We start from the raw sequence: 56,786 nt of genomic DNA on the forward strand, positions 1-56,786 counted from the left end.
CAGCTTGTCGCCGATGCCGAGAAAGCCGCCGCTCGAGAGCACGGCATACGCAACGCGGCCCGAGCCGACGTCGAGCATGATGTCCTTGATCTTGCCGATGTCCTCGCCGTCACTGCTGAGTACCTTGTTGCCGTCGAGTGTGGCGGCGGCCATCACGTCCGGGCCGGGGCCGTCCGCGGTCGCGCTGCCCTTGCCGATGACCCGGGCGCCCTGTTCCTGGCGCATGCCGCCTTGCGTTTGTGTCTGGTTCACCATGATGAGCCTCCTCTACAGGTTGGGTGTGTGCAAGTTGAGCAACCGGCGTTCCTCCGTGTGGCGGAGGGCGTGCGCGCGATATTGCGCGAGGTGCTCCATGCGTCGTACACGCGCGCGGTTTGCGCGAAGCGCGTGCGTAGCGGCGTGCCGGACGTGGCGTTGAATGCGTAAAGCGTGCTGACGCGATTGAAAATATTTCGTCGGAGGAGAGGAAGACAGCTGAGGAGCAACTGCCGACTGACTGGCTCGCGACGACGCGTTTCACAATGAGGCTGGCGGCATGTCCTTGCAATGCGGCATAGCCCTTGCGGGATGGTTGGCCAGCAGCGCGATTGATCATCTGCGCGCGCTGTCCATCTATCCACGGAGACTTTGATGAAACATACAAAAGCATTGCTGGTGTCGGCACTCGTTGTGATGTCGGGCGCGGCGTTCGCGCAAGCGGGCGGTGGCAACGGTAACGGTGGCGGCGCCGGCACCGGCGGCTCGGGGAACGCTCACGGCGCGGCGACAGCGGCACCGACCACGAATGGACAACCCACATCGGGAGCAATGAGTTCCAGTGGCTCCAAATCGCATCACATGTCCAAAACCAAAACCAAGAAGCCGATGACCGATTCGACCAATACGCCGGGCGCGGACGCAAGCAGCGATACGAAAGGTCAGTGAGCGCGCGGTGAAGCAGCGGGGCCAAACGCGACGATTCAAGAAGCGCGACGCGCCCTGCGCCGTAACATCCCCAGCTTTAAGGTTCTAAGGCGCGGTCTGTTTCACTGCCCGTGACGCACTCGACGCGCGCGCGCCTGCCGCCCGAGGTGCGGCGGCTCGCCGTGCAGCTTGCGCTCCCGTCTTCGCATCGACCTTCGCGGCTGCCGCTTTGCGCACCACGCGCGATTTCTTCAGCAGACTCGTGATCGAATCGTCGATGCTTTCCGCCACCGCCGATTCGCGCGCCTTGCGGCCTTTCGCACCCGCCTGCCGCGCGAGCTTCGCCGCGCGTTTCTCCGCCTCCGCAAGCAGCGTGGCCAGCGCGACTTCATCCGCTTTCAACCCGCGGCGCGATTCAGCGGGCGCGAGGCGCTGCAACTCGTCTGCTTCGAACGAGCTGATCACGGCGGGGTGAATGTAGCAACGCCTGCACACGGCCGGCGTATTGCGCAGCAACGCCGCCACGTCCTTCACGGTTGCGACGATATGACGGCGTGCTTCAGCCGCGCTGCTGCATATCAGGCGACGCAGCGCGGCCAGCGCATAGACGCTGCCGGCCCACGTGCGATAGTCCTTGGCCGTGAAGTCCGCACCGCTCGCGCGGCGAAGGTAGTCGTTGATATCGGCGGAGCCGACGGTGTGGCGCGTGCCGTCCGCGTCGAGATACTGGAACAGGTCGTGGCCCGGCAGGTCGGCGCAACGCCGCACGATGCGTTTGACGCGCGGGTTGTTTACCGTCACGTCGTGTTCGACGCCGCTTTTGCCGCGAAATCTGAAGCGCAACTGGCCGGCTTCGATCTTCACGTGCTTCTTGCGCAATGTCGTCAAACCATACGACTGGTTATCGCGCGCGTATTCGACACTGCCGATCCGGATCAGCGTCGTATCGAGCAACTGCACGATCGCGGCGATGACTTTGTCGCATGGCATGCCCGGCAGGTTCAGGTCGCGCGTGACACGGGCGCGGATCTTCGGCAACGCACGGCCGAACTCGGCCATGCGTTCGTATTTGTCCGCGTCGCGGGTTTCACGCCAGCGCGGGTGATAGCGGTATTGCTTGCGGCCACGCGCATCGCGGCCCGTCGCCTGGATATGGCCGCGCGGATCCGGACAGATCCACACGTTTTCATACGCCGGCGGAATGGCGAGCGCGTTGATGCGTTTGATTTCGTCTTCGTCGTCGATGCGTTTGCCCGTCACGTCGAAATACGCGAAGCCGTCCTTTTCACGCTGACGCGTGATGCCGGGCTTCGTGTCGTCGGCGTGGCGCAGGCCCGGCGGCAGGGCGGCGGGCGTGGGCTGTTTAGCGCTGTCGTCGTCCGCGCGTGCAGGGCGGCGTTGAATCGAGGTCGTTGTAGCAGCCATCGTCGCTGGTAGAAATTTCAAGCAGAAGGCGCGTGGCGCCGGTGACCGTGCCTGCAAGCAACGGCAATGCCTGGCGCCGTCGTCGGCACGGCGGGGATGGCGCCAAGGTTGTTTCGGACTTGCTTCGCGAGCGGGCGGAACAGTCCTTGCGGAAGATCGCTACGTGTATCGAACGAAGCGAATCAACCAAGGAGAGCGCCATGAGCAGCACCCTAAATCCCGATGAAGAGCCCCAACAGGTCGTCAAACAAACCGCAGGCACGACCGGCGCGCTCGGCCCGAGCGATTCGTCCGATAGCGGCAGCGATGTGGCCGGTGCGAAGCGTCATGAATTCGACGTGGATACCGAATTGGACAATCACGCGCTCGAAACCGGCGACACCGAACTCGGCAGCGATACGGATCGTGCCGGCACAGGCGAGCGCGCCGCCGCCGACGGCGATTCCACCCTAATACCGGATGCGGACATCGAGCCCGACCGTGTGATCGATCCGCTGGCCAATGACGATGACGGCCTTGACGATGACCCGCAAGGTTTGTGAACGGGCGTGGGGCGGCAGGTGTCACGCGGGCGCGTGAACCGGGCGCGCGATCCGAACGTATGGGCACGTACTTTGCTCACATTGAGTTAATCGAAGGGCCGGCCACGCGGCATTGCCGCCCCGGCACTGAAAACGAAGGAGATTAGGGATGGTTAGTGCGTTGAATGGTTACAAGGTGGCGGTGCTCGCGGTGGCCGGATTCGAGCAGGCGGAACTGATCGAGCCGCAACGCGCGCTCGTCGAGGCCGGCGCGACAGTGCATGTGATTTCAGCGAAGCCCGGCAAGATTCAGGGTTTCAAGCATGTGGATAAGGGCGACGCCGTCGAGGTGGATGCGACCTTCGACAAGGCCAGCGCGGACGATTACGACGCGGTGGTATTGCCAGGCGGCGTGGTCAACGGCGACGCCATCCGTCTGCTGCCGCAGGCGCAAGCCTTCGTCAAGGCAGCCGACAACGCAAAGAAGCCGATCGCGGTGATCTGCCATGGTGGGTGATTGCTGGTGTCGGCTGGAATCGTTAAGGGCCGCACGATGACGAGCTGGCCGAGCCTGCAGGACGACATTCGCAACGCGGGCGGCAGTTGGGTGGACCAGCAAGTCGTGGAGGACGGCAATCTGATCAGTAGCCGCAAACCCGACGATCTGCCGGCCTTTAACAAAACGCTGATTGCGCAATTGTCGAAACGCAAGGCGGCATGAATTGGTATTGAAGGTGAGGGAGCGCGCGAAGTCGGAATGAAGGCTGCGCTCAGTCTTAACGGTTCCGCTTAGGCGTATCCGTCGACCTGGGAGAAAATGCATGAAAATCCGGTATTCCCTACAAGCGATGACCGTTGCGCTGAGTTTGAGCGCGGCGTCCATTGGCGCGGTCTACGCGCAGGCGAGCGACGCCCCGGCGAGCGCCGCGCCGGTCAGCGGCACGAAGCTTTCGCCTGCGGATCAACAATTCGTGCAGGACGCGTCGCAGTCCGACGCCACCGAAATCGCGGCCAGCAAGGTCGCGCTGAAGAATTCCAGCGATCCGCACGTGAAGAAATTCGCGCAGCAGATGATCACGGATCACACGAAACTCTCGCACGGCATGGCGGCGCTCGTCTCGAAGAAGGGCTTCACCTCGACGCCGTCGGCGGATTCCGCGCTGGTTGGCAAACTCCAGACGCTCAAGGGCAAGGATTTCGATCAGGCCTACGTCGAGCAGGTTGGGGTGGAAGCACACCAGCGAGCGGTCGATCTCTTCCAGCAGGAAAGCACCAGCGGCACCGACGCGCAACTGAAGGCCGCGGCCGCGCACGCACTGCCGACCATCAAACATCACCTGGCAATGGCGCAGCAACTCGCCGGCGCAATGAAGGGTTCGCCATGAATGCGATCCGGCCGCGGCCGGCCTATGAGGATTCCCTTATGCAGATCACTTTTTCCGACGACAAGCCGGTCTTCGACGGAGCGAACCTGACCGTGCGCTTCATGGCGCGGGTGGACGGCGAGCCGGTCGTATGCACGATTACCGCCGAGGCGCTCGAGGATCATTTCGGCGCCGATTCCGCCCTGGAAGCCACGCTGATGTCGGCTTTCGACAAAGGTCGTCAACGTATCCGTTCGGTTTGCGCCGAAGCACTCGACCAGAACGACGGTGAAGGCGTAGTGTTGCATAGCGGACTGTTCAGAGTGGAAGGCATGGAACCGGATCGCGGCACCACGGCGTAAGGCCGGCGCGTGCCGCCGCTCGCGCGTGCGACGCCGCGCGGCGAAATGCGGCGGCATGGTCCGCAAACGCTATCAACGATGCAAGGAGGCCTTATGTCACTCATCGTCGCTGCACGCTTTACGACTTTCCCCGCTGCTGAAGGCGCGGCGGCCAAGCTCTTCAACGCAGGTTTCGTCGAGGAAGACGTCACGCTGTTCTTCGTCAATCCGCGCGGTCAGCACGCGCGCTATCCCATCGGCGGCGACACCGGCACCGATGCCGGCGCGAAGGAGGCGCCCAAAGGTGCGGGCATGGGCGTCACGATCGGCGCGGTAGCCGGCGCGGTGGTGGGCGTCGGGATCTTCGCGGCTTTCTCCGCGCCGATTATCGTTTCGTTGATTGCCGCGGGCGTCGGCGCATATGTGGGCTCATTGGTCGGCGCCATGTCCCTTACGCGCGATGCCGGCCACACAGGCCATCGTTCGGCATTCCATGAAGAGACGCGCGATTCCGGCGTGCTGGTCGCCGTGCATGTCTCGCCGGATAATCAGTTCGATGCCGCGCGGGTGCTGCGCGAAGCCGGCGGCATGGCCATCGAGCGCGCGAGCGGACGCTGGCAGCAGGGGCGCTGGGCCGACTTCGATCCGTTGAAAAAACCGGTGCCGCTCAGCGAGTTCAGCGAGAAGAGCGCTTGAATCGCTGAATATTTTCATCGCGGTAATTAGCAGAACGGCCCGATACCGATCGGGCCGTTCTTTTTTGCCTGTCCGGTCGCTATTCAAGCAGCACTCAAACCCCTGCTCAAACCCAGACTTGCGGCGCATTGCGCTGGGGTTGCGGTGCGCGATCGACCTGACGCTTGTCGCGCGTCGCCTCGCAAGCGGCCGACACCAAGCCGTCATGCGTCAAGCCACATGAAGGCGACGTAGCCTGCGCTTGCGAAACCGGCGTTTCCTGCGCCAGGACATGTTCACGAATCTGCATCACAGTTGCCGAGCTGATGATCGCGACGGCGGCGAGAAATTCTGCGCTCCTGATCTTCATGGTGATTCTCCCTGTCGTTGTTGCTTGCCCATTCTTTTCAATCCGTTGGCACGTCTTGCAGTGTGTTGTTGCGTTGCACGCGTGCCCGGGCGGAGCAGATAAAGCAACCGTTGTGCCATCGATCGGAAGCCCGCTGCGCGGGGCGTTTCCGCCGATTACGCCGCGTAGCGGCGGGCAAGATTTACGCGTGTTGGCAAGATCGGACGCGCGCGTCGACGCAGCGCGCAAACGTTCATTGCCGCATGTTCCGGGCACGCGCCGTGCGAACGGATCTATGAACTCCATCGCTGGAAGGAGAGTGCCTCGCGATTCGGGCAACTCATCCCCGGCGGCGGATTCCATGACTAATGAAACCCCTGGAGGTATTGAATGGCTACGAACGTTGTTTCCGTGCTGAACGATCTGGTCGAGACGTCGAAGGATGGCGAGAAGGGCTTTCGCAAGGCAGCCGAAGATGCGCACGACGCCCAGCTGAAAACGCTGTTCCTGTCGCGCGCGGAAGACTGCGCGCGTGGCGCGCGTGAATTGCAGGACGCGGTTCAAGGACTGGGCGGCAAGCCCGAAACGGGCGGCAGCATGAGCGGCGCCCTGCATCGCGGCTGGGTAGACGTGAAGTCGGCTGTGACGGATCGCAGCGACCACGAGATCCTCGCCGAGTGTGAAAAGGGCGAGGACGTCGCGAAGAAGCGCTATCACGATGCACTCGAAAAGGAATTGCCGGCGGATGTGCGGGCAATCGTCGAGCGGCAGTATCAGGGCGTGCTGCAGAATCATGACCGCGTGCGTGATCTGCGCGATCAATATGCGGCGGCGAAGCGTTAAGAAGTAGGTGAGTGACCGGCGCCCGAAAAGGGCGTCGGTTGTTTCGGCTTGTATCGGATTGCGACTGGTAGAACTCAAAAGCGAGCCGCACGAAAAAAAAGCCATTCGCATTGCGTATGGCTTTTCTCATTGCTGTGAGTCATGAGCACCGGACGGTGCCGACCGAGATCGACACCGTCCGGCCAGACCCGCCGTTTTATTCGGCGGCGATCTTCAGATGGTTCTTCACGCTCGACACACCCTTCACGGCTTCCACGACTTCACCGGCCGCTGCCTTGTCGTCAGCCGAAGGCACCGTGCCCGTGAGCCACACCACGCCCTTGCGGGTCTTCACGTGGATATGCGTCGACTTGACGTTCTTGGCGGCCAGCAGATCGGCCTTGACCTTGGTGGTGATGGCGCCGTCGTCGACATGCTGGCCGACGGTTTCCGATGCCGCCGACGGGGCGCTGCTTTGCGCCATGGCGTTCGTCGCGTTCAGTGCGAAAGCGACACAAGCGATGCTACCTGCGGTCTTCAGAAGTTGGATGGTCTTCATGGTTTCTCCTTCGGGTGTTGATCAAAATTGCGGTCTTGTTGCCTGCGGTCGATCGCGGTCGAAACCGCTGATGACACGCGTGGGATCGTTGCCGCTACGGTTCCGTCAGGGCCCGTTATCGACACCGGCCGACGGTCTGTGCATGCAATTCGCTTCGGTGTTGCTTGCGCGTCTGGCATGCACGGACCGGCGTCCGTCCACATAGTGCAAGGACGCAAGCGGTGTGCCCGGTGTGGCGTCAGAAGCCTGGGGATGGCGGGAAAGCCGTTACGGCACAAGTATTTAGGCTGACGAATACGATGCCGCAGTGCGTCGACGCCACCGGTGGCGGCGGTCGGCGGGAGGGACCGGAATTTGCCGGGAGCTTGTAAAAAAGGCGCCCGGCGGCCTGCGCAATTGGCGGGCCTGAAAACACAAAGCGTAGAAAAAACAGTGCGTTGCGGGAGTTGGTACGACAGTTGCTCTAAACGGGCTACTCACCCATTTTCGCTATCAAAGGGACCTCACTACAATGCCTTCCATTGAACTACGCACAAGGCAGTCTCTCGCACTTACGCCGCGTCTTCAGCAATCGGTGCGTCTGTTGCAGTTGTCGTCTCTGGAGTTCCAGCAGGAGTTGCGCACCGCGCTCGACACCAATCCGTTCCTCGAGTACGACTCGTCGGAAACGGAAGACGTAGCGCTCGCAACCGCGACCTCCGGCGAAGACGGCGGCGCGCTGCCCGCCACCGACGCGGTCGCAACCGCCGAACCCGATGCACTGCCGTCTGAATCCGGTGCCAACGACACGCTGGAAAGCGCTGGCCAGGATGACATGCCCGGTGACTTCTCCGGCGACTACAGCAGCCGCAGTTCGACGCGCCAGAACGGCGACTCGGACAGCAGCGACCCCGCCGAATGGGCGCGCTCGCAGCCGACCTTGCGTGAGCAGTTGCACGATTCGCTGCGCCTCTATCGTCTCGACGACCGCGACCGCGCGGTGGCCCGTTTCATCATCGAGGCGCTCGACGACGACGGCTATCTGCGTCAGGAACTCTCCGATCTCGCGGCCAGCGTCGATCTCGAACCGGAACTGACCGAAGAAGAATTGCTGGTGGCGCTGCGTCTTGTCCAGTCGCTCGATCGTCCGGGTCTGGGCGCGCGCTCGTTGTCCGAATGCCTGTCCCTGCAGGTGAATGCGTTGCCCGCCGACACGCCGGGGCGCGACGTGGCGCGTCAAGTCGTCGAACATCATCTTGAACGGCTCGCGCGTCGCGAGCAGGCTGAACTGCAGAAGCAGATCGGCTGCAGCGCGGAAGAACTGCGCGTGGCCTGCGCGCTGGTGCGCAAGCTCGATCCGAAGCCGGGCAACAGCTACGGCCGCACGGAGGACAACTACGTGGTGCCGGACGTCATCGTGCGTCAGGTCCGCAACAAGTGGGTCGTAACGATCAATCCGGCAGTGCAGCCGCGGGCGCGCATCCATCGCATGTATGCGGAATTGTTCGCGCAGTCGGCCGGCGCGAGCCGTTCACCGCTCGCGCAGCAATTGCAGGAAGCACGCTGGCTGATCCGGAACGCGCAGCAACGCTTCGATACGATTCAGCGCGTGGCCGAATGCATCGTCGCGCATCAAAAGGCCTTCTTCCAGTACGGCGAAATCGCGCTCAAGCCGATGGTGCTGCGCGATGTCGCCGACGAACTCGGCCTGCACGAATCCACCATATCGCGCGCCACCGGCAACAAATATATGGCGACGCCGCGCGGTATCTTCGAGTTCAAGCATTTCTTCCCGCGCGAACTGGGCACGGAAAGCGGCGGCACCTGTTCAGCCGCTGCCGTGCGCGCGCTGCTCAAGGAAATGATCGCCGCGGAGAACACGCACGATCCGCTGTCGGACGTCACGCTCGCCAAAATGCTCGCCGATCAGGGCGTGCTGGTGGCGCGCCGCACCGTGGCGAAATACCGGCATCTGATGAAGGTCCCGCCGGCGGAGTTGCGCCGCCAGATCTAAACGCGTCGCCCCGCGAATCAGGGGCAACGCCGGAGCGCTACGCGAGACTGTTTGTTCGCGTGGCGCTTTTTCGTATCTGGACGTTTCGCGCGCGCCCCTTTACATTGGCGGGTCCATGGGAAACGGGGTGCGGTCAATGAAGTACTCGAATCTGGTCGAACGCCTGCAAGGCCGGCGCACCTCAGCGTGGGAAATCCATCGTGTCGCGCAGCAGGCGGAGGCGAGAGGCGAAGACGTCATCGTTCTGAGCGTGGGCGACCCCGACTTCGCCACGCCCGCGCCGATCGTCGAGCGTGCCATCGAGGCCTTGCGGGGCGGCGATACGCACTACAGCGCCGTGTCCGGCCGCGAGCCGGTGCGCGCGGCGATCGCCGCGGAGCACACGCGCATGACCGGCTGCGCCGCGAGCGCCGCCAATGTGATCCTGACGGCGGGGGCGCAGAACGGCGTGTTCGCCGCGTCGTTGTGTCTGCTGGAAGCGGGCGACGAAGTGATCGTCCCCGAACCGATGTATCTGACCTACGAGGCCTGCGTGCGCGCGGCCGGCGCCACGCTCGTGACGGTGCCAGTGGATCCGGCGCGGGCGTTTCATGTCGACTGCGACGCGCTCGAAGCCGCCGTTACCTCACGCACCAAAGCCATCTTCTTCGCGACGCCGTGCAATCCGACCGGTGTGGTCATGCAACGCGCCGATCTTGAACGTATCGCGCGGCTCGCGTGCCGGCACGACCTATGGGTTCTCTCCGACGAGGTCTACGCCGAGTTGACGTTCGAACGCGAGCACGTGAGCATCGCCGCGCTGCCCGGCATGGCCGAGCGCACCGTGACGCTCGGCAGCCTGTCGAAATCGCATGCCATGGCCGGTTGGCGCGTGGGCTGGGCGATCGGGCCAACTGAGCTGATCGAGCACATGGGGCGGCTCGCGCTTGCCATGCTTTATGGCTTGCCCGGCTTCATCCAGCAGGCCGCATTGACGGCTCTGCAGCACAAGGCGCGGATCGCCGCCGAGATGCGCGAGATCTACCGGCGCCGGCGCGACGTGGTGTTCGAGCGTTTGCATCGCGTGCCGGGTTTGCGGTGCCTGTTGCCCGAGGCGGGCATGTTCATGATGGTCGACGTGAGCGGCACGGGCCTCGATACGGTCGACTTCACCTGGCAGCTGTTTCGCGCGCAGGGCGTGTCGCTGCTCGACGCGAGTGCTTTCGGCGAGACGGCGAATGGTTTCGTGCGGCTGGGTTTCGTCGTCGACGAAGCGCGTCTGATCGACGCGTGCGAACGCATCGCTGCATTCGTCGGCGCGTTGCCGGGTCGTTGAGTCTTTCGCCGACGTTTCGTTTGCTTTTCGATTGGCGTAACGCGGCGATGCGTCGTGGGAGGAATGCGTGTTCTCGCCAGTTTTCGATTGACGCCGTAAATGCTTGCGTCAAAAATCGAGCGCCGAGTTCGTCTTAAGCCTGCACCTTGCGGACATCGGCGCCTATCGACACTCGTCGGGAAACTCATGGGCCTTCGCTTTACCTTCTGGTTGCGCCAATCCTTGATGGCGGGATCCATGGCGGCCGCGCTAGTCGCGATGGCGCTCGTGCTTGCCGCACTCGCCATGTTCAGCACCCTGTGCGCGGCGGCTGAACCGGGCGACTCGCCGGAAGCCGCAGCGAGCGCCGATACCGAGGCATCGGAGCCGGACGCGCCCCGCTTCGTGAGCGGCCAGCCCGGTCAGCGCCCGGAGCCGAACGGCCAACCGCAGCAGGACTCGCAGGATGCGGCGCCGAAACGCGCGCCTGCGCAGCCACGCGCGGTCGCGTCGGCGCAGAACGAAGCGTCGGGCAGCACGGCGCAGCGCAGCGCGAAAGCGGAACCGACGGGGATTCCCGTACCGCCGGAAACAGCATCCGTCACGCAGCATTCCATTCGGCTCGATGGCCGCAAGATCGACTACACGGCCACCGCCGGCAACCTGCTGTTGCGCGACAAGACGGGGCAGGCCAACGCGAGCGTTTTTTATATTGCCTACACCGTCGCCAGCAAAACGCCGCAGACGCGGCCGGTCACGTTTCTGTTCAACGGCGGTCCGGGCGCCGGCACCGTCTTTCTGATGATCGGCTCATTCGGGCCGAAGCGGGTGCGTACCGCGAGCCCGGATATCACGCCGCCCGCACCGTATACGCTCGCCGACAATCCCGACAGCCTGCTCGATAGCACCGACCTCGTCTTCATCGACGCTGTCGGTGCGGGCTTGTCGCGCGTCGTGGGTCATGGCACGGGCAAAGACTTCTGGGGCGTCGACAAGGACGTGGATGCGTTCTCGCAATTCATCGACCGCTATCTGACGGTGAACCAGCGCTGGAATTCGCCGAAGTATCTGCTCGGCGAATCGTATGGGACCGCGCGCGCCGCGATGCTCGCGTATCAGTTAGGGCAGAACAATATCGCGCTCAACGGCGTGATCCTGATGTCGTCGGTGCTCGATTCGGCCGCGTTTTCGGCGGGTTCGGATTTCAAAAGCGAAAGCTATCTGCCGAGCTTCGCGGCGATCGCCTGGTATCACGGCAAGATCGTGCCGAAGCCGGCCAGTCTGCCTGCTTTCCTCGACGAAGCCCGCGCGTTCGCCCGCGGCCCGTATGCGCAAGCCCTCGCACAAGGCGACGCGCTGCCCGACGCCGAGCGCGACGCGATCGCCGCGCGCGTCGCGCAATTCACCGGCCTCGATATCGCCTATGTGAAGCGCAGCCGCCTGCGTCTCTATCCGTCGCGTTATCGCAGTGAATTGCTGCGCGATCAGGCGCGCAGTGTCGGCCGTTACGATGCGCGTTTTGAAGGCATCGACTTCGACAGCGTGTCGGATCGCCCCGACTACGACGCCTCGGTGAGCAGCGTGTCGAGTGCTTTCGACGCGGCGCTGCATCAGCATTTCGCTCAGGACCTGCACTTCACGCCGGCCGATCGCTACCGCGTCTTCAACGACGAAGCGTTGACGCAATGGGACTGGAAGCATCGCGAATGGTGGGGCGAGCGTTTGCCCGTACCGTATGCGGCCGGCGATCTGGCTGAAGCGATGCGGCAGAATCCGCAGTTGCGCGTGATGTCGTTGAACGGCTATTTCGATCTGGCCACGCCGTTCTACGCCACCGAATATGCGCTCGCGCATCTGGGCTTGGACGGGCCGCTGCGCGCCAATGTGCGAATCGCCTACTATCCGACCGGTCACATGATCTATCTCGACGACGCGGCCTTGCACACGGTCCGGCGCGATCTGGCGGTTTTCTACGCGGCGGGTGCGCGCTAGCGGGTTCCCGACGACTCGCAACGCCGGCCGGCTCGCGTGCCAACCGGATTCGGCCTGTCCCGTTGAACGGTATAATTCGTAGCACCGTCGAAGCGCGACTGCAACCTCGCAACGCATCGTGCCTGGACACTCTCCACGGCCTGAAAACCGCTCGATCAACCGGCTTTACTCACCGCTGCCCATGCCATTTCTCCCGATCCAGGCCTTCACGCGCAAACGGCTGTCCGACGTGGTGTCCGATCAGATCAAGCAACTGATCTCGGACGGCACGCTGATGCCCGGCGACCGCTTGCCGGCTGAACGCGATCTGGCGACGCAGCTCGGCGTGTCGCGGCCGTCGTTGCGGGAAGCGCTGATTCGGCTTGAAGCGGACGGCTACATCGAGACATCGGGGCGGGGCGGTTTTACGGTCGTCGATGTCACGGCGCCGATCATCTCCAAGCCGCTCGCCGAGCTGCTGCTGCAGAATCCGCGCACCAGTGCCGATATTCTGGAGTTGCGCCAGGGGCTCGAAGCGATTTCGACGGTGTATGCCGCGGAGCGCGCCACGGCCGCCGACCTGAAAAAGATCAGCGTCGCGTTCGAGGCGTTGAAGGCCGGCTCGCAGTCTCAGGATCGCGTCAATCTCGCGGAACTGGACGCCGCGTTTCACCTTGCGATCGCCGACTCTACGCACAACATCGCGCTCGCGCATGTGATGCACGGCATCCATACGCTGATTCGCGAGGGCATGCGCCAGTACCATCGGCTGATCGATTACGACGACGCGATGGAAAAGCAGTTGATGAGCCAGCATCAGGCCATCTACGACGCCGTCATGGCACGCGACGCGCAAAAGGCGCGCAAGGCCGCCGAGCGTCATCTGGCCTTCGTGCGCGAGATGTACAAGGAAGATGCGGCGAAGCCTTCGTCTAGTGTGGTTTCGTGATTGCGTGGGCGCCCGGACTGGCCGGCATCTGTTGCTTTTAGTCTTCGCCCTTCAATCATCTTCGGCCGGCGCGGCGATCCATCAACGCGCGAAGTGAAGCGTTCGGGCACTCCCTCCCTGCTGATGCATGACCGACTCATCCCCGGAAGGACCACGTGTTCAGCTCCGGGCAGTTGCTGTCAGTGCAAAGGGAAAGCAGCATTGCCGTCACCGCGGCTCACGCGGTCTGGCGGCACTTTTATGTGTCATATAAGGCACATTGATAGAAGAAACCGAGTTAAAGTGTAGTATACGACACATGATCCTTGACTGATAAGATATCACGTAGGATACAATGTCGACTTGACTGCACTTAACGTATCGCAGGTGGCACATGGACCTTTTTGAGCTTGGAGAAACATTTCGCCTCGCGCGGATTGCCGCAAACAAGACTCAGCAGCAGGTTGCCGAGCAAAGCGGCATCACTCGTGCGCGGATTAGCCGCTTTGAGACGGGACTGCTTCCCGAACTCGGCACCGTCAAGCTGCTGAGTCTCTTCGAGGCAGTGGGGCTCGAGCTTCTGGCTCGTCCGATAGGCCATCGGCGTACGCTCGACGACGTTCTGACCGAACAGCGAACGCTTCCTGTTTCCGTCGACGAAACCCGGCGGCGTGTCCGGCTCCCGCGCTCCGAGGTCAGTGTCAGGGCCACAGGAAAACGCGAATAGCTCATGGCCGTACTCGACATCTACGGCAACTTCACGTTGGTCGGGACGCTGACGGAAGAGGCGCACAGTGGCGTCTTCACCTATCTGCCCGGTACGCCGACCGCCGACGTCGTCTCGCTTCTCATGCCGGTACGAAACGGCTCCTATACCTGGCCCGGGGGCATCATGCCTTCGTTCCAGATGAATCTGCCGGAAGGCTTCAAGAAAGATCTCATTCGTCAACATCTCGGTCCTCACGCGGACGTGAGCGATATGGGGCTACTCGCATTGACGGGCGCCAATACCATCGGGCGGGTAAGAGCAGTCCCGCACGGGGCGCCGCTCGAGATAGCGGGGTCTAACTTCGATATGGCAACGCTTCTCGCGAGTCCGGACTCCAGAGACAACCTTCTCAAACACCTTGAGGCAGGCATTAGAGAGGGTGTTTCGGGGGTCATGCCTAAAACACTGGCTTCCGGTGAGGAGAAGGCGACCGTCTGGACGGACGAGTTCATTTTAAAAACTGGTCCAGTTGACCTGCCGGGTCTCAGCATCAACGAATACCTCTGCCTTGAGGTCGCGAGGAACACGGACCTGAATGTTCCGGAAACACGCCTTTCAGAGGACGGCCGTGTGCTCGCGATACGGCGTTTCGATCTGCAAGCGGATGGCACGCGCCTCGGGGTCGAAGACTTTTGCGCATTGAAGGGCTTTGATCCTGTACGCAAATACCAGGGTACCGTCGAAGACCTTGCGAAGCTCTGTAATCAGTATCTCGGGGTGGATCACCGGAAAGACAGCAAGCGCAAGCTGTTCTTGCTGTTGCTGCTGAACTATGCGCTGCGTAACGCTGACGCGCATATGAAGAACTACGCGTTGACGTACACGAATGAGCGGGACGCTCGCCTTTCTCCCGTGTACGACATCGTGACTGTCACCGCTTACCCTCGCTATCAGGATGACGCACCGGCGTTGTCGCTGAAAGGCAAAAAATTGTGGTGCTCCGGTAAAGCGCTGTTCGAATACGGCGGTGCGCGGCTGAGTCTCTCGCCGACGGATATGAACGCAGCACTCGAGCAGGTGGTAAGCGCGGTGCAGAAAGTGCTTCCGCTGGTCAGCGCATACGCGGACCGGTATCCCGAGTTCAGGAATGTCGGCAAGCGAATGCTGGAGGCGTGGGCGCGAGGTCTCGAGGACATCAAGCCGGATGCGAAGCCTGGAAAGGGGGTGCCTGCTCCTTTGCGTGAACAGGCGGGATTGTCCGAAACGCATTGGGACATCAGGCGAAAAACCCATAACCCGTATAGCGACCCGAACGGACCGTTTGGTCACAAGTCTCGATAACTGGGCGTAGCGTTTGCGACTCGCGCGACGCAAGCTGTCATCCGTCGCCATCGCGCCATTGACACGCTTTCTGGACTTCCTTATATTCTTGGTCAGACCAACCTTACCAGTCAGACTGGCGCGGCGAAATCCTTGGCAATCGTTCAACGCCGCCGCGGCGCCACACTGGTTCACCAACGCGATTCCGCAGTAGAGTAGGTGAATCGCCGGCTGCTGCTTTTCCTTTCAAAGAGCCTATGAAAGTCGCCCTGTTCATCCCGTGCTTCATCGACGCGTTCTATCCCGAAGTGGGGATCGCCACGCTCGAATTGCTCGAACGCTTCGGCATCGAGGTCGACTATCCGCAGGAGCAAACCTGCTGCGGCCAGCCGATGGCCAACAGCGGCGCGCATGCAGAGGCCGCCGGCGCCGAGCGTGTGTTCGCGCGCAACTTTGCCGGCTACGACTACATCGTCGGGCCGTCGGCGAGTTGCATCCATCACGTGCGGGAGCATCTAACCGCGCTCGAACAAACCGACGAAGTGAAGCAGGTCCGCGCGAACGCTTACGAACTCGTCGAGTTTCTGCACGACGTGGTCGGTGCGCGTGAATTTCCGTGGGCTGAGTTTCCGCATCGCGTCGGATTGCACAACAGTTGCAGCGCGTTGCGGCATCTGAAGGAAGCGTCGATTTCGGAAGTGGCGGGCACGCCGTTTTCCAAGCCGCGCACGTTGCTCGAAGGCGTGAAGGGCATCGAGTTCGTCAAGCCGGCGCGGCCCGACGAATGCTGCGGTTTCGGCGGCACTTTCTCCGTCACCGAAGAGCCGGTGTCGGTGCGCATGGGGCAGGACAAGGTGCGCGATCATCTGAACGCGGGCGCCGAATATATCGTCTCAGGCGACATGTCGTGTCTCATGCATCAGCAAGGCTGCGCCGAACGCATGAAAGCCGACGCGCGCTTCATCCACATCGCGCAGGTCCTCAACGGAGCACGCGCATGAGCAACCGGATCGATCACGCGAAAGCGGCGGGCGCTTTCATCGGCAAGACGGAGCATGTTGCGTTTCACGACAAACGTCTATGGGATTTGCGCGAGAAGCGCGACGTGCAGGCGCACGGCATTGCCGAATGGGAGACGATGCGCGAGCTCGCATCGGGTATTAAAGAGCACACGCTGTCAAACCTCTCGCAGTATCTCGAACAGTTCGCGGCGGCCGCCGAAGCCAACGGCGTGACCGTCCATTGGGCCGCCACCGCCGAAGAGCACAACGCGCTCGTGCACCAGATCATGTCGGAGCGCGGCATGACCACGCTCGTCAAAAGCAAGTCGATGCTCACCGACGAATGCAAGATGCGCGAGTATCTCGAACCGCGCGGCATCACGGTGATGGAAACGGATCTGGGCGAACGCATCCAGCAACTCGATCATCAGGACCCGAGCCATATGGTGGTGCCGGCCGTGCACAAGCTGCGCGCCGATGTCGCCGAACTGTTCGGCCGCACCATCGGCACCGATCCGAAGAACAGCGACATTCACTACCTCGCGGAAAGCCAGCGCATGAACACGCGGCCGTACTTCGTGCGCGAGAAGACCGCCGGCATGACGGGCTGCAATTTCGCGGTGGCGGAGACCGGCACGGTGGTGGTGTGTACGAACGAAGGCAACGCGGATCTGTCGGCGAACGTGCCGCCGTTGCATATCGCGTCGATTGGAATCGAGAAGCTGATTCCAAAAGTATGCGACCTCGGCGTGTTCATCCGCATGTTGTCGCGCAGCGCGCTCGGCTCGCCGATCACGCAATACACCTCGCATTTCCGCGCGCCGCGTCCGGGCACGGAGATGCATTTCATTCTCGTCGATCACGGCCGCTCGGAGCGGCTCGCCATGGAGGACTTCTGGTATTCGCTCAAATGCATTCGCTGCGGCGCGTGTATGAATACTTGTCCCGTGTACCGGCGCAGCGGCGGGCTGTCGTACGGCGGCACTTACTCGGGGCCGATCGGCGCGATCATCAATCCGACTTTCGATCTGAAGCGCTATAGCGCGCTGCCGTTCGCGTCGACGCTCAATGGCAGTTGCACCAACGTGTGTCCGGTGAAGATCAATATTCACGAGCAAATCTACAAATGGCGCACGGTGATTGCCGAACGCCATGAAGTGCCGTTCGTGAAGCAGGAAGTGCTGAAAATGGCGGGGCGCTTGCTGGCGAGTCCGACCTTGTATCGCGCGACGGTGTCGTCGATGGGCAGCGCGCTGCGGCGGCTGCCGAATTTCGTGCTGTATAACCCGCTGAATATCTGGGGCAAGCAACGCGAGTTGCCGGAGGCGCCAAAGCTGACCTTCCACGCCTGGTACAAGAAGAATCGTGGAGGTGACAATGGCAACGCGTGAGGCTTTTCTGGACAAGGTGCGGCAGGCACAGCCGCCGGCGCGGCCACGGCCTGAAGTGCCGCTCTTCGACCCAGCGGGCGGCGATCTGCGCGCGCGCTTCACGGCGGCCTTGCAGGCAATGGGCGGCACCTGCGTCGAAGCCACGTCTGCTGCCGAGGTGAGCGGATTGATTCGCGAGCGCTTCGGCGCTGAGGCGTCGGTGGCTTCGGCGACCGCGGAAGTGTCGGGCACGCGCCCGCTCACCGCCGACACGGAACCCGCTTCGCTACAGGATATCGACGTGGGCGTCGTGCGGGCGCGCTTCGGCGTCGCTGAGACCGGCTCGGTGTGGTTCAGCGAGCGCGAGTATGTGGTCAACGCGCTGGGCTACATCGTGCAGCATCTGGTCGTGCTGCTCGACCCGGCGCAACTGATCGACGGCTTGCAGGACGTGTACCGGCGCGATGATTTCCGCGATGCCCGCTATGCGGCGCTCGTCACCGGACCTTCGGCGACGGCGGATATCGAAGGCGTGCTGATTCGCGGCGCGCAAGGCGTGCGTTCGTTGACGGTGGTGTGGCTGGCGGCGCAATGAAAATGCAGTAGCGGCGGCACGATCGAATGACACAATGCGGCATCCCGTTCGATAAGCCTGCCACTCTGCTGACATGGAACTCCGGCATCTCCGATACTTCGTCGCCGTTGCGGAGCACGCGAGGGTAAAGCGGCGCGCGGACGGATTCGCATGGCGGTACGTTCAAGCCCCGCTAGGATGTCGCCTCAAGGCCGTGTGGCCGGGCCGGCCACGGAGTTTGCTATCATCACTGTATAAACATACAGGTTTCATGAAAGTGCCGTGGCGACACCCGTCTCTCCCTACGCCCTCTACTATCTGCTGAACTTCGAGCGCGCTCTGGCGTGGCTCGCGCAGCGTTACGACGATCTGTTCGACGCGCACGAACACGCCTTTCTGCGCGAGTTCGCCGCGCTGCCGCAGTCTTCGCGCGCGCTACTGGTTCGCATGCTCATGCGCAAAGGCACGCTGTTCCGCGCGAGCCGCCTGTCTTACGACGAAATCGGCTGCCCGTTGCAGGCAGCGGCGCCGATCGCGGCGCTCGGCTGGGTCGACACCGAACCGGGACTCACGCTCGACGAATTGTTCGCACTCACCACGCGTGCCGAGTTGATGGAGATTTTCTCAGACGCCATCGCGATGATTCCGGGCGCAAGGAGCCTGCGCAAGTCGGATCTGCTGGAAACACTGCGCCCGTTTTACGCAAGTGAAAGCGACGAGCAAGACGCCACGGCGCGTCCGCTTTCGGCATGGCATAGCCGAACGGAGGACCGCGTTTTTGACGTGGCGATCGCGCCGCTTTGTGAACGCTTGCGGTTGATGTTCTTCGGCAATTTGCAGCAGGAGTGGTCGGAGTTCGTGCTCGCCGATCTCGGCGTGTTCCAGTACGAGAAAGTGGCGTTCGCGCCGTCGTCGCGCGCGTTTCAGCAGCGCGCGGATGTCGACGTCTATCTCGCGTTGCACGCGTGCCGTGATGCGCTCGAATGGTTACCCAGTGGCGAGACGGAAGCGCTCGCAGTCGAAGAGATCGTCGCCACTGTCGTCGCCATTGAAACGGCCAACCCCTGGCTTGAAACTCGGCGCGCGAAACTTTTGTTCCGCGTCGGCCAGCTGTGCGAGCGTCGGCAGAACTGGGCGGCGGCGCTCGCCGTTTATGAGCGTTGCGCGTGGCCCGGCGCGCGTCATCGGCGCATGCGCGTGCTCGAACGCAGCGAGCGTTTCGACGATGCTTTCGCACTGGCCTCGCAAGCCGCCGCCGCGCCGGAGAGCGAAGAAGAGGCGCAACGCGTCGCGCGCATGCTGCCGCGTTTGCAGCGCAAGCGCGGCGAACCGGTTGCGCGTGTGCCTGCCGCTCGCCCGGTCGAGCGCAGCACGCTCGTGCTGCCGCGACCCGAGGCGCCGATGCCGGTCGAATACGTCGCCCGCGATCACTTGACATGCGAGACCGCGCCGGTGCACTACGTCGAGAACGCGCTGATCAATTCGCTGTTTGGGCTGTTGTGCTGGGAGCCGGTTTTCGCGGCGTTGCCCGGCGCGTTTTTTCATCCGTTCCAGCGCGGTCCGGCCGATCTGCACGCGCCGGATTTTCATGCGCGCCGCGCAGAGCTGTTCGCCGCGTGTCTCGAACAACTCGATAGCGGTGCCTACCGCGAGACGATTGTGCGGCATCTGCATGGCAAGGCGGGGCTGCAATCGCCGTTCGTGTTCTGGGGGCTGCTTACGCCGGAACTCGTTGCATTGGCGCTCGACTGTCTGCCGGCCGCGCATCTGAAGCTGTGGTTCGAACGCTTGCTGCGCGACGTGCGCGGCAATCGGTCCGGTTTGCCCGACCTGATCCGCTTCTGGCCGGCCGAACGTCGCTATGAGTTGATCGAAGTGAAGGGCCCGGGCGACCGCTTGCAGGACAACCAGATTCGCTGGCTCGCGTATTGCGCGCAGCACGGGATGCCGGTGCGCGTGCTCGACGTGCGCTGGGCTGATGAAGAGGTAGTTGCCGAAGGTGGCGCGGCTGAAATTGCCGCCGACGCTACCACCAAGGCTTTCTCTGAGGCCGCCACAAACTGCACGATCGAGGTTGCTGCCGAAGCCGCCACAAAAGCCGTCATCAGCCCCACCACCGAGGCCCGCGCATGACCTACGTGGTCGCCGTACGGGCGATGTGCGAGTTCACCGCGAGGCGCGGCGATCTGGATCTGCGCTTCACGCCGGCGCCGACCTCGCTCGAAGGCATGGCGGGCCACGTGACCGTCGCCGGCCGGCGCGCGAGCGGCTACGAAACCGAGATCACGCTGACCGGCACGCACCGCAATCTGACCGTGCGCGGGCGCGCAGACGGCTACGATCCCGTCGCGAACCGCGTGGAAGAGGTCAAGACCCATCGCGGCGATCTCGAACGCATGCCGGCCAATCACCGCACGCTGCACTGGGCGCAGGCGCTCGTCTACGGTCATCTGCTGTGCCGGACGCGGGAGCTCGCGGAGCTGACCGTCGCGTTGGTGTACTTCGATATCGGCACGCAGAAAGAGGTGCTGCTGACGCAAACGCATACCGCGCTCGACCTGGAGATTTTCTTCGTCGAGCAATGCGAGCGGTTTCTCGATTGGGCCGTGCAGGAAGAAGCGCATCGGGCCGCGCGCAACGCGTCGCTCGGCGCGCTGCAGTTTCCGCATGGGCAGTTTCGCAGTGGGCAGCGCGAGCTGGCGGTGTCGGTGTATCGCGCGGCGCGTGACGGCAAGCCTTTGATGGCGCAGGCGCCGACCGGCATCGGCAAAACGCTCGCGACGATTTTCCCCTTGCTCAAGGCGTGCGCTGCGGACCAGATCGAGCGGATATTCTTTTTAACCGCCAAGACACCGGGCCGCGCGCTGGCATTGGACGCAATCGAAACCCTCCATCAAGGCGCCACGCGTCTGCCGTTGAGAACCCTCGAACTGGTCGCGCGCGACAAAGCCTGCGAGCATCCCGACAAGGCCTGCAACGGCGAATCCTGTCCGCTCGCGCGCGGCTTCTACGACCGGCTCGACGCGGCCCGCAGCGCGGCGCTGGCCGGTGCGCGCCTCGACCGCGCGGCGGTGCGCGACGCGGCGCTCGCCAACGAGGTCTGTCCGTACTATCTGGCGCAGGAACTGGCGCGCTGGGCCGACGTGGTGGTCGGCGACTATAACTACTACTACGACAGCAGCGCGATGCTGTACGCGCTCACGCAGATCAATCAATGGCGCGTCGGCGTGCTGGTGGACGAGGCGCACAATCTGCTCGACCGCGCGCGGCGCATGTACAGCGCGTCGCTCGATCAGGGGGCGTTCCGGCTCGCGCGCAAGACGGCGCCCGCCACCTTGCGCAAGCCGCTCGAGCGGCTGCAACGCGAGTGGAGCGCTGTCAAACGCGCGCAGACCGAGACCTATCAGGTCTATGCCGACGTCCCTGGCAAACTGCTCTCGGCCGCGCAGAATCTGATCGGCGCCGTCACCGATCAACTGGCGGAAGCACCGCTTTCCATCGACGAAGCGTCGTTGCGCTTTTTCTTCGACGCGATGCATTTCGTCGCGCTGGCTGAGCAGTTCGGCGAGCATTCCATCTTCGATATCACGCTGGCCACAGACCGTTACGCGCCGCGCGACAAAACGAATGCCACGCTGTGCGTGCGCAACGTGATTCCCGCGCCGTTTCTCGCGCCTCGCTACGCGGCGGCGCGCACCACGGTGATGTTCTCGGGCACGCTCAACCCGCATCATTTCTATCGCGACACGCTGGGCCTGCCCGAACAGACCCAATGGCTCGACGTGGAAGGCCCCTTTCGCGCCGAGCAGTTGCAGGTGCGCGTGGCCGGCAACGTATCGACGCGTTGGCGCGACCGCGAGCGCTCTCTCATGCCGATCGTCGATCTGATCGCGAAGCAATACGCCGCGCAGCCGGGCAACTATCTGGGCTTTCTGAGCAGCTTCGAGTATCTGCAGCGCGTGGTCGCGCTGATGCGCGAGCGGCATCCGGATTTGCCGGTCTGGGCGCAGGAACCCGGCATGGACGAAACTGCGCGCGACGCGTTTCTTGCGCGCTTTCGCACCATGAACCAGGGCGTGGGCTTCGCAGTGCTCGGCGGCGCATTTTCGGAGGGCGTCGACCTGGTCGGCCGGCAATTGATCGGCGCCTTCATCGCCACGCTCGGTTTGCCGCAGATGAACGAGATCAACGAACAGATGCGTCGCACGATGGAGACGAGGTTCGGCAACGGCTACGACTACATGTATCTATACCCCGGCTTGCAGAAAGTGGTGCAGGCGGCCGGGCGCGTAATTCGCACGGAGCAGGACCAGGGTGTGGTGCATCTGATCGACGACCGTTATCGGCGGCCGGAAGTGCGGCGCTTGCTGCCGCGTTGGTGGGACGTGCAATAAATAATGCGGCAACCGGCGCTTCACTAGCGCGCCTCTTTACCTCTCAGGTAATCGACCTGCCTACCGCCGCCCGGCACAGTGGCGGTACGGCATCACGGTTCCCACTTGAGGCCGCAACGATCTTGCACGGGACCAGAGTAAGCGCTAAAGCGCCGACTCTGGTCGACAAAGGAGACTCCATGAACGCGACCGCACCCTATCTCGCCGACGAACCGAACACCATCCGCACCGCCGACAATACGCGCCTGTTCTACCGCGACTGGGGACAGGGCACGCCGCTCGTCTTCCTCTCGGGCTGGACGCTGAACTCCGACATGTGGGCGTACCAGATGGAACCGCTGTCGCGCCTCGATTGCCGCTGCATTGCGTACGATCGGCGCGGGCATGGCCGTTCGAGCGACCCCGGCCGCGGCTACGACTTCGACACGCTCGCCGCCGATCTGGAAAGCGTGTTGAGCGCGCTCGATCTGAGCGGCGTCACGCTGGTCGCGCATTCGATTGCGAGCGGTGAAGCGGTGCGCTATCTGACGCGCTACGGTTCGGCGCGCGTCGCCCGGATCGCTTTCGTCGCGCCCGCGGCCACGCCGTATCTACTGAAGACCGACGACAACCCGAACGGCATCGACGCCGCGTTATTCGAGCAGGGCCGCCGCGCGCTGAGCCGCTCCTTTCCCGACTGGATCGAGGCGAACGCGGCGCCGTATTTCGGGCCCGGCGTGTCGCGCGCGCCGACGGACTGGACGATCCGCATGATGCTGCAAACCTCGCATCGAGCGATGCTCGAACTGGCCCGCGTGCAGACCATCACCGATTTTCGCGCGGAACTGGCGCGGATCGAGGTGCCGTCGCTCGTGCTGCATGGCGACCGCGATGCGTCGGCGCCGCTCGAACTGACCGGCCGGCCCACGGCGGCGCTGATACCCGGCGCTTCACTGCATGTCTACGAAGGCGCCGGCCACGGCTTTTACTTCACTCATGCGGAGAGGTTGAACCGGGATTTGCTGGCGTTCCTGGGCCGCCAGCCGGCTTAGGATCGACGGGCAACTGATCTTCCACCGGCGCGTCGGCTTTGCCGGCGGCGGCGGCGGATGGCGCGGCGGCGGGCGGTTCGTCCTGCGTTGCGTCAGATGATCTGGGTGCGCCTTTGTGCACCTCATCCGCTTCGATCCTGGCCGGTGCGCTGTCCGGGTCCCACGTCAACAGATTGCGCTGCGGGTTCGCGATCTCGATGCCGCGCTCCTGGAACTGGAAGAGGATGCGCCGGTTGAATTCGCGCTGCACGCCCCAGCGCGCGCTGTCGCGGCACTGAATCTGGCCGGCCAGCGTGATGGCGGAGCCGTCGAGCGCATCGACACCCCAGAAGCTGAAGTCCGACAGAATGCCGTCCCTGAACTTGTCGTCCTCGCGCAAGGCGGCGCCGATTTCCTTCAAGGTGTCGATGGCGAGATCGACATCCTGGCCGAATACGATGTTGACCTTCACCGCCGCATTGCCGATGCCGCGATTCGTGTTGTTCACCGTCGACACCGAACTGAACGGCACGGTGTAGAGCGAACCGTCGCCGCCGCGCAGCCGCACGGTGCGGATCGACAGATATTCGACGGTGCCGGACACGCCCGCGAGCGTGACCCAGTCGCCGACCTGCATCGCGTTTTCCATCAACAGGAAAATGCCGGTGATGAAATCCTGCACCAGTTTCTGCGAGCCGAATCCGAGCGCCACGCCGAAGATACTCGCGCCCGCCAGCAGCGGCCCGATGTTCACGCCGAGTTCGCTCAAACCGGTCAGCACCACCACCAGCGCGATCGCGCAGAAGAGCGCGCTGCGCAGCATCGGCAGCAGGGTGCGCAAGCGCGCGGCGCGCACGAGGTCGCCGCTGGTGGTCCAGCGGTCGAGCCGCTGTTCGACCGAGACGTTGACGCCTTCCCACACCAGCAGCGCGACCACGGCGGCCACGCCGATCGTGATGATCGCCGAGGCGAGCCGGTGCCCGATCGTGCCCGTACGGAACAGGTCGACCACATGCACGCCCCACACCTGCAACAGCGCGAGCGCGGTCACGATGCCGATGACCCACGCCACCGCACGGCGCAGCAGCGGGTAATAGCGGTACGCACGCTGATGCACGAGCGACTTCGTTGCGTCGTCCTGCACATTGAAGAGCCGGGCGAGCGCCCCGAACACCACGATCGACACGACCCGCGCGCCTACCAGCACCGCCAGCGAAATGCCGCCGAGGTGCAGCAGCGTGTGGTAGCCGTTCCGCACGTCGAGCGCCCAGATGAACCACAGCGCCATCACGACGAACACCGTGGCCCACGCCCAGACTTCGGCGAATACGTTGCCGAACATCTCCAGCGACTTGCGCGCGGCGAGGCGCTTGCGGATCAGTTCGCCGACCGGGTTCGCGCATTGCAGCACGAGGATCGAGATCATGACGTGGCCGGCTAGCGCGACCACTTTCATCAGGGCAAGATGCGCCGCGTCGTTCAGGCCGAGCGACTGCGCGATCTCCGCGACCGCGGAACCCGCACCCACCACGCTGACGATCCGCACCACCCAGCGCTGCATGAAAGCGGCCCACGCATCGCTCATGCGCAGCAGGCGCAAACGCGGCGCGGCCGGCTGCAGGAAGAAACCGCAGACGATCACGATTACCCGGCACAGGACGTAGATGTCGATCAGCGAATCGAGCGCGCGGTCTTGCGGCGTGCCGTCGTCGGCGAAGATCGACATCAGCGCGCTCGCCGCGCCGACGAACACCACCAGCGGTAACAGCCGCAGCACCATCGTCAGGAGTGCGCGCGGCAGGCGGCGCAGGAGCGTCCAGTGATGTTTGGCGTTCTGCTTGCCTTTGGCTTCGGTGACCTTGCCTTCGGCCTTCGTGGCGGCCGAGGTGCCCGGCGGCATGGCTTCGGCTTGCGTCTGTGCCGCGCTTACCGGCGAAGCCGGCGACACGGGCAAGGGCGGCGCGGCGTTCGGCGCATCGGCGGGTTGGGGCGCGATGTCGACGGGCAGGTCGGCTCGCGCGTCGTTGTCGTCTTCCAGTTCGCGGCGCGCGGCCAGCGCCCGGTAGGCGCGGCGCAGCAGGCGGCGCGCGAGCCATTCGAGCACGAGCGCGGGAAGCAGCGCGGCCAGCAGCGACCAGGCGACGTGGCCCAGCACGGCACGCGCTTGCGGGTTGGTCGATTGCCAGTTCCACCAGGCGCGGACTGACGCGACGTCGAGCAGCGCGGCGACCGAACTGCGCAACGAGGTGCCGAGGTGCACGGCCCAGTGCGCGCCTTGGCGGGCCAGTTGCGAGGCAAGGCCGTTCGACTTGAACGCCGCCGGCACGAGCGCGGCGGCGCCGCTTGCCGCGGCGGGCGCCGAGCCGGCCGCGGGCGCGGAAGCGGGTGGCGCGCTCAGTGCGCCGGCGGCGGCGATGGCCTGCAGCGTGTCGGCGACTTGCGCGCGGCGCTTGGGATCATTGAGAACGGCGAGCGCCTGGCGGGCCTGCTCGGGCGTCAGCGTGACACCGACGCCCGAGGCCGACGACGCGGATGTGGCCGGCGCCGCGGCGGCGAAAACCGGCGCGGCGATGAAAGCGAGAAGGAAGAACAGCCAGATTGGGAATGGTTTGCGCATAGGGTGGAAAGCGGGGGACAGAGGCGGAAGGCTGTGCCGACGCATACGGGCCGGTTCGGCGGCGTGACCATGAACCGACATGGGTCTGGTCGTACAAGTTCCTCGGCCGGCCTTCGCGCGCGGTGCCTGAAAGCCGGCAAGCCCCGTGCGGCGGCATCTTGCGGTAGCAAAAAACCTGCCTGTCGGAAAGAGCCGCATTGTCCCATGCCGGCTGCGGCGGGGCGGAATTCCGCGTCCTGCCGCCTTCGCGAGTGCCTGCCGGGCTGCACGCGTCTTTGCAACCGCAACCGCAACCGCAACCGCAACCGCAACCGCAACCGCAACCGCTCGCATAAAGCCGCGCCGCCGTTACGTCCACCGCCTCGCCATCACTCCGTCGCCGCCCCCCTACGCACCGGCGGCACACCCAAGGTGCCTTCCACGACTTCCGTGAAGGTGCGCTCCTCGTGCAGAATGAAACGCTTCGTTTGCGCCAGCTTGAAATTGTCGCGTGCCTCGGCATCGGCGCGCAGTCTCGCCCGATACGCTTCATAGGCCGCGAGACTGTCGAACGCGATCAATCCCCACGCGATGTCGTTGGTCCCCTCGTGCGGCAGAAAATAGCCGATCAGATGGCCGCCGCAGCGCGGAATAATGCGGCCCCAGTTGCGGGCGTATTCGTCGAAGGCATCGCGCTGGAACGGATCGATCTGATAGCGGATGAAGCAGGTAATCGCCATGTGCAAGCTCCCTGTTTAGTCGAAGGTCCTTGTGTGAAGGACCGTGACCGCAGTATGGCGCGCGCCGGGCAGCGATGTTTCAGCGCGGTCTGAACTATGGATGGGCGACCGTGCGCGAGGCGTGATCAGGCGCGGCGCATCTCGGCGGCCGTTGCTAGCGGATCGTCAAAAACGCCAGCGCTGCACCGGCCAGCGAGCACAACGCCGACACCAGCGCCACCGCGCGCAATGCCGCGCCGAGGGCTTCGGCTTGTGCCCGCGCCACCTCGGGTTGGGCCCGTGCCGGATCCCCGTTTGTGTGAGTCGCGTCGGTTTCGGTGTGCGCCGCCGCCACGTCTGCCTCGCCCACTTTGCCCTTCGACGCACCCGCCCCCGCGGCAGGCAATGCAGCGCCCGCATCCATGCCGACCTGCGCCAGGCTCGCCGCCTCGCGCGCTGCCTGCGGCACATGCAGCGCATTGAGCCGCGCCTCGAGTGCCGCGTCGTGCGACCACACGAACACGATTCCCAGCACCGCGATCGCGAGCAGGCTCGCCACCCGCGCCACCGCGTTATTGATGCCCGAAGCGACGCCCGTGCGCGCGGCGGACACCGAGGCCATCACCGTCGTGGTCAGCGGCGCGACGGTAACGGTCATGCCGAGTCCGAGCACGGCCAGCGCGGGCAGAAAGCCGCGCCAGTACTCGCCGCCGACCCACGGCAGCGCAAGCATCGCGAAGCCGGCCGCGGCGACGACCGGCCCCGCGGTCAGCAAGGCCCTCGCGCCGTAGCGGCTCGTCAGGCCGCCGGTGAAGCGCGACAGCAGGCCGATGGTCACCGGCACCGGCAGCAACGCCGCGCCCGCCTGAGTCGCGCTGTAACCATAAGCGCGGATGAGCGTGAACGGCAGGAAGAATAGCGCACCGCCCAGGCCAAAGTAGACCAGCAGCGTGACGAGATTGGCGCCGACGAAGTCACGTGAGCGGAACACGTCGAGCGGCATCATCGGATTGCGGGTTCTCGCTTCGAGCGCGACGAAGGCGCTCAGCACCAGCAGGCCGCCGAGGATCGACGCCAGCACCCAGCGGTCGCCGAAGCCGCGCGCCGAGGCGAGCGTCAGGCCGTAGGTCAGGGCGGCGAGTCCGGCGGTGGCCGTGGCCGCGCCCGGCCAGTCGAGTCCGGCCGCCGCGTGTCCAGTGGCCCCGCCGGCGCGCGCGGACGGATTTCCGTCATCGTCCTGCCGGCTGTCCGGCACGGCCATGACCGCCAGCGCGACCGTCGCGCAGGCAATCGGCACGTTCAGGAAGAAGATGGCACGCCACGAGAACGCATCGACGAGCCAGCCGCCCGCCACCGGCCCGAGCGCCGAGGTGATCGCGCCGACGCCCGCCCAGGTGCCGATCGCCTGGCCGCGCTCCTTGTCGTCGAACACCGCGCCGATGATCGACAGGCTGCTCGGCACCAGCAGCGCCGCGCCCACGCCTTGCACGGCGCGCGCCGCGATCAGGGCCGCGGCGCCGGGCGCGAGGCCGCAGCCGATCGAGGCGAGCGTGAACAGCCCGATTCCCGCGATGAACACCGTGCGCCGGCCAAGCTTGTCGCCGAGCGAACCGCCCACCAGCACCAGCGCGCCGAGAAACAGCAGATAGGCGTCGACGACCCACTGGATCGCCGCCACGCTCGCGCCCAGCTCGCTCTGGATGGACGGCAAGGCGACATTGACCACGGAGCCGTCGATGAAAGCCATGCTCGAGCCGAGGATAGTCGCGGCCAGCGCGAGTTTTTTACGCCGGCACGGGTGGACGAGACTGGCAGGCTGCGCGCGGATGACGAGCGCATCGCACGGGCTGGCCTGAGCGGGCAGGACGGACGAGGAACGGCGCTTGAGCGCCGGTGCGTGCGGGTCGGCCAAGTCCGCTCCCGGAGGATGGATGAACGGCCTTCAGCATAGCAATGCCGGCGCAACGGCGAAAGGCGCGAGCGATGTGAGCGACGCTGCTGATGCATCGAGTCGCGTCGTTGCGCACCAGTGTGCATGCAAAGGCGCGCGAAGCCCGCGATCTTCCGCCAGCGCGTCTCAAGCCGGCATCAGCTGAATCAGGCGCAGCAAAAAGCGCCGCTGAACTTACCCGCTCACACCAAAGAAGGCGCCCGTCGCTCCGCGTCGCCGTCGGCATCCGCGCCGCCGGCCGTGTTGGAAGCGCGCCCGGCCGCCGGCTCCTGATGGAGCCGGTTGGCATGCATCAGCCGATACAGCGTGGCCCGCGAAATGCCGAGTTCGGCCGCCGCTTCGGACAACTTGTAGCCGTGCCGCTGCAAAGCGTGTTCGATCGCGTCTTTCTCGGCCTTGCTGCGGATTTCCGCCAACGTGACAGCCGGCCCATTGTCGGCTTCCGGCAGGCCCAGATCGCTGGCCGTGATAAAGCGGCCCTCGCTCATCACCACGGCGCGGCGCACGCAGTTGATCAACTCGCGCACGTTGCCAGGCCACGGATAGTTCGACATGGCGACGATCGCGTCGCTCGACAGGCCGCGCAGTTTGCGCGCGCCGTCCTGTTTGTACATGCTCAGTGCATAGTTGGCGAGCAGCTTGATGTCGCCGCCGCGTTCGCGCAACGGCGGCTCGACCAGACGCAGCACGCACAGGCGGTGATACAGGTCGGAGCGGAAGCGGCCGTCTTCGACCGCCTTGTCCAGATCGACGTGGGTCGCCGAAATCACTCGCGCATTGACATTGATCGGGCCGTTGCCGCCCAGCCGTTCGATCGTGCCTTCCTGCAGGAAACGCAGCAGCACCGCTTGGCATTCGTGCGGCATATCGCCGATTTCATCGAGAAAAAGCGTGCCTTCGTGCGCGCTCTCGATCCGGCCGATCTTGCGCTGAAGCGCTCCGGTAAACGCGCCGCGTTCATGGCCGAACAGTTCGGCTTGCAGCAGGCTCGGAGGAATCGCCGCGCAATTGATCGCGACGAACGGGCGGCCGGCGCGCGGCGAGCGTTCGTGAATCGCCTTGGCGGTCAGTTCCTTACCCGTGCCGGATTCGCCGGCGACGAACACCGGCGCGTCGGTCACGCCACATTTGTCGATGCGCCGGTACAACTGCTGCATCGCCTCGCATTGCCCCACCATGCCGTGCCGGCCGGCCGAAGGCTCCGGCGCGACTTCCACATGCCGCAGGCTCGACAGGCCATGCGCATGGCCGAGCGCGAATACGAGCCGCTCGTTGAGCCACGGCCGGGTCACGAAGTCGAAGCAGTAATCGAGGATGAAGCGGCTGACCAGTTCGTTTTCCGCCTGGCCCGGCGCGATCTGGGCGACCCAGTTGGTTTCGACGCGCCGCATGCAGGACGCCAGCGCGGACAGATGTTGGGATGTGCAGTCGCCCGGCAGTTCGACCAGGCCGACCTTGATGTTGCCGCGCTCGAGCATACGCTCGGCCACGGCCGTGCTTTTGGCATGCACCGCTTGCCAGCCAGAAGCCGCCAGAAAATCGGCGAGTTTCTGATCGGGCGCGTTCGACACATACAGAACGGTACGTTCCGTGTCGACAGGCGTGCAAGTCGTATTCATGTTACCCCCGGTTGATGCAGCTCTCAGGACTGTTCTGCGACGTACGCGACAGACCGGCGTGATGCCGGCTTCCGGCCAACGGAGCCAGCCGGTCCGCTTGCGCGAGTCCGGACATGGAATGATCCACCGCTTTGGGTTCTGCTCCTCCCAGCCCGGCGGTCACGATTCACGATAGCGGCAATCTCGGGGAGCATGGAGCAGGCGGCGCAAACCGCGAGCTGCTGCATATCGGACGAATGGCGGGAACAGTGTTCACCGTTGAAACCGTCACGCGATCTTTTCCCCGAATCACTCAAACCGTTCTTAACCTCGTTGACCTGATACAGGCGCTCTTGTTGGCGCATGGGCTTAACGATAAGCGAAACCGCTGTGAAGCGCCATATAAACAAGTCTGGATTCAGAAACGTTTTTTACGTCGCCCCGTTGTCCATGCGCTTCAAAAATGGATGGTCAAGTCCTGCTATGCGCGGCGTCCCACATAACGCCTCAATTCGTTTTACGGCAAATGTCAAACGGAACTGTAGTTCGGGATTTGCCTTGTCTCACGCGTGCGACACATTGGGCATACGTGCGCTGCTACCGGATAGGGTTCCGAAGCGTCGGCATATTTAACCGGGATGCGACGCAACGCCCGGCCACGCGCGGAGCGCGCGGGCTGCCCAGCGGTCAGATGGCCGCGAATATCGCGCTGCGGCGTGTCGCCGGGCGCGGAAACATGTGTCGAATTCGAATCAACGCGAGCTGCGAAGTACGCCCAAGTCCGGTGCGCCGCATCGACGATCACGGCGGCATAAGGGTTTGAGGGTGCATGGCATAGCCGTTGCAATAAGCACTTCACAGCGAAGGCTGTTGCCGCCCGGTCCCAGGTTCAGGGAAGCCAGAATAAGAAGAGACCGGCGACAAAAAGACTTCGTAGACGCGGCTGGGGAAAGCCATTGCGTTCTACGAGGGTGCGGCGGGGCCAATAAAAAACAGATGTCATAAAAAGAACGGCGCAATGGTCGGTACAACGTACCGGTCATTGCGACCGGACGATGTAAAGGTTGACCTCGCCACTTTTTCCGTCGGTTATGGCGGATGTGAAGGGCGGAAAAAACAACATGTACCGCGCTCGTGGAGTCGGCGAGCGAACGGTATGCACAACAACAAGAAAAACAGCGAAAGAGCAGCGACGGGGCAGCGCGCGGTCGAGGACCAACCGGGCGCGACGAAGCGGGGAGGAATGGCCGGAGTCTCCGGAGAGAGACGCGGGTTACGAGGTGGACCGGGCGCCGTGTCCGCGAAGTTGCGGACACGGCTCACCTGGACAGAGCGGTAGAAGAAGCACATTTTTTCGGGGGTTGTCATGACCAGACAGATCACCAAACCGGCTGGCACAGTACGGCCGGATCGTCAAAGCACGACTCATTCAGTGGGCGTTTCCTATCAACGGCATATCGCCGCGCCGCGTGCTTTGTTCGCCGCTGCGCCGGTCGATCTGACTACGCTGGTGATCGCCGAGGCGATCAAGCGCCGGGCGCAAGCGGAGATCCAGCGCGAGGCGCTGCGCGACTCGGTGTATGAGATGCCGGTGTCGCGGGAACGAAACTACGAGCGCGGTGCGGACATTCATCCGTCCGATGCCGACGATTAAAACGAACCTCGACCGCTGTCGAGGCGGCTTCGCCAACCGAACGCGCCAGACCGGCGGAGAGCCGACATGATCGACATCTTCCTGATTTCATCCAGCATGGAGCGTGCGCCGCAAATCGTCGCTCGCCTCGAAGCAAGCGGCGTGGCTTACCGGCTGCGGACCGCTCAGGGCACGGCCCGGCAAGTGCGGGCGCACGACCGTGCGATTCGGAGCGCCGATATGCTGATCGTCGACGACACCGATCTGAGCGCGCGCGACCTGGACGGCGTCGAGGAAGCGCTGGCCTGCACGCCCGCCCTGCATTGCGTGCTGATGACGGCGGCGCCGTCCACCGCCTTGCTGGGCGTGGCGATGCGCGTCGGCGTGCGACACGTGTTGTCGTGGCCGGCCGACGCCGACGAGATCACCATCATTCTCATCCAGGCCGACGCGCGTAAAAACGCCACTAGCCGTCGCGCCGGCCGCGTCGTTTCGCTTGCTTCGAGCAAGGGCGGCAGCGGCACCACGCTGATCGCCGTGAATCTCGCGTATTCGCTGGCCGCGCTGAGCAACCGGCGTGTGCTGCTGATCGACCTGAGCCAGCAATTCGGCGACGCCAGTCTGCTCATGGCCGACAAGCCGCCGCCCACCACACTTGCCGATCTCTGCTCCCAGGCGGAGCGCCTCGACGCCGCACTACTCGAATCATGCGTGATGCATGTTCACGCGAATCTCGATGTGCTGGCGGGCGCAGGCGACCCGCTCAAGGCGGCCGAACTGCTGCCCGCGCAGTTGGAATGCATTCTCACGCTGGCGCGCGAGCGCTATGACGCGGTGCTGATCGACGTCGGGCAGAGCCTGAATCCGATGACGATCCACGCGCTCGATCGCAGCGACGCGATCTGCATGGTGGTGCGTCAGAACCTGCTTTACCTGCACGGCGGGCGCCGCATGCTCGATATTTTCAGGGAACTGGGCTATCCGGCCAGCAAGGTGCGAGTGGTGGTGAATCACTACGACAAGAACGCCCAGATCAACCTGTCAACGCTCGAACAGACGCTCGGCGCGAAGGTGGCGCATCAGCTTCCGCGCGACGACAAGCAGGCCAACGACGCGCTGAGCCGCGGTGTGCCGCTGGTGACGTCGGCCAGAGACAGCACGCTAGCGCAAGGCATCAGCCTGCTGGCGGATATGCTGTGGCCGGCGACTGCCGAGCGCCGCAAAGGCGTGCTCGGCCGGTTGTTCGCGTCGCGACCGAACGTGCCGCCGCAGCTCAAGCCGGGGCATTGAACCCATCCTGTCGAGCGGGACACACCAGTTGGAAGCAAATCCGCACGTCCATCGGCTGATCTGGACAGCGGACGCGTGCCGCTGCTACGCTGCGACACCGGAGGCCGGCAGCCCGTGGCGCAGCCGGCTCAAATAATAATTCGCATATCGAACGAGTCTGCAATGACATTGACCGCTCATGCGCGCGGCCTCGGTGGAAGTGCTTCGTTGCCCCGAACCTATCGCGCCGATCGAAGCAATGCGCGGTTCGGTGTGATTCCCGCTGTGTTTTGACGGTGTATCGTGTCGTTATGGCCGGCCGGATGCGCGGCCCGTCAGCTTACTTTTCAGAGCGCCTATGAGCGCAGCATCGTCCATGCAAAACGAGTCCAGCGGTCTCAACGATATCGCGTCGATTCTGTCCAATCCGATTCTCAACACGGATTCGTACAAGGCGTCGCACTACCTGCAATATCCGCCCGAAGCGTCGGCGATGTTTTCATATATCGAATCGCGCGGCGGGCGCTACGACCGCACGCTGTTCTTCGGCCTGCAGATGCTGATCAAGGAATACCTGTGCCGCCCGATCACGCCGGCCATGATCGAGCAGGCCAAGGCATTCTTCACGGCGCACGGCGAGCCGTTCAACGAAGCGGGCTGGCGCTACATCGTCGAACACCACGGCGGTTATCTCCCGGTGCGCATCCGCGCGGTGCCGGAAGGTTCGGTCGTGCCGACGCACAACGTGCTCGTCACGGTGGAATGCGACGACCCGCAGGTGTTCTGGCTGGCGTCGTATCTGGAGACCATGTTGCTGCGCGTGTGGTATCCGATTACGGTCGCGACGCAGAGCTGGCATCTGCGCGCGACGATCCGCGGCTATCTGCTGAAAAGCAGCGACGACCTCACGCAATTGCCGTTCAAGCTGCACGACTTCGGCGCACGTGGCGTGTCGAGCGCGGAGTCGGCGGCGATCGGCGGCGCGGCGCATCTCGTCAGCTTCATGGGCTCGGACACCGTGCTCGGTGTAGTCGCGGCGAACCACTACTACAACGAGACGATGGCGGCGTTTTCCGTGCCGGCGGCGGAACACAGCACGATCACCTCGTGGGGCCGCGAGCGCGAAACCGACGCGTTTCGCAACATGATCGCGCGGTTCGGCAAGCCGGGCGCGATCGTCTCGGTGGTGTCCGACTCCTATGATCTGTTCGCCGCGCTCGACGCCTGGGGCAACGAGCTGAAGCAGGCCGTGCTCGACTCGGGCGGCACATTGGTGATCCGGCCCGACTCGGGCGATCCGCAAACCATCGTGCTGCAAACGCTGCGGGCATTGGAGGCGTCGTTCGGATCGGTGGTGAACGGCAAAGGGCGGCGCGTGCTCAACACCGTGCGGGTGATTCAGGGCGACGGCGTGAATCCCGATTCGATAGAAACGATCCTTGCCGCCATGGACGAAACCGGCTTCGCCGCGGACAACATCGTGTTCGGCATGGGCGGCGCGCTGTTGCAGCAGATCAACCGCGACACGCAGCGCTTCGCGATGAAGTGTTCGGCAATCCGGTTAGGCGAAGAGTGGCATGACGTGCTCAAGGATCCTGTCACCGACGCCGGAAAGCGCTCGATGAAAGGGCGGCTGACGCTGCTGAAGAATCGCCACACAGGCGAGTATCGAACGACGACGCTACCCGTTGCGTGGGATGAGCGCACGGTCGAGGGCGATTGGGAAGACGCGCTGGTGACGGTGTTCGATTCCGGCAAGCTGCTGATCGATATGTCGCTTGCCGAAATCAGGAGCCGCGCTCACGCGCACGAAGGCTAGTGCGCCGCGTCGCTCGCTGGCCAGACCGCAACGCCCGAAGCGCGGATATGGATCCGGCACGGTGCGCCTTCGCGCAGGCGGGTATCTTCATTGGCAATGTCGAAGCGGACGCCGGCGATATTCACGCGGACATAACGCTCGCCGCGCCGTAGTTCGACCGCATCGACCAGGCCGACATGCGTGCCGTCTTGCCCGACAACAATCGCATGCGACGATACGCGCCACATGACACGCTCGCCGGCGCACAGAGCGAGCCCGCTGTCGCCGGTTCCGACCGCGAAGCCCGGCGCGATCTCGACCTGGCCCGACGCGCTCATCACACCTTCGCCGACGTTATGCAAGCCGAGCAGACCGGCCACGCGCATCGACGCCGGCCGTTCAAACACGGCGTCGATAGCCCCCGCTTGCAACACACGGCCCTGTTCGACCACGAGCACTTCATCAGCCAGCAACGCGGCTTCATCCGGATCGTGCGTGACGATAATCGTCACCGCGGCGATCTCGCGCTGCAACGCGCGCAAGGACTGCTGCAAGCGGCGCCGCCGCGGCGTGTCCAGCGCGGCGAACGGTTCGTCGAACAGCAGCAGTTCGCTATGCCGTGTCAGCGCGCGCGCGAGCGCGACGCGCTGCCGCTGGCCGAACGACAGTTGATGCGGCAGTCGCGCAACCAGTCGCGCGAGACCCAGATGATCGAGCCAGTAACGCGCGCTCGCCGGATCGGCATCGACGGGAAAGGCCAGTTGCTGCGCGACCGTCATGTGCGGAAACAGGCCGTAGTCTTGCGGCATGTAGCCGATCTGCCGGCGTTCCGGCGGCAGCGTATTCAACGGCGTCGCGCCGAGCGTCACGCGGCTCGTTGCGTTGGATTCGAGTCCCGCGATCAGACGCAGTGCCAACGACTTGCCCGAACCCGACGGCCCGATGATCGCGAGGCGCCGCGTCGCCGGCATCCATGCGAGATCGAGATCGAACGCGCCCAATTGCCGTCGCAAATGGAAAGCAAGGCGCAGGTCCGCTGTTTCGCCGCCATTCGAAGCCGTCAGGCCCACGCCGGGTGCGAGCGTGTCGTCGCCGTTTTCGGTTTCATCGAGCGCGGTCTTTTGCCGAAGGCTGTAAATCGACAGCGCCGCGCAGACGACCGCGATGGCGAGCGTCGGCAGCAGCAGGGGCATCATCGCCGGCAACCCCTGGCCGCCGAATACGACGTACGTGTAGACCGGCAATGAGTACGGGTGATAGGCCACCATCACGGTCGCGCCGAATTCGCCGAATGCGCGCAGCCACGCGAGCGCGAGTCCCGCGCGAATCGCCGGCCACGCAACCGGCAGCATGACGCGGAAAAAGCGGCTGCCGGCGTGATGGCCGAGCGTCGCGGCGACGTCGTCGAGTATCGGATCGACGGCGGTAAACGCGGACTTGGCGGCGATGATCAGGAAGGGCGCGGCGACGAAGACTTCCGCGAGCACGATCCCCGCGAACGAATCCGTCAGTACGCCGTTGGTGAAGCGGCCGACCCAGCTATACGGGCCGAGCAGAAACAGCAGCAGCACACCGCTGGTGAGCGGCGGCAGCGCCAGCGGCAGTTGCACGACAAAGCCGAGCAGCGCCACCTTGCGCGAGTTCGAGCGCGCGAGGAAATAGCCGAGCGGCACGCCGCCCAGCAGAATCGCGAGCGAGGCGACGCTCGCGCTTGCGGCGGAGACGCCGACCGCCGACCACGTCGCGCGCCAGTCGACATTCGCCCAATCCGCCGCGCCGAGTTGCGGCACGCTCGCCACGAACGGCGCGCACAGATAGACGGCCAGCAGCGCCGCCAGCCACAGCAGCGGATGCGCAGCGGTACGTTTCATCGCGCTTACTGCGCGGCGTCGATTACGGCTTGCACCGACGGCGGCATGGCTTGCACGTTGCCGCTCACGGTCGGTTTGATGACGTCCACGCCATGTTGCTTGAGCAGCGCGCGGCCTTGCGTGCTCAACAGAAAGTCGACGAAGCTGCTCGCGCCTTCACGATTCGGCGCGCCGCTGAGAATGGTCAGCGTGTAGCTGGCCTTGGCCTGCAATTCGGGTGCGGGGCGGATTGCCGGAATCTTCAGGTCGGACGTTTCGGTGGAATAGAAAAAGCCGGCGTCGAGCTGGCCGGATTGCAGACGGCCCACCAGCGTTTCCTCAGGCAACACCTGTTCGGGGTTTTCCGCGGCGCCAAGCGTTTTCTCGACGAGGTCCGGTTGATGGTAGAGCGCAGCCGCCCTGGTCACCATCTCGACGGTGAACGCGCCCTTCGGGTCGAGCTTCGGATCGGTCCGCCCGATGCGGATGCCCGGCTCCTGCAGCACCTGGTCCCAGCGCTTGCTCCTGAACTGCGGCGCGAATCTGCTCTGCGGGTTATAGCCGATCATCAACGGCGATTCGGCGAAGTTCACATACCACGTGACGTGATCGCCGTTTGCCGCGCCCGTCAGACCGTCATTCACCTTGGGGCTCGCGCTGATGAACACGTCGCCGCGGCGCAGTTTGCCCTTGATCTCGTTGGCGATCTTGTTCGAGCCCGCTGCGTAGCCGCGGAAATGCTGGCCGGTGGCTTTCTCGAATGCTGGGCCGATGCTGCGCTCCATCAGATTGACGAGCGAACCGGCGTACAGCACGTTGACCGTGTTGTCCTGTGCGAAAGCGGGCACGGTCGTCACGATGCCGGAAATGACCACGACAGGAGCGACGAGAGAAGCGAGCAGCTTGCGAATCATGCGATAACCCCGATGCGTTATTAAGAGCGCTATATTACGACGTCCTCGCGTTGTCTTGTGTGACGACGTTGCCCCGCGTTAATTGAGTGGGAGGCGTCCGCACGCTCCACGCCCTATTGCTCATGCAGGCCAGCGCCACGGTCCAGGCGGACGACGCGCAGTGTCTCGCGGCGATCATCGCTCATGCCTGTTTGCGCCCGGATCATCTGTGGCGCGATCTCGGTCTCGCCGGCCGCGACGAAGTCACGTGGATGTTGACGCGCTATTTCCCTGCGCTCGTTGCGTTGAATACCGCCAACCTGCGGTGGAAGAAATTCCTCGCCGAACGACGCGCGCTGTCTTTGGGTTTGCAGCCTGAGCCGGCGCCAGGTTGTCCGGGTTGCGAAGACTACGGGCATTGCATTCCGGAGCTTCAAGCATGACTGTGCGGCCGTTCGTGTATGCTTTCGCGCATGGCTGACACCCCAAAAACCACCCCCGCGCCCGCGGCAAAAAAAGCCGCGAAGACGCGCCCCGAAGTGCGCTTCAGAATGCGCATCCGTAGCGCGGACGCGGTCGCGCTCGGGCCGGGCAAAGTCGAACTGCTCGAAGCCGTGCGCGAATTCGGCTCGATCTCGGCGGCGGCGCGCAGCCTCGATATGTCGTACCGGCGCGCGTGGCTGCTGATCGACGAACTGAACCGCTCGCTCAAGTCGCCGGCCACGCATTCGGAGCAGGGCGGTCAGAGCGGCGGCGGCTGTACGCTCACGCCGGTGGGTGAAACCATCATTCGCCTGTATCGCGACGTCGAAGTCGAGGCGCAGCGCAGTTGCGCGAAACAGATCGCCGAGTTGACCAGGCTGATCCGCTCCTGAGCCGCCGGGTTCGTGAACAGAGCTCGCTCAGCCGTGCCGCAGGCAAAACACCGGAGTAGGCGGATTGCCCAGTTGGGCGAGATTCTCCGGATGCAGACGGGCCATCAATTCGACAAAGCTCGCTACGCTGGCCGTGCGCTTGTGCGGCGTGCCCGCCGTCGAATGATCGCCGGGCGCTTTTCCGGATCGACTTCAAAAACGGCCAACGCACCCCATCAAAACAATGAGCCATCCCAACGCCAACACCAACACCAACGCCCACACCAACACCGAACTGATCCAGCGTTTCTACACGGCGTTCCAGCAACGTGACGCCGAAACCATGGTGGCCTGTTACGCGGACGACGTCGTCTTCAGCGACCCCGCGTTCGGCGAGCTGCGCGGCGAAGAAGCTCGCGATATGTGGCGCATGCTGGTGGCGCGCGCACAAGACTTTTCGCTGACGTTCGAAGGCGTCGAAGCGGACGACCGCAGCGGCCGCGCCCACTGGATTGCGAGTTATCTCTTCAGTCAGACAGGGCGCGCGGTGGTCAACCGCATCGACGCCCGTTTCGTGTTCCGCGACGGACGCATCGTCGAACATCGCGACAGTTTCGATTTGTGGAGCTGGACGCGCCAGGCGCTCGGCCTCAAGGGGACGCTGCTCGGCTGGTCGCCGCTCGTGCAGCGCGCCATCCGGGCGCAGGCGCGAAAGGGCCTCGAACTCTACCGGCGCCGTCAGCAGCGCACTTGAGCGGCGTGCCGCGCAGTGGGGCCTAAGACCGCCTGCTTGCTATCATTCAGCCACGTGATGCTGAATTTTTTCAAGCGGACGAATGAGGAATGCTATGCCAGCAGTGGATGCCGCATGGGAAGAGTGGCTGAGCAGCAACGTGGCGCGCGGCTGCAGTCCCGATTCGATGGTCGACGCCATGGTGCAGGCGGGTTTTGCCACCGACGCCGCGCGCGCGGCCGTGCACAGGACCTTCGGCCAGGACCCGGCTAAAGCGGCGAACCCGACCTTTGCCTCGGCGGCCGCGACCGAGGCGGCGCTCGCCAAAGCCACGCCACGAACGTACCAATACGATGATCCGCCCGTCGCGCGCGGCAATCTCATCCGCGCGCACGATCGCGACGTGCGTGTGCTGATGCGCTGCGAGCGTCCCCAGGTGATCGTGTTCGGCGACGTGTTGTCGCCGGATGAATGCGCCGAGATGATTGAGCGCTCCCGCCATCGATTGAAGCGTTCCACCACGGTCAATCCCGATACCGGCAAGGAAGACGTGATCCGCAATCGCACCAGCGAAGGCATCTGGTATCAACGCGGCGAAGACACGTTCATCGAACGGATGGACCGGCGCATTGCGAGCCTGATGAACTGGCCGGTCGAAAACGGCGAAGGGCTGCAGATTCTGCACTACGGCACGACGGGCGAATACCGCCCGCACTTCGACTACTTTCCGCCGGATCAACCCGGCAGCGCGGTGCATACCGCGCAAGGCGGCCAGCGCGTCGCCACGCTGGTGATCTATCTGAACGACGTGCCGGACGGCGGCGAAACCATCTTCCCCGAAGCGGGCATTTCGGTCGCGGCAAGACAGGGCGGGGCGGTGTATTTCCGTTATATGAACGCTCAGCGCCAACTCGATCCGTTGACCTTGCATGGCGGCGCGCCGGTGCTCGGTGGCGACAAATGGATCATGACGAAGTGGATGCGCGAACGCGCTTACGGCTGACGCGAACCGCTTCCAGCTTTTATTCGGCCGGTCGGGCGGCGGCAGTCGCGTTGCCAGGCGAGCCGGCGAAGAGTTGCTTCAACGCACTGCGGCCGCTTACGAAGCCCATGCGCATGATCATCAGGCCGATCGCCGCGCCGGCGATGTGATCGAGCATCGGCATGCCGGCCAGACTGCCGGCAAGTCCCGACGTCGCCACCAGCGCCGACACCGCGTCGACGCGCGCATGCCACGCGCTGGCCAGCAAAATCGCCGAGCCGGTGCGGGTGCCTTCCGCGCGCATATAGCGAAACAGGGCTTCCTTGGCGAACATCACGAAGCCGCTCACGGCCAGCGCGCCGATATGCATCGTGGTGCCGCCGCCGAGCGTCGAGGTTTGCGCGACGCTGGTCCAGAGCATTCCGGCGGCGGTGACCATCAGTACGGCGGCGATGAACAGCGTGGCCAGCGCCTGCTCGATGCCGGCGTCGGCGCTGGTTCCGGCAGCGCGCGGGTGTCTTGTGGTGAGGTACAGCACGATCAGCACGACGCCGTCGGCGGCGAGGTCGCTCAAGGTGTGGACGCCGTCGGCAAAGAGCCCGTCCGAATGCGCCATGAGGCCGATGGCGATCTGCATCGCCGAAAGGAACGCATTGAGCAGTGCGCTGGCGAAGGCGGCCTTAAACAAGGCGGCCGCCGTCGACGGAAGCGCTGCGGGTCGCGCGCGCGGAATGCTGTGGCATGGGCTGGGGACGGTTTTTACTGTCTGTGCGGTTTCTGTTCCCGCAGCAAATTAACCGTCCAACGTGGCACACCGATGACAGCGCCGCGAGGGTTCGCGGCGCGCGCTGCGCTCAGGCCGGCTTGTAGACGTCCGGGTTATGCCGCTCCATGTAACGTTCCGGCGTCGCGAGTCCCGTGAAGCCGTGCGGCTCGTATACGCGATGCGCGTCCGTCGTCACCAGCACGATTCTTCGCAAGCCCTGCAGCGACGGGCTCGCGAAAACGTGCTTCATTAGAGCGGACGCGTATCCCTTACCGCGATACGCCGGCAGCACGAATACGTCGCACAGGTACGCGAAAGTCGCCTCGTCCGTGATCAGGCGCGCGAACGCGATCTGTTTGCCGTCGATATAGCCGCCGAAACACAGCGAGCCCGCGACGGCCCGCTCGAACGTCTCGCGCGGCATGCCCTTGGCCCACGGCGTTTCTTGCGACAGGAACGTATAGACCGTCTCCATATCGAGAGCGGCCTTGTCATTCGAAATCGTCAGTTCGTGTGCTTGCAACGCGTGTCTCCTGCCGTTTATCAACGTGCTTTCTCGTCAACCCTTGGCCGGGTCTTCGCTGCCGCGCGAGCCGCCGCCGATGCTCTGGCCGGCATTGCGTGCGAGACCCATGTAGCCGATCACGGATGCCAGCGTCACCACGCCCGCGAACAGAAACGCGAGACGGAAATCGTCGAGCGTGAACACGCGGCCGGTGATCTCGCCATTGAAGAACGCCGCCGCGCGCAGCGACACCGCGCCGAACGCGATGCCGAGGCCGATTGTCATTTGCGCGGCCGCGCTCCATAGCGTGCTGGCGGCGCTCATCTGCGGTTGCGCGACGTCGGCATAGGCGAGTGTGGCGAGCGTGGAGAATTGCATCGAACGCGCCACGCCGTAGACGAACACGACGAACAGCACCAGCGCGAGCGGCACGTTCGGGCTCAGCAATCCGCACGCGATGATGAACACGCCGGCGACCGTCACGTCGACGATCGACACCATGCGGAAACCGTAACGCTGCAGGATGCGTGTGGTCAGCGCCTTCATGCCTAGGTTGCCGAGCGCGCTCGCGAGCAGCAACAGCCCCGACTTGAACGCAGACAAGCCGAAGCCGACCTGGAACAGCAGCGGCATCAGATAGGGCACCGCGCCGATGCCGATGCGCGTGAACGAACCCGTCACCACCGTCACGGAAAAAGTGGGGATTTTCAGCGTCGAGACGTCGATGAGCGGATGCGGATGACGCTTCGCATGCTGGAACGCCACCACGCCCACCAGCAAACCGCCGACGATGATCGCCCCCGCGATCCACGGATTCTCGCCGGGCTGGCTGGCCAGCTCCGCGCCGTAGAGAATCGCCGTCAACGCCGCGCCGCTCAGCAGCAGGCCGACCACGTCGAGCGGCTTGCGTTCGGTGCCTCGCAGGTTCGGCACCAGCGCGAGCGCCACGGCCATGGCGGCGAGGCCGAACGGCACGTTGAGCAGAAAGATCCAGCGCCACGACGCGTAGGTCGTGATGAAGCCGCCGATCGGCGGCCCAACCACCGGCGCGGCAATCGCCGGCCACGTGATGGTCGAGATCGCCTGCATCATGCGGCTCTTTTCGGTGCTGCGGACCACGATCAGCCGGCCCACCGGCACCATCATCGCACCGCCTATGCCTTGCAGGAGACGAGCGGCGGTGAACTCGACGACGTTCTGCGACAGGCCGCACAACACGGAAGCCACGGTGAACACGCCGATCGCGCTGAAGAACACCGTGCGCGAGCCGCAGCGGTCGGCGACCCAGCCGCTCGCGGGGATGAAGATCGCCAGTGCCAGCATGTAGGCCGTCATGCCGAGGCTGAGGCTGTTGGGGCCGACACCGAACGAGCGCGCCATCTGCGGCAACGCTGTGGCGATCACGGTGGTGTCGAGGTACTCCATGAAGAAGGTGGCCGCGACGATGTACGGAAGCCAACCGACGTGCGTGTTGCGTGTCTCGCTGCCGCTCATTGCGCGGCTCCTGTCGGGCGGCTTGCGGTGTCGTGCGAGCGCATTCCAGCGCCGATGCTGTGCCGGCGCTTCGCGCGCGATGGTTGGACCTTCATGTTCTTGCGACTACCTTTTGAAAACGTGTTTCCGGCATCCGGACGGGGCGGACGAGCGACGGGATCGCGGCCGCGGATGGGGCGCAGCGGCACGGCCATCGACGATGGCAAGCGAGCGCCAGCCCTGAATCCTAACGCAATAAATGGCGCCATACCGCCTACCGCGGCGAGTGCCGCGCGTGCGCTGCAGGCAGCGCACGCAGCGTGCCTGTTAGGTCGGCAAGTCCGTGGGCTTAAACGCCCGAAAGCGCGAAAGCCCGAAAGCCCGCGCGTCCCTGCAACGCGTCGAACCCACGCTCGCGCGGAAACCGGCAAGACAGCAAGCCAGCGTGCATGTATGTCCAGATTGCACGCAAGCCGGCTAGCCAAGCCAATCAACCGGACACAGCGTCCTCGTTATGCTTCTTACTCTTTCGCGGCGTACTCCCGATCCAGCTTGTCATACAGCTGCTTGTTGACCAGCCGCTGGCGTTCGCTGAACGGCGCGACCAGCGTGGCGTCCTCGTCGAGGCGGCCATTACTCTTCAGCGTGCCGAGCGCGCGCTGCATGCCGAGCACCGCGCCTTGCAGCGCCGCGTTCGCGTACAGCACGATGCCGTAGCCGAGCTTGGCGAGCGCCTCGCGCGATTGCACCGGCGTCTTGCCGCCGATCACGATATTGATCAGCTGCGGCTTGTCGAACAGCCCCGGCAAACGTTCGATGTCGGCGAGCGATTCGGTCGCTTCGATAAACAGGATGTCGGCGCCGGCTTCGATGAAGCGATGGCCGCGCTCGATCGCGTCCTCGATGCCGTGGACCGCGGCCGCGTCGGTGCGCGCCATGATCTGCAGATTGCCGTCTTCGCGGGCATCGACGGCCGCGCGGATTTTGCCAACCATCTCGCTCACGCTGACCACTTCCTTGCCGGAAAAGTGGCCGCATTTCTTCGGCATGATCTGGTCTTCGAACTGGATCACGTCGGCGCCGCTGCGCTCCAGCACGCGCACCGTCTGGCGCACGTTCAGCGCGTTGCCGAAGCCGGTGTCGGCGTCGACGATAAGCGGCAGCGCGACCGCGTCGCGAATCCGCGCCGTATGTTCGGCGACTTCGGCAAGGCCGATGAAGCCGAGGTCGGGCAGACCGAGCGACATATTGGTCACGCCCGCGCCCGTGATGTAGATCGCCTCGAAGCCGGCGTCCTCGATCACGCGGGCGCTCATCGCATTGAAGGCGCCGGGCACGAGCAGGCCCTGGCGTTGGTTGACTTTGGCGCGGAAGGCGGCGCGGCGGGCGGCGGATTGGGTCATGACGGTGTGTCTCCTGTGAGGAAAGTCGGATAAATGGCGCGAGCGGGAATAGGCAGAAAGCGTGCCATTTCCCGGTTCTGCCAGTTTGCCCCAAACAATCAGCGAGTTAGCCCGCAAGCGGCGCGACAAGCGTTCGTGGCACAATGAGCGCACTGTTCCATGAAACGTTCCATGGAACGTTTCAACATAGACCGGAGCGCCGCGGTGTCCTCTTTCACGTCGTCCCTTGCGAACCCCGATCCGGGCCGCCCAGGCATCGCACTGGTGAGTATCAGCCGGTTGCAGTCGCTTTGCGAGACTGTCGCGCCACGCTACGCCGGGCGCGCGAAATTCTTCTCCGTCCGGGAGGGCTACGGCGCCGCCGTCACTGCCTTGCAAGCATACGTGGACGCAGGCTCCGTCGACGTCGTGCTGGCCGCCGGTTCGAACGGCGCTTACCTGCGCGACAACCTGAACGTGCCGGTCGTGATGGTCAAGGTGAACGGCTTCGACGTGCTCAGCGCGATCACCCGCGCCACGACCACATGGCCGAACGCGCAGATCGGCCTCGTGCTGCATGAAACGATCTCGCACGAACTAGCCGACCTGAGCGCGTGGCTGAAAGTCAGCCTGAAACAGCGCGCCTACCGTTCGATCGATGAAGTGCGGCTCGCAGTCGACAGCCTCGCGGCCGAAGGCTGCAGCGTCATCATCGGGCCCGGCATGGCGTGCGACTTCGCCCAGCAGGCCGGCCTCGCGGGTGTTTTCCTGTATTCGCTCGGCGCGGTCGAAGAAGCGTTCGAGCGCTCGGTCGAACTGGCGCGCGTGAGCCGCCAGAAGGAATCGAAGCGCGTGCGCCTGAACACGATCGTGGCGCATCTACGCGACGGCGTTGCCGCTTTCGACGACGCCGGCCAGGTCGAGGCCGTCAATCCCGCCATGCTGGACTTGCTGGGTCTGGACCGCGAGCAGGACGTGCCCGCGCAAGTCGAGCGCGCGGTCGGGCCGCTGTTGCGCGAGACGCTCGAACACGACCTGCCGATCGAGGAGCGTATCGAGCAGATCGGCGGCCGCGCGCTGATCGTCAATTGCGTGCCGATCGTGGAGCAGGGCGTGCGCTCCGGCTCCGTGGTGACCTTGCAGGACGCGCTGGTCGCGCAGCGGATCGACCGCTCGCTGCGCACCAGCCAGCGGCCGAAGCATCTGGTCGCGCGGCATCGACTGGACGATCTGATCGGCAACTCGGCGGCGCTCGAGCGCGTGCGGCGGCTGGCGCGCGCCGGTGCCGCGCACGACGCCACCGTGCTCCTGAGCGGCGAAAGCGGCACCGGCAAGGAACTGGTCGCGCAAGGCATCCACAATGCGAGCCGGCGGCGCGGCAATCCGTTCGTCGCGTTCAATTGCGCGGCGTTGCCCGAGGGGCTGATCGAAAGCGAACTGTTCGGTCATGAGGAGGGCGCATTCACGGGCGCGCGGCGCGGCGGCAAGCCGGGGCTGTTCGAAATCGCCCACACGGGGACGATTTTCCTCGATGAAATCGGCGAAATGCCGGCGGCGCTGCAAAGCCGCCTGTTGCGGGTTCTGCAGGAGCGCGAGGTGATGAAGCTCGGCTCGGGGCGCGCCACGCCGGTCGACGTGCGGGTGATCGCCGCCACGCACCGCGATCTGCACGCGCTGGTCGAGCAGGGCGCGTTCCGCGCGGATCTGTATTTTCGTCTGAACCTGCTTCAGTTAAAATTGCCGTCGCTGCGCGAACGGCGTGACGATGTGCCGCAACTGGCGCGTCACTTGTTAAGCCGCGCTGCGCTTGAGTATGGCTTGTCGGAAGGCGCGCTCGAGCGGGTGCTGGCGTTTCTTGCACCCCTGTTCGAACACTACGCGTGGCCCGGCAATGTGCGGGAGCTGGAAAATCTGCTGACGCGCGCCGCGATCTATCTCGGCGATGCAGCGGGCGTTTCCGGTCAGGATTGGCAGGCGATGTTTCCGGAATTCGGGCGCATGGAGCGGGCGGGGACCGTCGAGGCGAGTGTAGGCGGCATAAGCGGCCTAAGCGGCACGAACGGCGGCGCGAATCCAGCAAACGCCGCCGCAAACGCCGCCGCCGAGCCCGCCCTGAGCCGCATCAGTCCGACCCGCGAGGACGTGCTCCACGCCCTCGAACAGGCTGGCGGCAACCGCGCCGCGGCGAGCCGGGCGCTGGGAATCGGCCGTACGACCCTCTGGCGGCTTCTGAAGGCTGACCCACGGCGTGATAGGCAGGAGTAGCGAGATAAATAGCGTCAGACTATCGCCGTTATTAAAACACTCTGCTTTACCTATTAAGCGTCGTCTGACATACTGACTCCACTTTCCAACCACTCCGAAAGAGGACTCAGCAAATGCCGATCATCAACAGTCAAGTCAAACCGTTCAAGGCGCAGGCTTATCACAATGGCGATTTTCAGACCGTCACGGAAGAAAGCCTGAAGGGCAAGTGGTCGGTGTTCGTTTTCTACCCGGCTGACTTTACCTTCGTGTGCCCGACCGAACTGGGCGACCTGGCCGATCGTTACGCCGAATTCAAGAAGCTCGGCGTCGAAATCTACAGCGTGTCGACCGATACGCACTTCACGCACAAGGCATGGCACGACACGTCGGACACGATCCAGAAGATCAAGTACCCGATGATCGCTGACCCGACGCTGGCAATCTCGCGCAACTTCGACGTGCTGATCGAAGAAGAAGGCCTGGCACTGCGCGGCACGTTCGTGATCAACCCGGAAGGCGAAATCAAGCTGGCCGAAATTCACGACAACGGCATTGGCCGTGACGCCGGCGAACTGCTGCGCAAGGTGCAAGCTGCGCAATACATCGCGGCTCACCCGGGTGAAGTGTGCCCCGCCAAGTGGACGCCGGGTGCAGAAACGCTGACCCCGTCGCTCGACCTGATCGGCAAGATCTAAGGTCTCACGACCTTTCGTAGTCGGCGCCTCACGGCGCATCAGCGTGCGGATCGCTTTTCACAGTGATCCGCACGTCCCCGGACCTCGCGCGCTCTATCCGGCGCGTGCGGCGCCGGGAACCCAACACCATCGCCACGGAATCGAATAGCCATGCTTGATGCCAATCTCAAGACTCAGTTGAAAACGTACCTCGAAAAGGTTAGCAGGCCTATCGAGATCGTCGCGTCGCTCGACGACAGCGCAAAATCGCAAGAGCTGCTGGCATTGCTGAACGATATCGCGACGTTGTCGGAACGCGTCAACGTGATCGAGCGTCGTGGCGACGCCGAGCGTAAGCCGTCGTTTTCAATCGGCGAGCCGGGCAAGGACACGGGCATCCGTTTCGCCGGCATTCCGATGGGTCATGAATTCACGTCGCTCGTGCTTGCGCTGTTGCAGGTGGGCGGCCATCCGGTCAAGCTCGAAGATGCCGTGATCGAACAGATCCGCAATCTCGACGGCGACTATCAATTTGAAACGTATTTTTCGCTGTCATGCCAGAACTGCCCGGAAGTCGTCCAGGCGCTGAACGTGATGGCGCTGATCAATCCGCGCATCCGTCACGTGGCGATCGACGGCGCGCTGTTCCAGAATGAAGTCGAAGCGCGCCAGATCATGGCGGTACCGACCATGTTCATGAACGGCGAAGTGTTCGGCCAGGGCCGCAGCGGCGTGAAGGAAATCCTCGCGAAGCTCGACACCAACGCCGGGGCACGTGCCGCGAAGGAACTGGAAAAGAAGCCGGTGTTCGATACGCTGATCGTCGGCGGCGGCCCTGCGGGCGCGGCTGCGGCGATCTACTCGGCGCGCAAGGGTATCGCGACGGGCGTGGTGGCGGAGCGCTTCGGCGGTCAGGTGCTGGATACGCTGGCGATCGAAAACTTCGTCTCCGTGACGGAAACCGAGGGGCCGAAGTTCGCCACGGCGCTCGAGCAGCACGTGAAGACTTATGAAGTCGACATCATGGACGTGCAGCGTGCTGAAGCGCTGATCCCGGGCCGCATCAACGAAGTGCGTCTGGCCAACGGCGCGGTGCTCAAGGCCAAAACGATCATTCTGGCGACGGGCGCGCGCTGGCGCGAAATCAACGTGCCGGGCGAACGCGAGTACCGCAATCATGGCGTGGCGTACTGCCCGCACTGCGACGGTCCGTTGTTCAAGGGCAAGCGCGTTGCGGTGATCGGCGGCGGCAATTCCGGTGTCGAAGCGGCGATCGATCTGGCGGGTATCGTGCGTGAAGTGACGCTGTTCGAGTTCGGCGCCACGCTGCGTGCCGACGAAGTGCTGCAACGCAAGCTGCGCAGCCTCGCGAATGTGACCGTCATCACGCAGGCGCAAACCACGGAAATTACCGGCGACGGCAAGAAGGTCAACGGTCTGGTCTACAAGGATCTGCGTTCGGGCGAAGTGAAGCAGATCGAACTGGAAGGTGTGTTCGTGCAGATTGGTCTCGTGCCGAACACGGAATGGCTCAAGGGCACGGTCGAGTTGTCGAAGCACGGCGAGATCGTCGTGGATGCACGCGGCGCGACGTCGGTGCCGGGCGTGTTCGCCGCCGGTGACGTAACCACCGTGCCGTTCAAGCAGATCGTGATCGCCGTGGGCGAAGGCGCGAAGGCATCGCTTTCCGCGTTCGATCACCTGATCCGCAATAGTGAAGAAGTGGAAGTGGTTGGTGAAGCTGAGGTTGCAGTAGCGGTTTAATGCAGTGGTGTGAGTAGTGGAAGTGGACGGCGGCCTTTGGGCCGCCGTTTTTGTTTACGCTTGACATCGCCCGGCATCAAGCCGGGCGGCTTTCTTTCTGACGTACCGCCCGCACCGCTCCGCGCAAGACAGCAGCCTCAACGCCGATCGATCGAATACTTCCCGGCGCCCGTCACACACAGCAGCAACAATCCGCCGATGATGCTGATGTTCTTGTAGAAGTGAATCATATTGTCGTACTGCACCGCGCCGGTCATGTTCCAGTAATGATGGCCAATGAACGCGGTGCCAAGTGTATAAATCGCGAGTAGCAGCGCAAGCGGTCGCGTAAAGAATCCGACCAGCAGCGCGATGCCGACGACGAACTCCATCACCACGGCGATCACCGCCGACAACTCAGGCACCGGCGCGCCGCTCGACGTCATATAAGTCACGGTGCCGGAAAAACCGGTGAGCTTCGACCAGCCGAACATGACGAACAGCACCATTAACAGAACGCGGGCGACGAGGATGACCGCGTCTTTCTGATTTTCAAATAGCGTATAACGCATGATTTTTATCTCAACAGAGTAGGAAGAAAGTGGCTCGCCGGCTTGTTTCCGGCGAGCCCGTATTTAGCTCATTCGGCCGTTCAAGCCCACAACTCCGACGTCTCGATGTTGCGCAAGTCGAACACGAGGACTTCCGCATCGTGGCCTTGCGTGAAGGTTAGCGCTTCTTCGCCGCGCACACGCGCACCATCGCCTTCCTTGAACTCGACGCCGTTCACAGTCACGCTGCCGCGCGCCACGTGGACATACGCATAGCGATCGCTCGCCAGTTCGAGCCGCGCCGTTTCGTCGCCGTCGAAGAGACCGGCATAGATCCGCGCGTCCTGTTGCACGGTCAGCGAATCGTCCGCGCCGTCCGGCGAGAGCACGAGGCGCAGTGCACCGCGCTTCTGGTCCGCGCCGAAGTGACGCTGCTGATAACGCGGCGTCGTACCTTTTTGCCCCGGCGCGATCCAGATTTGCAGGAAGTGCACCGGGTCGCTCTTCGAATGGTTGTATTCGCTATGCGCGACGCCGGTTCCCGCGCTCATCAACTGGATGTCGCCGGGCACGATCACCGAGCCGGTGCCCATCGTGTCCTTGTGCTCCAACGCGCCTTCCAGCACGTACGAAAAGATTTCCATGTCGCGATGCGGGTGCTTGCCGAAGCCTTGCGCCGGGGCAACGCGGTCGTCGTTGATCACGAGCAGGTCGGAAAAGCCGTTCTGCTTGGGATCATGATAGCTAGCGAAGGAAAACGTATGACGCGAACTGAGCCAGCCGTGCTCCGCGCGGCCGCGTTGATTGGCGTGTCTGATTTCAAGCATCTTTTTTCTCCTTGGGTTGTGCGATCCGGCCAGATGTTTGTCCGCGATCCATGAATGAGAGTGTAGGTCAATCCATACCGGTATAATCGCCATGGAATCGGAAACACTGTCACTGTGGAGTGGACAATAAGATGCAGCTCGATGACATGCGGATTTTCGTCGCCACGGTGGACGCACACAACTTCACGGCCGCCGCCAACCGCCTGTCGCTGTCGAAGCAGTTCGTCAGCCGCCGGGTGATGGCGCTGGAGGAAACGCTCGGCGTGCAGTTGCTCATCCGCAATACACGCAAGCTGGCGGTGACCGACCTCGGGCAGGAGTTTTACGAGCGCGCCAGACGCATCCTCAGCGAAGTGGAAGACGCCGAGCAGGCCATGTCGCTGCGGCGCGCCGGGCCGCGCGGGCTGCTGCGTGTGAGCGCGCCGATGTCGTTCGGCATGGCGCATCTGTCGCCGCTCGTGGCGATGTTTCTGCGCGAGCACGGCGACGTGCGCTTCGAGATGGAGTTGAGCGACCGCACGGTGGATGTGGTCGGCGAAGGCTTCGACATGGCGATCCGGATCGGCAGCTTGCCGGATTCCACGCTGATCGGGCAGAAGCTCGTGGATATCCGCATGGTGGCCTGCTGTAGTCCCGGTTACGCGCGACGCCGTGGTGCGCCCAAGGTGCCCGCCGACCTGGCCCGCCATTCGTGTCTGTTATACGGGCACGGCGGCGCGGTGAGCTGGGAGTTTGTCGTCGATGGCGTGACGAAAGGCGTCGAAGTCCACGGGCCGTTGCGCGCCAACAATGGTGAACTGGTGCGCGATGCGGCCGTCGCGGGCCTCGGGATTGTTCGGCTTCCTGATTTTATCGTCGCCGATGCGCTCAAAAGCGGTCAACTCGTGCCGGTGCTCGAAGCATTCCTGCCCGCCGCCACGAGCGTCTACGCGGTGTATCCGCAGCACAGGCAAAGCTCCCTCACGATCCGGGCGTTCGTGGAATTCCTGAGGGAGCACTTGAGAAAGCGCCTGGTTTAGCCGTTGCGGAAAATAAAACTGTAGCCATTCAACGCCGGCACGCCGCCGAGGTGCGCGTACAACACGCGCGAACCTGCGGGGAATTCGCCGTTGCGCACCATCTCGATCATGCCGTGCATGGATTTGCCTTCGTAGACGGGATCGGTCAGCACGCCTTCCAGGCGCGCGCACAGACGGATCGCTTCCAGCGTGCCGTCATTCGGCAAGCCGTATTCCGGGCCGCCGAAGCGCTCGTCGAGGACGACGTCCTTGCTGGTGATATCGCGTCCGAGTCCGACCTGTTCGGCGGTTTGCTTCGCGATGCGGGTGATCTGCTCGCGCGTCTGCGCGGGCTTGGCCGACGCGTCGATACCGATCACGCGCTCGGCGCGGCCGTCATCGGCGAAACCCACCACCATGCCGGCCTGCGTGCTGCCGGTCACGGAACACACGACGATATAGTCGAACTTGAAGCCCAGTTCAGCTTCCTGCTGGCGAACCTCCTCGGCGAAGCCGACAAAGCCGAGCCCGCCGAGCGGATGGTCGGAGCAGCCCGCCGGAATGGCATACGGCTTGCCGCCGGCGGCCCGCACGCTTTCCAGCGCATCTTCCCAGCTCTTGCGAAAGCCGATGTCGAAACCATCCGCGACGAGGCGTACGTCGGCGCCGAGAATGCGCGACATCTGGATGTTGCCGACCCGGTCGTAGACCGCGTCCGAATAATTGACCCAGTTCTCCTGCACCAGCACGCACTTCATGCCCAGATGCGCCGCCACGGCCGCCACCTGGCGCGTCTGGTTCGACTGGATGCCGCCGATCGACACGAGCGTGTCGCAACCCTGCGCGAGCGCTTCGGGGATCAGGTATTCGAGCTTGCGCGTCTTGTTGCCGCCGAACGCAAAGCCGCTGTTGCAGTCTTCGCGCTTCGCATACAGATGCACTTTGCCGCCGAGGTGGTCGCTCAGGCGCTTGAGCGGCTGGATCGGTGTCGGCCCGAAGGTCAGCGGGTAGCGAGGGAATCGTTGCAGGTTCATGGCAGTTCCGTGGTCGGGTAGGTGGGACGCGAACGGCAACCGGTCGCGTTGAGCAAATGGTAGGGAAAAGAGCTAGAAATGAGCTTGCAAAAAAATTTGCTTGAGCATAGTTTTGAAAGTACAAAACCGCGATCCGTTTAAGAAATAACTGTAAATAGGACTATGAGCACAACAAAAATTCGTCGCACCCGGACAGCGGTGGCGGCCGCCGCCACCGTCCCGGCCGATCCGCTGCAGGCGCTCGACCGCATCGACCGCGCGATCCTGCGGCAATTGCAAACCGATGCGTCGATTTCGAACGTCGCGCTCGCGGCGAAGGTCAAGCTGAGTGCGCCGGCGTGTTTGCGTCGCGTGGAGCGGCTCAAGGAGTCGGGGCTGATCCGCGGCGTCGTTGCGTTGATCGACCCGAAGGCGGCAGGGGCGGGGATGCTGGTGATCATCGGCGTGGTGCTGGACCGCTCCACGCCGGAGTCGTTCGCCGAGTTCGAAAAAGCGGCGCAGAAGGTGGCCGGTTGCATGGAGTGCCACGTCGTGACCGGCGAATTCGACTACTTCATGACGATCCGCACGCGCGACAGCGACAGCTTCAATCGCCTGCACGCGGAGCAGTTGCTCTATCTGCCGGGCGTCCGGCAGATCCGCTCGTTCATGGTGCTCAAGGAAATTCTCTCGACCACGAAATTTCCACTGTAATCGCCATTGCGGCGGCCACCGGGACACAAAAAGACGCGCATGCTGTCACTTATCCCGCTCTCGTGCGACCAAGCATCGGGAACACTCGCGGGCGGCGCGGTCAGCGCCGGAACGGGTGAGCGGTACGGACTTTCCGGAGCGATCATCATGGCTTGCAACAGACGGATATTCTTCAGGTTAATCGGCGCGCTAACGCTGGCCGGCGGCGCCTCGACGTGGCGCACGGCGCGCGCGGCACAGGCGCCAGGCGGCGGCGCCGCAGCCGCCTACGAGGTTACGCACAGCGACGCCGAATGGCGCAAATTGTTGACCGACGCGCAATACCGCGTGCTGCGCGAGGCGGGCACGGAACGCCCGTTCACCAGCCCGTTGAACGACGAGCACCGAGCGGGCACGTTTGCCTGCGCCGGGTGCAAACTGCCGCTGTTCTCGTCGAAGACCAAGTTCGACAGCGGCACGGGCTGGCCGAGTTTCTGGCAACCGCTCGATCACGCGGTTATCACGCATACCGACAAGTCGTTCGGCATGACGCGCGACGAAGTGCTATGCCGGCGCTGCGGCGGCCATCTCGGCCACGTGTTCGACGACGGCCCCAAGCCAACCGGCCTGCGCTATTGCATGAACGGTCTGGCGATGACATTCACGCCCGCAACGGGCGCGTGATTCAGGTGAATCAGGATGGACCTTATGAACTTCCACAAACGCATTGACGGCAGTCCGGCGCGCTCGCGCGTGGCGGCGATTTCACTCTCGGTCGGACTCGGCGCGCTCGCGCTGCTGCTGGCCCAGCGCATGGCGTTTTCATCGGAGGCCGCCGTCGTGATCGCGCCACCGGCGCTCGACGAACCGGTGTCCGCCGCGACCGCGCACGAAGAAACCGCCGTTTTCGCGGGAGGCTGCTTCTGGGGCGTGCAGGGCGTGTTCCAGCATGTGCGCGGCGTCACGAAGGCCGTCTCGGGGTACTCGGGCGGGCAGCGCGACACGGCGCAGTACGAAACGGTCAGCGGTGGCGAGACGGGGCACGCGGAGTCGGTGCAGGTCACGTTCGACCCGACCAAGGTCACATACGGCCAGTTGCTGCAGGTGTATTTCTCCGTGATTCAGGACCCGACCCAATTGAATCGCCAGGGGCCGGACAGCGGCACGCAATACCGCTCGGCGGTGTTTCCGCTGAACGACACGCAGCGGCGCGTCGCGCAAAGCTATATCGCGCAACTCGACAAGGCGCGCGCCTTCCCGGCGCCGATCGTGACGAAGGCCGAGCCGTTCAAGGGCTTTTATCCGGCCGAGTCGTATCACCAGAACTATCTGACGCTGCACCCCAACTCGGCGTATATCGCGATCAACGACATGCCGAAGGTCGCCAACCTGAAGCGTCTGTTCCCGAATCTGTACCGCGACAAGCCGGTGCTGGTCGAGGCATCGCAGTAGGCCACGAGAAGGCCGGCGCGGCGTCTTGCGGCGGCCGCCGCGCCTTGTTCACTGCATCCGCGTTAGCATCCGCATGCGCGTATTCGTCTCTTTGTGTCTTCGTCTTCCGCCGATCCGAGCCCGTTCTCCAGCGACTAGGCCCGCATTTTGCAAGAGTGCGTCCATCGGCAAATCTTTCGTGCCGCTCTGTTCAGACAAAAGCCGCTATTTACAGGCTTTCTGACGGATGCGGCTCCTGAGATTGCCGAGCGATACGTGTCGTTCGCTGAAAAAGTTACATGCCGCACGTAGCAACGCGGCGGTCGCCCTGTGCTTTTTATCCCTCGCGGATCCCGGGGCGAGAACATAACCCTCTTCGCATAGGCGAGATCGGAGGCTTCTGGTGTTTAACAGCCGTAGAAAGCGGGGCGGTAAGCTCCGCAATAAACAAACAGGCATCGCGGCATCCTCCCTGGTGGCCGTGGCCATCGGCGGCGTTGCCGTCATTCCGCATTCGGCCTCGGCGCAAACTCCCTCGCCGCTGGGCGAATGGCAATATTCGGTCGGCATTCCATTGCAGAAGATGTGGCAGCCCAATATTCCGGACTGGCAGGTGCGGGTTGGCGCGGCGACATCGTTCCAGCCGCGCTACGAGGGTTCCGACCGGTATCACCTGATGGCGGGACCGAGCGTCGACGTGCGCTATAAGGATCTGTTCTTCTTCTCGAGCGGCGAGGGTTTTGGCGTCAATTTCGCGCAAGGCGAGAACTGGCGCGCGAGTCTTGCCACTGTCTACGATCTGGGACGCCGCGGTCATGACGATCCGCAAGAGTTGGACGGCCTCGGCAACATCAACCCGGCGCCGGGCGTCAAACTGTCGGGCGAGTACGTGATCTCGCAGGATTTCCCGCTCGTGCTGCGTGCCGACGTCAGGCGCTATTTCGGCGGCTCGAACGGCTGGATCGGCGATCTCGGCGCCTATATGCCGATGCCGGGCAGCACCAAAAAGTTCTTCTGGTTCGCCGGTCCGAACGTGACGCTGGCGGACTCCACTTACATGAATAGCTGGTTCGGCGTGAATCAGACCCAGGCGGCGAATTCGAAATACTCGCAGTACCACGCCAGCGCGGGCTTCAAGTCGGTGGGCTTCGGCATCAGCGCGATATGGTTGTTCGACAAGCACTGGTTCGCCACCGCGGACGGCGCCTTCGAACAACTGGTGGGCAGCGCGGGCAATAGTCCGGTCACGCACCGCAAAGCCAACGGCGTAGCCGATATCTCGATCAACTACCGCTTCTGATCGCGCGCTCTGCGCATCCATCAATGTACGGCGGCGCGCCATTCGCGGCGCGCCCGCCGCATAGCCCGTTCATTACCGCTCAGTTATCGGCAAGCGTGACTAGCCGCGCGCCTGCGCGGGTATATCGATTGCTGCTCTGTCTCGTTGCGTCAGACCGGATTTCCCCACCGGCACGCCCCCGAACGCAAGGAGCAGATTCTCATGGCAGGTAAAACGAATACGCAGAAGCCCGCAGCGAAGGACGCGCAGGCGGCTAACCCGCAGGTGGACCCGAAATCGAAGGATCTCGAACAGTTTCGAGTCAGCCCGGAAGGCCAGGCGCTGAGGACCAATCAGGGCGTCAAGATTTCCGACAATCAGAACAGCCTGCGCGCCGGTCCCCGCGGCCCCTCGCTGCTCGAAGACTTCATCATGCGTGAGAAGATCACGCACTTCGACCACGAACGCATACCCGAGCGCATCGTGCATGCGCGCGGCTCGGCAGCGCATGGCGTGTTTCAGGTCTACGAGTCGATGAAGGAGTACACCAAGGCCGCATTCCTGCAGGACCCCGCTGTCCAGACGCCGGTCTATGTGCGCTTTTCCACGGTGCAAGGCCCGCGCGGTTCCGCCGATACGGTGCGCGACGTGCGCGGTTTCGCCGTGAAGTTCTATACGCAGGAAGGCAATTACGATCTGGTCGGCAACAACATGCCGGTGTTCTTCATTCAGGACGCCATCAAGTTTCCCGACTTCGTGCACGCCGTCAAACCGGAAGCCCCGAACGAAATGCCAACCGGCGGCT

Annotated in this window: 51 protein-coding genes and 2 pseudogenes (2 of these 53 only partly in view); 36 read left to right on the plus strand and 17 right to left on the minus strand. The window is 63.9% G+C overall.

Translation table 11 applies throughout. The annotated features are described in order from the left end of the window. A protein-coding gene (locus tag B0G81_RS09025; protein ID WP_106278329.1) for a PRC-barrel domain-containing protein crosses the window boundary here: on the minus strand, positions 1-255 show its beginning. The gene continues 273 nt to the left of window position 1, outside the view; only the first 255 of its 528 coding nucleotides appear in the window; it begins with the start codon at positions 253-255; its stop codon lies off the left edge, out of view. 27 nt (positions 256-282) lie between these two features. Here B0G81_RS09025 and B0G81_RS43540 point away from each other — a divergent pair, with 27 nt between their 5' ends. Both B0G81_RS43540 and B0G81_RS09030 read left to right on the plus strand, forming a co-directional pair. Then, positions 283-426 (plus strand): hypothetical protein, encoded by a 144-nt coding sequence (locus B0G81_RS43540; protein ID WP_166678942.1) that lies wholly within the window; start codon positions 283-285, stop codon positions 424-426. 204 nt (positions 427-630) lie between these two features. Further along, entirely contained in the window at positions 631-924 is a 294-nt protein-coding gene (locus tag B0G81_RS09030; RefSeq protein WP_181920104.1) for a hypothetical protein, read from the plus strand. Positions 925-1,008: 84 nt separating this feature from the next. Here B0G81_RS09030 and B0G81_RS09035 read toward each other — a convergent pair whose 3' ends face one another. Beyond that, a complete protein-coding gene (locus B0G81_RS09035) occupies positions 1,009-2,328 on the minus strand; it encodes a DNA topoisomerase IB (protein WP_134134607.1) in 1,320 nt (439 codons plus the stop codon). A 200-nt stretch (positions 2,329-2,528) separates the two neighbouring features. Between B0G81_RS09035 and B0G81_RS43545 the strand changes: the two genes are divergently transcribed. The 5 genes and pseudogenes from B0G81_RS43545 to B0G81_RS09055 all read left to right on the plus strand — a co-directional run bounded on the left by B0G81_RS43545 (position 2,529) and on the right by B0G81_RS09055 (position 5,250). Then, positions 2,529-2,870, plus strand: a complete 342-nt coding sequence (locus B0G81_RS43545; protein WP_116123793.1) for a chemotaxis protein — start codon at positions 2,529-2,531, stop codon at positions 2,868-2,870. A 148-nt stretch (positions 2,871-3,018) separates the two neighbouring features. Then, positions 3,019-3,570, plus strand: a pseudogene (locus B0G81_RS09040) (type 1 glutamine amidotransferase domain-containing protein). A gap of 100 nt (positions 3,571-3,670) precedes the next feature. Continuing rightward, complete coding sequence (locus tag B0G81_RS09045) at positions 3,671-4,234, plus strand: DUF4142 domain-containing protein (protein ID WP_116121842.1); 564 nt, start codon at positions 3,671-3,673, stop codon at positions 4,232-4,234. After that, positions 4,231-4,575, plus strand: coding sequence for a DUF1488 domain-containing protein (locus tag B0G81_RS09050; protein ID WP_106278318.1), 345 nt, complete (start codon positions 4,231-4,233; stop codon positions 4,573-4,575). Before B0G81_RS09045 ends, B0G81_RS09050 begins: the two co-directional genes overlap by 4 nt. A gap of 93 nt (positions 4,576-4,668) precedes the next feature. Then, entirely contained in the window at positions 4,669-5,250 is a 582-nt protein-coding gene (locus tag B0G81_RS09055; protein WP_134134610.1) for a hypothetical protein, read from the plus strand. Positions 5,251-5,356: 106 nt separating this feature from the next. Here the strand turns inward: B0G81_RS09055 and B0G81_RS09060 are convergent, their stop codons facing one another. Then, a complete protein-coding gene (locus B0G81_RS09060; protein ID WP_134134615.1) occupies positions 5,357-5,599 on the minus strand; it encodes a hypothetical protein in 243 nt (80 codons plus the stop codon). Positions 5,600-5,968: 369 nt separating this feature from the next. Between B0G81_RS09060 and B0G81_RS09065 the strand changes: the two genes are divergently transcribed. Then, on the plus strand, positions 5,969-6,421 hold the full coding sequence (locus B0G81_RS09065; RefSeq protein ID WP_106278314.1) for a PA2169 family four-helix-bundle protein: 453 nt from the start codon (positions 5,969-5,971) through the stop codon (positions 6,419-6,421). A gap of 196 nt (positions 6,422-6,617) precedes the next feature. Here the strand turns inward: B0G81_RS09065 and B0G81_RS09070 are convergent, their stop codons facing one another. After that, entirely contained in the window at positions 6,618-6,959 is a 342-nt protein-coding gene (locus tag B0G81_RS09070; RefSeq protein ID WP_106278312.1) for a BON domain-containing protein, read from the minus strand. Positions 6,960-7,470: 511 nt separating this feature from the next. On the opposite strand from B0G81_RS09070, the gene B0G81_RS09075 reads away from it, so the two are divergent. The 12 genes from B0G81_RS09075 (at position 7,471) to B0G81_RS09130 (ending at position 23,544) form a co-directional block, all read left to right on the plus strand. Beyond that, complete coding sequence (locus B0G81_RS09075; protein ID WP_116121838.1) at positions 7,471-8,952, plus strand: RNA polymerase factor sigma-54; 1,482 nt, start codon at positions 7,471-7,473, stop codon at positions 8,950-8,952. A gap of 136 nt (positions 8,953-9,088) precedes the next feature. Then, the gene (locus tag B0G81_RS09080; RefSeq protein WP_121308779.1) at positions 9,089-10,267 is read left to right on the plus strand and encodes an aminotransferase class I/II-fold pyridoxal phosphate-dependent enzyme; all 1,179 of its coding nucleotides are present in this window, start codon (positions 9,089-9,091) and stop codon (positions 10,265-10,267) included. Positions 10,268-10,453: 186 nt separating this feature from the next. After that, positions 10,454-12,238, plus strand: a complete 1,785-nt coding sequence (locus B0G81_RS09085; protein ID WP_134134618.1) for a peptidase S10 — start codon at positions 10,454-10,456, stop codon at positions 12,236-12,238. A gap of 181 nt (positions 12,239-12,419) precedes the next feature. Next, positions 12,420-13,166: a FadR/GntR family transcriptional regulator gene (locus B0G81_RS09090; RefSeq protein WP_134134620.1), complete on the plus strand. Its 747-nt coding sequence runs from the start codon at positions 12,420-12,422 to the stop codon at positions 13,164-13,166. A 373-nt stretch (positions 13,167-13,539) separates the two neighbouring features. Next, the gene (locus B0G81_RS09095; protein WP_134134622.1) at positions 13,540-13,872 is read left to right on the plus strand and encodes a helix-turn-helix transcriptional regulator; all 333 of its coding nucleotides are present in this window, start codon (positions 13,540-13,542) and stop codon (positions 13,870-13,872) included. A gap of 3 nt (positions 13,873-13,875) precedes the next feature. After that, positions 13,876-15,195 carry a type II toxin-antitoxin system HipA family toxin gene (locus B0G81_RS09100; RefSeq protein WP_134134624.1) on the plus strand — a complete coding sequence of 440 codons (1,320 nt, stop codon included), beginning with the start codon at positions 13,876-13,878 and terminating at the stop codon, positions 15,193-15,195. Between the two features lie 236 nt (positions 15,196-15,431). Continuing rightward, a complete protein-coding gene (locus B0G81_RS09105) occupies positions 15,432-16,175 on the plus strand; it encodes a (Fe-S)-binding protein (protein WP_134134626.1) in 744 nt (247 codons plus the stop codon). Then, positions 16,172-17,566: a lactate utilization protein B gene (locus B0G81_RS09110; RefSeq protein ID WP_134134629.1), complete on the plus strand. Its 1,395-nt coding sequence runs from the start codon at positions 16,172-16,174 to the stop codon at positions 17,564-17,566. Before B0G81_RS09105 ends, B0G81_RS09110 begins: the two co-directional genes overlap by 4 nt. Further along, positions 17,553-18,140: an LUD domain-containing protein gene (locus B0G81_RS09115; RefSeq protein ID WP_134134631.1), complete on the plus strand. Its 588-nt coding sequence runs from the start codon at positions 17,553-17,555 to the stop codon at positions 18,138-18,140. The genes B0G81_RS09110 and B0G81_RS09115 overlap by 14 nt, the downstream gene beginning before the upstream one ends. A gap of 261 nt (positions 18,141-18,401) precedes the next feature. Beyond that, entirely contained in the window at positions 18,402-20,252 is a 1,851-nt protein-coding gene (locus B0G81_RS09120) for a VRR-NUC domain-containing protein (protein WP_134134635.1), read from the plus strand. Then, positions 20,249-22,513 (plus strand): ATP-dependent DNA helicase, encoded by a 2,265-nt coding sequence (locus tag B0G81_RS09125; protein WP_134134638.1) that lies wholly within the window; start codon positions 20,249-20,251, stop codon positions 22,511-22,513. The genes B0G81_RS09120 and B0G81_RS09125 overlap by 4 nt, the downstream gene beginning before the upstream one ends. Before the next feature lie 179 nt (positions 22,514-22,692). Beyond that, complete coding sequence (locus B0G81_RS09130) at positions 22,693-23,544, plus strand: alpha/beta hydrolase (RefSeq protein WP_134134640.1); 852 nt, start codon at positions 22,693-22,695, stop codon at positions 23,542-23,544. On the opposite strand, the gene B0G81_RS09135 is transcribed toward B0G81_RS09130, so the two are convergent. The 4 genes from B0G81_RS09135 to B0G81_RS09150 form a co-directional block, all read right to left on the minus strand. After that, on the minus strand, positions 23,483-26,140 hold the full coding sequence (locus tag B0G81_RS09135) for a mechanosensitive ion channel domain-containing protein (RefSeq protein ID WP_134134643.1): 2,658 nt from the start codon (positions 26,138-26,140) through the stop codon (positions 23,483-23,485). The genes B0G81_RS09130 and B0G81_RS09135 overlap by 62 nt on opposite strands. Positions 26,141-26,508: 368 nt before the next feature. Next, positions 26,509-26,859, minus strand: a complete 351-nt coding sequence (locus tag B0G81_RS09140; RefSeq protein WP_134134647.1) for an NIPSNAP family protein — start codon at positions 26,857-26,859, stop codon at positions 26,509-26,511. 154 nt (positions 26,860-27,013) lie between these two features. Continuing rightward, positions 27,014-28,750: an MFS transporter gene (locus B0G81_RS09145; protein ID WP_134134652.1), complete on the minus strand. Its 1,737-nt coding sequence runs from the start codon at positions 28,748-28,750 to the stop codon at positions 27,014-27,016. A 221-nt stretch (positions 28,751-28,971) separates the two neighbouring features. Beyond that, the gene (locus tag B0G81_RS09150; RefSeq protein WP_116121826.1) at positions 28,972-30,408 is read right to left on the minus strand and encodes a sigma-54 dependent transcriptional regulator; all 1,437 of its coding nucleotides are present in this window, start codon (positions 30,406-30,408) and stop codon (positions 28,972-28,974) included. A gap of 1,345 nt (positions 30,409-31,753) precedes the next feature. Between B0G81_RS09150 and B0G81_RS09155 the strand changes: the two genes are divergently transcribed. From B0G81_RS09155 to B0G81_RS09165, 3 genes are all read left to right on the plus strand, one after another. Next, a complete protein-coding gene (locus tag B0G81_RS09155; protein WP_134134654.1) occupies positions 31,754-32,041 on the plus strand; it encodes a hypothetical protein in 288 nt (95 codons plus the stop codon). A gap of 66 nt (positions 32,042-32,107) precedes the next feature. Then, on the plus strand, positions 32,108-33,310 hold the full coding sequence (locus B0G81_RS09160; protein ID WP_134134657.1) for an AAA family ATPase: 1,203 nt from the start codon (positions 32,108-32,110) through the stop codon (positions 33,308-33,310). Between the two features lie 355 nt (positions 33,311-33,665). Continuing rightward, the gene (locus B0G81_RS09165; protein WP_134134659.1) at positions 33,666-35,108 is read left to right on the plus strand and encodes a nicotinate phosphoribosyltransferase; all 1,443 of its coding nucleotides are present in this window, start codon (positions 33,666-33,668) and stop codon (positions 35,106-35,108) included. Here B0G81_RS09165 and B0G81_RS09170 read toward each other — a convergent pair. Together B0G81_RS09170 and B0G81_RS09175 are read right to left on the minus strand one after the other, a co-directional pair. Further along, positions 35,105-36,958 carry an ATP-binding cassette domain-containing protein gene (locus tag B0G81_RS09170; RefSeq protein ID WP_134134662.1) on the minus strand — a complete coding sequence of 618 codons (1,854 nt, stop codon included), beginning with the start codon at positions 36,956-36,958 and terminating at the stop codon, positions 35,105-35,107. The genes B0G81_RS09165 and B0G81_RS09170 overlap by 4 nt on opposite strands. A gap of 5 nt (positions 36,959-36,963) precedes the next feature. Next, positions 36,964-37,851 carry an extracellular solute-binding protein gene (locus B0G81_RS09175; protein ID WP_134134664.1) on the minus strand — a complete coding sequence of 296 codons (888 nt, stop codon included), beginning with the start codon at positions 37,849-37,851 and terminating at the stop codon, positions 36,964-36,966. A gap of 95 nt (positions 37,852-37,946) precedes the next feature. Here B0G81_RS09175 and B0G81_RS09180 point away from each other — a divergent pair. The 4 genes and pseudogenes from B0G81_RS09180 to B0G81_RS09195 form a co-directional block, all read left to right on the plus strand. After that, positions 37,947-38,273, plus strand: a pseudogene (locus B0G81_RS09180) (nitrogen fixation protein NifQ); the annotation flags it as partial. Between the two features lie 30 nt (positions 38,274-38,303). After that, positions 38,304-38,705: a LysR family transcriptional regulator gene (locus B0G81_RS09185; RefSeq protein WP_243856401.1), complete on the plus strand. Its 402-nt coding sequence runs from the start codon at positions 38,304-38,306 to the stop codon at positions 38,703-38,705. A 223-nt stretch (positions 38,706-38,928) separates the two neighbouring features. Further along, positions 38,929-39,438, plus strand: a complete 510-nt coding sequence (locus B0G81_RS09190; protein WP_134134668.1) for a nuclear transport factor 2 family protein — start codon at positions 38,929-38,931, stop codon at positions 39,436-39,438. Positions 39,439-39,532: 94 nt separating this feature from the next. Beyond that, the gene (locus B0G81_RS09195; protein WP_134134670.1) at positions 39,533-40,420 is read left to right on the plus strand and encodes a 2OG-Fe(II) oxygenase; all 888 of its coding nucleotides are present in this window, start codon (positions 39,533-39,535) and stop codon (positions 40,418-40,420) included. 19 nt (positions 40,421-40,439) lie between these two features. Here the strand turns inward: B0G81_RS09195 and B0G81_RS09200 are convergent, their stop codons facing one another. From B0G81_RS09200 to B0G81_RS09215, 4 genes are all read right to left on the minus strand, one after another. Further along, positions 40,440-41,087 carry a cation diffusion facilitator family transporter gene (locus B0G81_RS09200; protein ID WP_134134672.1) on the minus strand — a complete coding sequence of 216 codons (648 nt, stop codon included), beginning with the start codon at positions 41,085-41,087 and terminating at the stop codon, positions 40,440-40,442. Positions 41,088-41,253: 166 nt separating this feature from the next. Beyond that, positions 41,254-41,688, minus strand: a complete 435-nt coding sequence (locus B0G81_RS09205; protein WP_116121813.1) for a GNAT family N-acetyltransferase — start codon at positions 41,686-41,688, stop codon at positions 41,254-41,256. A 36-nt stretch (positions 41,689-41,724) separates the two neighbouring features. Next, positions 41,725-43,164, minus strand: a complete 1,440-nt coding sequence (locus tag B0G81_RS09210; RefSeq protein WP_134134675.1) for an MFS transporter — start codon at positions 43,162-43,164, stop codon at positions 41,725-41,727. A 500-nt stretch (positions 43,165-43,664) separates the two neighbouring features. Next, positions 43,665-44,546 carry an oxaloacetate decarboxylase gene (locus B0G81_RS09215; protein WP_134134677.1) on the minus strand — a complete coding sequence of 294 codons (882 nt, stop codon included), beginning with the start codon at positions 44,544-44,546 and terminating at the stop codon, positions 43,665-43,667. Positions 44,547-44,717: 171 nt separating this feature from the next. Between B0G81_RS09215 and prpR the strand changes: the two genes are divergently transcribed. The 3 genes from prpR to ahpF all read left to right on the plus strand — a co-directional run bounded on the left by prpR (position 44,718) and on the right by ahpF (position 49,210). After that, a complete protein-coding gene (gene prpR / locus B0G81_RS09220) occupies positions 44,718-46,790 on the plus strand; it encodes a propionate catabolism operon regulatory protein PrpR (protein ID WP_243856402.1) in 2,073 nt (690 codons plus the stop codon). Positions 46,791-46,903: 113 nt separating this feature from the next. Continuing rightward, entirely contained in the window at positions 46,904-47,467 is a 564-nt protein-coding gene (gene ahpC, locus B0G81_RS09225) for an alkyl hydroperoxide reductase subunit C (RefSeq protein ID WP_054035375.1), read from the plus strand. A 150-nt stretch (positions 47,468-47,617) separates the two neighbouring features. Next, on the plus strand, positions 47,618-49,210 hold the full coding sequence (ahpF, locus tag B0G81_RS09230; RefSeq protein ID WP_106278256.1) for an alkyl hydroperoxide reductase subunit F: 1,593 nt from the start codon (positions 47,618-47,620) through the stop codon (positions 49,208-49,210). A gap of 137 nt (positions 49,211-49,347) precedes the next feature. Here the strand turns inward: ahpF and B0G81_RS09235 are convergent, their stop codons facing one another. Both B0G81_RS09235 and B0G81_RS09240 read right to left on the minus strand, forming a co-directional pair. Further along, positions 49,348-49,761, minus strand: coding sequence for a DoxX family protein (locus B0G81_RS09235; protein WP_134134682.1), 414 nt, complete (start codon positions 49,759-49,761; stop codon positions 49,348-49,350). An 80-nt stretch (positions 49,762-49,841) separates the two neighbouring features. Then, positions 49,842-50,567 carry a pirin family protein gene (locus B0G81_RS09240; protein ID WP_134134685.1) on the minus strand — a complete coding sequence of 242 codons (726 nt, stop codon included), beginning with the start codon at positions 50,565-50,567 and terminating at the stop codon, positions 49,842-49,844. Between the two features lie 131 nt (positions 50,568-50,698). Between B0G81_RS09240 and B0G81_RS09245 the strand changes: the two genes are divergently transcribed. Continuing rightward, positions 50,699-51,586, plus strand: coding sequence for a LysR family transcriptional regulator (locus B0G81_RS09245; RefSeq protein ID WP_134134690.1), 888 nt, complete (start codon positions 50,699-50,701; stop codon positions 51,584-51,586). Here the strand turns inward: B0G81_RS09245 and B0G81_RS09250 are convergent. After that, positions 51,583-52,599, minus strand: a complete 1,017-nt coding sequence (locus tag B0G81_RS09250) for a 1-aminocyclopropane-1-carboxylate deaminase (protein WP_134134695.1) — start codon at positions 52,597-52,599, stop codon at positions 51,583-51,585. The two genes, B0G81_RS09245 and B0G81_RS09250, sit on opposite strands and share 4 nt — an antisense overlap. 162 nt (positions 52,600-52,761) lie before the next feature. On the opposite strand from B0G81_RS09250, the gene B0G81_RS09255 reads away from it, so the two are divergent. The 5 genes from B0G81_RS09255 to katE form a co-directional block, all read left to right on the plus strand. After that, entirely contained in the window at positions 52,762-53,292 is a 531-nt protein-coding gene (locus tag B0G81_RS09255) for an Lrp/AsnC ligand binding domain-containing protein (protein ID WP_106278246.1), read from the plus strand. A gap of 147 nt (positions 53,293-53,439) precedes the next feature. Then, positions 53,440-53,955 (plus strand): peptide-methionine (R)-S-oxide reductase MsrB, encoded by a 516-nt coding sequence (msrB, locus tag B0G81_RS09260; protein ID WP_106278420.1) that lies wholly within the window; start codon positions 53,440-53,442, stop codon positions 53,953-53,955. A gap of 24 nt (positions 53,956-53,979) precedes the next feature. Then, a complete protein-coding gene (msrA, locus tag B0G81_RS09265; protein ID WP_134134700.1) occupies positions 53,980-54,723 on the plus strand; it encodes a peptide-methionine (S)-S-oxide reductase MsrA in 744 nt (247 codons plus the stop codon). Positions 54,724-55,105: 382 nt separating this feature from the next. Then, entirely contained in the window at positions 55,106-56,002 is an 897-nt protein-coding gene (locus B0G81_RS09270) for a MipA/OmpV family protein (RefSeq protein WP_134134704.1), read from the plus strand. A 195-nt stretch (positions 56,003-56,197) separates the two neighbouring features. Beyond that, a protein-coding gene (gene katE / locus B0G81_RS09275; protein WP_279590530.1) for a catalase HPII crosses the window boundary here: on the plus strand, positions 56,198-56,786 show its 5' end (the start). The gene runs 1,541 nt beyond the window's last position; only the first 589 of its 2,130 coding nucleotides appear in the window; it begins with the start codon at positions 56,198-56,200; its stop codon lies beyond the right edge, outside the window.

The organism is Paraburkholderia sp. BL6665CI2N2 (assembly GCF_004366535.1).
Taxonomy (GTDB): domain Bacteria; phylum Pseudomonadota; class Gammaproteobacteria; order Burkholderiales; family Burkholderiaceae; genus Paraburkholderia.

What these genes read in the sequence shown, in the direction of transcription:
- B0G81_RS09030 (WP_181920104.1), top strand. Translation starts at nt 631, where the DNA reads ATGAAACATACAAAAGCATTGCTGGTGTCGGCACTCGTTGTGATGTCG.
- B0G81_RS09035 (WP_134134607.1), bottom strand. Translation starts at nt 2,328, where the DNA reads ATGGCTGCTACAACGACCTCGATTCAACGCCGCCCTGCACGCGCGGAC.
- B0G81_RS43545 (WP_116123793.1), top strand. Translation starts at nt 2,529, where the DNA reads ATGAGCAGCACCCTAAATCCCGATGAAGAGCCCCAACAGGTCGTCAAA.
- B0G81_RS09045 (WP_116121842.1), top strand. Translation starts at nt 3,671, where the DNA reads ATGAAAATCCGGTATTCCCTACAAGCGATGACCGTTGCGCTGAGTTTG.
- B0G81_RS09050 (WP_106278318.1), top strand. Translation starts at nt 4,231, where the DNA reads ATGAATGCGATCCGGCCGCGGCCGGCCTATGAGGATTCCCTTATGCAG.
- B0G81_RS09055 (WP_134134610.1), top strand. Translation starts at nt 4,669, where the DNA reads ATGTCACTCATCGTCGCTGCACGCTTTACGACTTTCCCCGCTGCTGAA.
- B0G81_RS09060 (WP_134134615.1), bottom strand. Translation starts at nt 5,599, where the DNA reads ATGAAGATCAGGAGCGCAGAATTTCTCGCCGCCGTCGCGATCATCAGC.
- B0G81_RS09065 (WP_106278314.1), top strand. Translation starts at nt 5,969, where the DNA reads ATGGCTACGAACGTTGTTTCCGTGCTGAACGATCTGGTCGAGACGTCG.
- B0G81_RS09070 (WP_106278312.1), bottom strand. Translation starts at nt 6,959, where the DNA reads ATGAAGACCATCCAACTTCTGAAGACCGCAGGTAGCATCGCTTGTGTC.
- B0G81_RS09075 (WP_116121838.1), top strand. Translation starts at nt 7,471, where the DNA reads ATGCCTTCCATTGAACTACGCACAAGGCAGTCTCTCGCACTTACGCCG.
- B0G81_RS09080 (WP_121308779.1), top strand. Translation starts at nt 9,089, where the DNA reads ATGAAGTACTCGAATCTGGTCGAACGCCTGCAAGGCCGGCGCACCTCA.
- B0G81_RS09085 (WP_134134618.1), top strand. Translation starts at nt 10,454, where the DNA reads ATGGGCCTTCGCTTTACCTTCTGGTTGCGCCAATCCTTGATGGCGGGA.
- B0G81_RS09090 (WP_134134620.1), top strand. Translation starts at nt 12,420, where the DNA reads ATGCCATTTCTCCCGATCCAGGCCTTCACGCGCAAACGGCTGTCCGAC.
- B0G81_RS09095 (WP_134134622.1), top strand. Translation starts at nt 13,540, where the DNA reads ATGGACCTTTTTGAGCTTGGAGAAACATTTCGCCTCGCGCGGATTGCC.
- B0G81_RS09100 (WP_134134624.1), top strand. Translation starts at nt 13,876, where the DNA reads ATGGCCGTACTCGACATCTACGGCAACTTCACGTTGGTCGGGACGCTG.
- B0G81_RS09105 (WP_134134626.1), top strand. Translation starts at nt 15,432, where the DNA reads ATGAAAGTCGCCCTGTTCATCCCGTGCTTCATCGACGCGTTCTATCCC.
- B0G81_RS09110 (WP_134134629.1), top strand. Translation starts at nt 16,172, where the DNA reads ATGAGCAACCGGATCGATCACGCGAAAGCGGCGGGCGCTTTCATCGGC.
- B0G81_RS09115 (WP_134134631.1), top strand. Translation starts at nt 17,553, where the DNA reads ATGGCAACGCGTGAGGCTTTTCTGGACAAGGTGCGGCAGGCACAGCCG.
- B0G81_RS09125 (WP_134134638.1), top strand. Translation starts at nt 20,249, where the DNA reads ATGACCTACGTGGTCGCCGTACGGGCGATGTGCGAGTTCACCGCGAGG.
- B0G81_RS09130 (WP_134134640.1), top strand. Translation starts at nt 22,693, where the DNA reads ATGAACGCGACCGCACCCTATCTCGCCGACGAACCGAACACCATCCGC.
- B0G81_RS09135 (WP_134134643.1), bottom strand. Translation starts at nt 26,140, where the DNA reads ATGCGCAAACCATTCCCAATCTGGCTGTTCTTCCTTCTCGCTTTCATC.
- B0G81_RS09140 (WP_134134647.1), bottom strand. Translation starts at nt 26,859, where the DNA reads ATGGCGATTACCTGCTTCATCCGCTATCAGATCGATCCGTTCCAGCGC.
- B0G81_RS09150 (WP_116121826.1), bottom strand. Translation starts at nt 30,408, where the DNA reads ATGAATACGACTTGCACGCCTGTCGACACGGAACGTACCGTTCTGTAT.
- B0G81_RS09155 (WP_134134654.1), top strand. Translation starts at nt 31,754, where the DNA reads ATGACCAGACAGATCACCAAACCGGCTGGCACAGTACGGCCGGATCGT.
- B0G81_RS09160 (WP_134134657.1), top strand. Translation starts at nt 32,108, where the DNA reads ATGATCGACATCTTCCTGATTTCATCCAGCATGGAGCGTGCGCCGCAA.
- B0G81_RS09165 (WP_134134659.1), top strand. Translation starts at nt 33,666, where the DNA reads ATGCAAAACGAGTCCAGCGGTCTCAACGATATCGCGTCGATTCTGTCC.
- B0G81_RS09170 (WP_134134662.1), bottom strand. Translation starts at nt 36,958, where the DNA reads ATGAAACGTACCGCTGCGCATCCGCTGCTGTGGCTGGCGGCGCTGCTG.
- B0G81_RS09175 (WP_134134664.1), bottom strand. Translation starts at nt 37,851, where the DNA reads ATGATTCGCAAGCTGCTCGCTTCTCTCGTCGCTCCTGTCGTGGTCATT.
- B0G81_RS09185 (WP_243856401.1), top strand. Translation starts at nt 38,304, where the DNA reads ATGGCTGACACCCCAAAAACCACCCCCGCGCCCGCGGCAAAAAAAGCC.
- B0G81_RS09190 (WP_134134668.1), top strand. Translation starts at nt 38,929, where the DNA reads ATGAGCCATCCCAACGCCAACACCAACACCAACGCCCACACCAACACC.
- B0G81_RS09195 (WP_134134670.1), top strand. Translation starts at nt 39,533, where the DNA reads ATGCCAGCAGTGGATGCCGCATGGGAAGAGTGGCTGAGCAGCAACGTG.
- B0G81_RS09210 (WP_134134675.1), bottom strand. Translation starts at nt 43,164, where the DNA reads ATGAGCGGCAGCGAGACACGCAACACGCACGTCGGTTGGCTTCCGTAC.
- B0G81_RS09215 (WP_134134677.1), bottom strand. Translation starts at nt 44,546, where the DNA reads ATGACCCAATCCGCCGCCCGCCGCGCCGCCTTCCGCGCCAAAGTCAAC.
- prpR (WP_243856402.1), top strand. Translation starts at nt 44,718, where the DNA reads ATGGAACGTTTCAACATAGACCGGAGCGCCGCGGTGTCCTCTTTCACG.
- ahpC (WP_054035375.1), top strand. Translation starts at nt 46,904, where the DNA reads ATGCCGATCATCAACAGTCAAGTCAAACCGTTCAAGGCGCAGGCTTAT.
- ahpF (WP_106278256.1), top strand. Translation starts at nt 47,618, where the DNA reads ATGCTTGATGCCAATCTCAAGACTCAGTTGAAAACGTACCTCGAAAAG.
- B0G81_RS09235 (WP_134134682.1), bottom strand. Translation starts at nt 49,761, where the DNA reads ATGCGTTATACGCTATTTGAAAATCAGAAAGACGCGGTCATCCTCGTC.
- B0G81_RS09240 (WP_134134685.1), bottom strand. Translation starts at nt 50,567, where the DNA reads ATGCTTGAAATCAGACACGCCAATCAACGCGGCCGCGCGGAGCACGGC.
- B0G81_RS09245 (WP_134134690.1), top strand. Translation starts at nt 50,699, where the DNA reads ATGCAGCTCGATGACATGCGGATTTTCGTCGCCACGGTGGACGCACAC.
- B0G81_RS09250 (WP_134134695.1), bottom strand. Translation starts at nt 52,599, where the DNA reads ATGAACCTGCAACGATTCCCTCGCTACCCGCTGACCTTCGGGCCGACA.
- B0G81_RS09255 (WP_106278246.1), top strand. Translation starts at nt 52,762, where the DNA reads ATGAGCACAACAAAAATTCGTCGCACCCGGACAGCGGTGGCGGCCGCC.
- msrB (WP_106278420.1), top strand. Translation starts at nt 53,440, where the DNA reads ATGGCTTGCAACAGACGGATATTCTTCAGGTTAATCGGCGCGCTAACG.
- msrA (WP_134134700.1), top strand. Translation starts at nt 53,980, where the DNA reads ATGAACTTCCACAAACGCATTGACGGCAGTCCGGCGCGCTCGCGCGTG.